Origin of the sequence: Mesorhizobium sp. B263B2A, from assembly GCF_020165775.1 — a bacterium.
GTDB lineage: Bacteria > Pseudomonadota > Alphaproteobacteria > Rhizobiales > Rhizobiaceae > Mesorhizobium > Mesorhizobium opportunistum.
In genome coordinates, this window is the sequence record NZ_JAIUIU010000012.1 from 113,057 (window position 1) to 167,881 (window position 54,825).

Annotated in this window: 56 protein-coding genes, 1 other RNA gene and 1 pseudogene (2 of these 58 only partly in view); 40 read left to right on the plus strand and 18 right to left on the minus strand. The window is 63.6% G+C overall.

What is annotated here, in order from left to right; genetic code table 11:
* Positions 1-2,931, plus strand: partial view of an AsmA-like C-terminal region-containing protein gene (locus LB568_RS19570; protein ID WP_224731037.1) — the 3' portion only. Its footprint begins 1,062 nt before the window's first position; the window shows 2,931 of its 3,993 coding nt (coding positions 1,063-3,993); the start codon falls outside the window, past its left edge; it ends in the stop codon at positions 2,929-2,931.
* A 63-nt stretch (positions 2,932-2,994) separates the two neighbouring features.
* On the opposite strand, the gene LB568_RS19575 is transcribed toward LB568_RS19570, so the two are convergent.
* The 3 genes from LB568_RS19575 to LB568_RS19585 form a co-directional block, all read right to left on the minus strand.
* Positions 2,995-3,882 (minus strand): sigma-70 family RNA polymerase sigma factor, encoded by an 888-nt coding sequence (locus LB568_RS19575; protein ID WP_140575581.1) that lies wholly within the window; start codon positions 3,880-3,882, stop codon positions 2,995-2,997.
* A gap of 27 nt (positions 3,883-3,909) precedes the next feature.
* Positions 3,910-4,215 carry a hypothetical protein gene (locus tag LB568_RS19580; RefSeq protein ID WP_013894725.1) on the minus strand — a complete coding sequence of 102 codons (306 nt, stop codon included), beginning with the start codon at positions 4,213-4,215 and terminating at the stop codon, positions 3,910-3,912.
* A gap of 125 nt (positions 4,216-4,340) precedes the next feature.
* Positions 4,341-4,778 carry a MarR family winged helix-turn-helix transcriptional regulator gene (locus tag LB568_RS19585; RefSeq protein ID WP_013894726.1) on the minus strand — a complete coding sequence of 146 codons (438 nt, stop codon included), beginning with the start codon at positions 4,776-4,778 and terminating at the stop codon, positions 4,341-4,343.
* 158 nt (positions 4,779-4,936) lie between these two features.
* On the opposite strand from LB568_RS19585, the gene LB568_RS19590 reads away from it, so the two are divergent.
* Complete coding sequence (locus tag LB568_RS19590) at positions 4,937-6,739, plus strand: chloride channel protein (RefSeq protein ID WP_224731038.1); 1,803 nt, start codon at positions 4,937-4,939, stop codon at positions 6,737-6,739.
* A 98-nt stretch (positions 6,740-6,837) separates the two neighbouring features.
* On the opposite strand, the gene LB568_RS19595 is transcribed toward LB568_RS19590, so the two are convergent.
* The 4 genes from LB568_RS19595 to LB568_RS19610 form a co-directional block, all read right to left on the minus strand.
* On the minus strand, positions 6,838-7,062 hold the full coding sequence (locus LB568_RS19595; RefSeq protein ID WP_023765074.1) for a ribbon-helix-helix domain-containing protein: 225 nt from the start codon (positions 7,060-7,062) through the stop codon (positions 6,838-6,840).
* Positions 7,063-7,086: 24 nt separating this feature from the next.
* Entirely contained in the window at positions 7,087-7,281 is a 195-nt protein-coding gene (locus LB568_RS19600; RefSeq protein WP_013894729.1) for a DUF4169 family protein, read from the minus strand.
* A 16-nt stretch (positions 7,282-7,297) separates the two neighbouring features.
* Positions 7,298-7,837, minus strand: a complete 540-nt coding sequence (locus LB568_RS19605) for an SspB family protein (protein WP_013894730.1) — start codon at positions 7,835-7,837, stop codon at positions 7,298-7,300.
* Positions 7,838-7,983: 146 nt separating this feature from the next.
* A complete protein-coding gene (locus LB568_RS19610; RefSeq protein ID WP_023765072.1) occupies positions 7,984-8,673 on the minus strand; it encodes a TetR/AcrR family transcriptional regulator in 690 nt (229 codons plus the stop codon).
* 189 nt (positions 8,674-8,862) lie between these two features.
* Between LB568_RS19610 and LB568_RS19615 the strand changes: the two genes are divergently transcribed.
* A complete protein-coding gene (locus LB568_RS19615) occupies positions 8,863-10,068 on the plus strand; it encodes a multidrug effflux MFS transporter (RefSeq protein ID WP_013894732.1) in 1,206 nt (401 codons plus the stop codon).
* Between the two features lie 47 nt (positions 10,069-10,115).
* Here LB568_RS19615 and LB568_RS19620 read toward each other — a convergent pair whose 3' ends face one another.
* Both LB568_RS19620 and ssrA read right to left on the minus strand, forming a co-directional pair.
* The gene (locus LB568_RS19620; RefSeq protein WP_224731039.1) at positions 10,116-10,667 is read right to left on the minus strand and encodes an AAA family ATPase; all 552 of its coding nucleotides are present in this window, start codon (positions 10,665-10,667) and stop codon (positions 10,116-10,118) included.
* A gap of 110 nt (positions 10,668-10,777) precedes the next feature.
* Positions 10,778-11,138: a transfer-messenger RNA gene (gene ssrA, locus LB568_RS19625) on the minus strand.
* A gap of 168 nt (positions 11,139-11,306) precedes the next feature.
* On the opposite strand from ssrA, the gene LB568_RS19630 reads away from it, so the two are divergent.
* Both LB568_RS19630 and LB568_RS19635 read left to right on the plus strand, forming a co-directional pair.
* Positions 11,307-11,618 carry a DUF2853 family protein gene (locus tag LB568_RS19630; protein WP_224731040.1) on the plus strand — a complete coding sequence of 104 codons (312 nt, stop codon included), beginning with the start codon at positions 11,307-11,309 and terminating at the stop codon, positions 11,616-11,618.
* A gap of 322 nt (positions 11,619-11,940) precedes the next feature.
* On the plus strand, positions 11,941-12,735 hold the full coding sequence (locus LB568_RS19635) for a thymidylate synthase (protein WP_224731041.1): 795 nt from the start codon (positions 11,941-11,943) through the stop codon (positions 12,733-12,735).
* 9 nt (positions 12,736-12,744) lie between these two features.
* Here the strand turns inward: LB568_RS19635 and LB568_RS19640 are convergent, their stop codons facing one another.
* A complete protein-coding gene (locus LB568_RS19640; protein WP_013894736.1) occupies positions 12,745-12,954 on the minus strand; it encodes a TOBE domain-containing protein in 210 nt (69 codons plus the stop codon).
* A gap of 150 nt (positions 12,955-13,104) precedes the next feature.
* Here LB568_RS19640 and modA point away from each other — a divergent pair, with 150 nt between their 5' ends.
* From modA to LB568_RS19660, 4 genes are all read left to right on the plus strand, one after another.
* Entirely contained in the window at positions 13,105-13,899 is a 795-nt protein-coding gene (modA, locus tag LB568_RS19645) for a molybdate ABC transporter substrate-binding protein (protein ID WP_224731042.1), read from the plus strand.
* A gap of 26 nt (positions 13,900-13,925) precedes the next feature.
* Positions 13,926-14,630, plus strand: a complete 705-nt coding sequence (gene modB / locus LB568_RS19650) for a molybdate ABC transporter permease subunit (RefSeq protein WP_023778096.1) — start codon at positions 13,926-13,928, stop codon at positions 14,628-14,630.
* The gene (modC, locus tag LB568_RS19655) at positions 14,627-15,739 is read left to right on the plus strand and encodes a molybdenum ABC transporter ATP-binding protein (RefSeq protein WP_140575595.1); all 1,113 of its coding nucleotides are present in this window, start codon (positions 14,627-14,629) and stop codon (positions 15,737-15,739) included. The genes modB and modC overlap by 4 nt, the downstream gene beginning before the upstream one ends.
* Before the next feature lie 78 nt (positions 15,740-15,817).
* Positions 15,818-16,159 (plus strand): winged helix-turn-helix domain-containing protein, encoded by a 342-nt coding sequence (locus tag LB568_RS19660; RefSeq protein ID WP_023765062.1) that lies wholly within the window; start codon positions 15,818-15,820, stop codon positions 16,157-16,159.
* Positions 16,160-16,244: 85 nt separating this feature from the next.
* Here the strand turns inward: LB568_RS19660 and cobF are convergent, their stop codons facing one another.
* Positions 16,245-17,009, minus strand: coding sequence for a precorrin-6A synthase (deacetylating) (gene cobF / locus LB568_RS19665; RefSeq protein ID WP_140575599.1), 765 nt, complete (start codon positions 17,007-17,009; stop codon positions 16,245-16,247).
* A 131-nt stretch (positions 17,010-17,140) separates the two neighbouring features.
* Here cobF and LB568_RS19670 point away from each other — a divergent pair, with 131 nt between their 5' ends.
* The 6 genes from LB568_RS19670 to LB568_RS19695 all read left to right on the plus strand — a co-directional run bounded on the left by LB568_RS19670 (position 17,141) and on the right by LB568_RS19695 (position 22,767).
* Complete coding sequence (locus LB568_RS19670; protein ID WP_224731043.1) at positions 17,141-18,157, plus strand: DUF4424 domain-containing protein; 1,017 nt, start codon at positions 17,141-17,143, stop codon at positions 18,155-18,157.
* The gene (locus LB568_RS19675; RefSeq protein WP_224731044.1) at positions 18,157-18,675 is read left to right on the plus strand and encodes a dihydrofolate reductase; all 519 of its coding nucleotides are present in this window, start codon (positions 18,157-18,159) and stop codon (positions 18,673-18,675) included. The genes LB568_RS19670 and LB568_RS19675 overlap by 1 nt, the downstream gene beginning before the upstream one ends.
* Before the next feature lie 168 nt (positions 18,676-18,843).
* Positions 18,844-19,959: an FtsH protease activity modulator HflK gene (gene hflK / locus LB568_RS19680; protein ID WP_013894744.1), complete on the plus strand. Its 1,116-nt coding sequence runs from the start codon at positions 18,844-18,846 to the stop codon at positions 19,957-19,959.
* Positions 19,959-20,903: a protease modulator HflC gene (hflC, locus tag LB568_RS19685; RefSeq protein WP_224731045.1), complete on the plus strand. Its 945-nt coding sequence runs from the start codon at positions 19,959-19,961 to the stop codon at positions 20,901-20,903. Before hflK ends, hflC begins: the two co-directional genes overlap by 1 nt.
* Before the next feature lie 7 nt (positions 20,904-20,910).
* Positions 20,911-21,099, plus strand: coding sequence for a DUF2065 domain-containing protein (locus LB568_RS19690; RefSeq protein WP_224731046.1), 189 nt, complete (start codon positions 20,911-20,913; stop codon positions 21,097-21,099).
* 150 nt (positions 21,100-21,249) lie between these two features.
* Complete coding sequence (locus LB568_RS19695) at positions 21,250-22,767, plus strand: DegQ family serine endoprotease (protein ID WP_013894747.1); 1,518 nt, start codon at positions 21,250-21,252, stop codon at positions 22,765-22,767.
* A 29-nt stretch (positions 22,768-22,796) separates the two neighbouring features.
* On the opposite strand, the gene LB568_RS19700 is transcribed toward LB568_RS19695, so the two are convergent.
* Both LB568_RS19700 and serB read right to left on the minus strand, forming a co-directional pair.
* A complete protein-coding gene (locus tag LB568_RS19700) occupies positions 22,797-23,369 on the minus strand; it encodes a GNAT family N-acetyltransferase (protein WP_224731047.1) in 573 nt (190 codons plus the stop codon).
* Complete coding sequence (serB, locus tag LB568_RS19705; protein WP_224731048.1) at positions 23,366-24,253, minus strand: phosphoserine phosphatase SerB; 888 nt, start codon at positions 24,251-24,253, stop codon at positions 23,366-23,368. Before serB ends, LB568_RS19700 begins: the two co-directional genes overlap by 4 nt.
* On the opposite strand from serB, the gene miaA reads away from it, so the two are divergent.
* Together miaA and LB568_RS19715 are read left to right on the plus strand one after the other, a co-directional pair.
* Positions 24,243-25,208 (plus strand): tRNA (adenosine(37)-N6)-dimethylallyltransferase MiaA, encoded by a 966-nt coding sequence (gene miaA, locus LB568_RS19710; RefSeq protein WP_224731049.1) that lies wholly within the window; start codon positions 24,243-24,245, stop codon positions 25,206-25,208. The genes serB and miaA overlap by 11 nt on opposite strands.
* Before the next feature lie 105 nt (positions 25,209-25,313).
* The gene (locus tag LB568_RS19715; RefSeq protein ID WP_013894751.1) at positions 25,314-26,105 is read left to right on the plus strand and encodes a GGDEF domain-containing protein; all 792 of its coding nucleotides are present in this window, start codon (positions 25,314-25,316) and stop codon (positions 26,103-26,105) included.
* Positions 26,106-26,320: 215 nt separating this feature from the next.
* On the opposite strand, the gene LB568_RS19720 is transcribed toward LB568_RS19715, so the two are convergent.
* A complete protein-coding gene (locus LB568_RS19720) occupies positions 26,321-28,156 on the minus strand; it encodes an ATP-binding protein (RefSeq protein WP_013894752.1) in 1,836 nt (611 codons plus the stop codon).
* 166 nt (positions 28,157-28,322) lie between these two features.
* On the opposite strand from LB568_RS19720, the gene LB568_RS19725 reads away from it, so the two are divergent.
* From LB568_RS19725 to LB568_RS19735, 3 genes are read left to right on the plus strand one after another with little or no spacing between them, the layout of a single operon-like run.
* Entirely contained in the window at positions 28,323-28,886 is a 564-nt protein-coding gene (locus tag LB568_RS19725; RefSeq protein ID WP_224731050.1) for an XRE family transcriptional regulator, read from the plus strand.
* Positions 28,887-28,890: 4 nt separating this feature from the next.
* Positions 28,891-29,199: a hypothetical protein gene (locus LB568_RS19730; protein WP_224731051.1), complete on the plus strand. Its 309-nt coding sequence runs from the start codon at positions 28,891-28,893 to the stop codon at positions 29,197-29,199.
* A gap of 52 nt (positions 29,200-29,251) precedes the next feature.
* Positions 29,252-29,785: a GNAT family N-acetyltransferase gene (locus LB568_RS19735; RefSeq protein ID WP_013894756.1), complete on the plus strand. Its 534-nt coding sequence runs from the start codon at positions 29,252-29,254 to the stop codon at positions 29,783-29,785.
* Here LB568_RS19735 and LB568_RS19740 read toward each other — a convergent pair whose 3' ends face one another.
* Positions 29,786-30,673, minus strand: coding sequence for a LysR family transcriptional regulator (locus LB568_RS19740; protein ID WP_224731052.1), 888 nt, complete (start codon positions 30,671-30,673; stop codon positions 29,786-29,788).
* 120 nt (positions 30,674-30,793) lie between these two features.
* On the opposite strand from LB568_RS19740, the gene LB568_RS19745 reads away from it, so the two are divergent.
* The 3 genes from LB568_RS19745 to LB568_RS19755 are packed head-to-tail and all read left to right on the plus strand — an operon-like array spanning position 30,794 to position 32,747.
* On the plus strand, positions 30,794-31,942 hold the full coding sequence (locus tag LB568_RS19745; protein WP_224731053.1) for a gamma-butyrobetaine dioxygenase: 1,149 nt from the start codon (positions 30,794-30,796) through the stop codon (positions 31,940-31,942).
* Complete coding sequence (locus tag LB568_RS19750; protein ID WP_013894759.1) at positions 31,939-32,523, plus strand: HD domain-containing protein; 585 nt, start codon at positions 31,939-31,941, stop codon at positions 32,521-32,523. Before LB568_RS19745 ends, LB568_RS19750 begins: the two co-directional genes overlap by 4 nt.
* A gap of 29 nt (positions 32,524-32,552) precedes the next feature.
* Positions 32,553-32,747: a hypothetical protein gene (locus LB568_RS19755; RefSeq protein WP_224731054.1), complete on the plus strand. Its 195-nt coding sequence runs from the start codon at positions 32,553-32,555 to the stop codon at positions 32,745-32,747.
* A 58-nt stretch (positions 32,748-32,805) separates the two neighbouring features.
* Here the strand turns inward: LB568_RS19755 and LB568_RS19760 are convergent, their stop codons facing one another.
* On the minus strand, positions 32,806-34,608 hold the full coding sequence (locus tag LB568_RS19760) for an NAD(P)/FAD-dependent oxidoreductase (protein WP_224731055.1): 1,803 nt from the start codon (positions 34,606-34,608) through the stop codon (positions 32,806-32,808).
* Between the two features lie 505 nt (positions 34,609-35,113).
* Between LB568_RS19760 and LB568_RS19765 the strand changes: the two genes are divergently transcribed.
* From LB568_RS19765 to LB568_RS19815, 11 genes are all read left to right on the plus strand, one after another.
* Entirely contained in the window at positions 35,114-36,865 is a 1,752-nt protein-coding gene (locus LB568_RS19765) for an acetolactate synthase 3 large subunit (RefSeq protein ID WP_013894762.1), read from the plus strand.
* A gap of 84 nt (positions 36,866-36,949) precedes the next feature.
* Positions 36,950-37,525, plus strand: a complete 576-nt coding sequence (gene ilvN, locus LB568_RS19770) for an acetolactate synthase small subunit (protein ID WP_013894763.1) — start codon at positions 36,950-36,952, stop codon at positions 37,523-37,525.
* A gap of 122 nt (positions 37,526-37,647) precedes the next feature.
* Positions 37,648-37,842: a hypothetical protein gene (locus LB568_RS19775; protein WP_224731056.1), complete on the plus strand. Its 195-nt coding sequence runs from the start codon at positions 37,648-37,650 to the stop codon at positions 37,840-37,842.
* 135 nt (positions 37,843-37,977) lie between these two features.
* Positions 37,978-38,574: a LysE family translocator gene (locus LB568_RS19780; protein WP_013894764.1), complete on the plus strand. Its 597-nt coding sequence runs from the start codon at positions 37,978-37,980 to the stop codon at positions 38,572-38,574.
* 215 nt (positions 38,575-38,789) lie between these two features.
* Positions 38,790-40,085, plus strand: coding sequence for an efflux RND transporter periplasmic adaptor subunit (locus LB568_RS19785; protein ID WP_224731057.1), 1,296 nt, complete (start codon positions 38,790-38,792; stop codon positions 40,083-40,085).
* Entirely contained in the window at positions 40,082-43,243 is a 3,162-nt protein-coding gene (locus LB568_RS19790; protein ID WP_224731058.1) for an efflux RND transporter permease subunit, read from the plus strand. Before LB568_RS19785 ends, LB568_RS19790 begins: the two co-directional genes overlap by 4 nt.
* Positions 43,244-43,322: 79 nt before the next feature.
* A complete protein-coding gene (gene nthA, locus LB568_RS19795) occupies positions 43,323-43,946 on the plus strand; it encodes a nitrile hydratase subunit alpha (RefSeq protein ID WP_224731059.1) in 624 nt (207 codons plus the stop codon).
* Positions 43,943-44,602 (plus strand): nitrile hydratase subunit beta, encoded by a 660-nt coding sequence (gene nthB, locus LB568_RS19800; protein WP_224731060.1) that lies wholly within the window; start codon positions 43,943-43,945, stop codon positions 44,600-44,602. Before nthA ends, nthB begins: the two co-directional genes overlap by 4 nt.
* Entirely contained in the window at positions 44,589-44,939 is a 351-nt protein-coding gene (locus tag LB568_RS19805) for a nitrile hydratase accessory protein (RefSeq protein WP_224731061.1), read from the plus strand. Before nthB ends, LB568_RS19805 begins: the two co-directional genes overlap by 14 nt.
* Positions 44,940-45,021: 82 nt before the next feature.
* Positions 45,022-45,375: a YybH family protein gene (locus LB568_RS19810; RefSeq protein WP_224731062.1), complete on the plus strand. Its 354-nt coding sequence runs from the start codon at positions 45,022-45,024 to the stop codon at positions 45,373-45,375.
* A 140-nt stretch (positions 45,376-45,515) separates the two neighbouring features.
* Positions 45,516-46,643 (plus strand): ATP-dependent DNA helicase, encoded by a 1,128-nt coding sequence (locus tag LB568_RS19815; protein WP_224731063.1) that lies wholly within the window; start codon positions 45,516-45,518, stop codon positions 46,641-46,643.
* A gap of 2 nt (positions 46,644-46,645) precedes the next feature.
* Here LB568_RS19815 and LB568_RS19820 read toward each other — a convergent pair whose 3' ends face one another.
* Positions 46,646-47,065, minus strand: coding sequence for an STAS/SEC14 domain-containing protein (locus LB568_RS19820; RefSeq protein WP_013894772.1), 420 nt, complete (start codon positions 47,063-47,065; stop codon positions 46,646-46,648).
* A 150-nt stretch (positions 47,066-47,215) separates the two neighbouring features.
* Between LB568_RS19820 and LB568_RS19825 the strand changes: the two genes are divergently transcribed.
* The 4 genes from LB568_RS19825 (at position 47,216) to LB568_RS19840 (ending at position 53,162) form a co-directional block, all read left to right on the plus strand.
* Positions 47,216-47,956, plus strand: a complete 741-nt coding sequence (locus tag LB568_RS19825; RefSeq protein WP_224731064.1) for a pyridoxine 5'-phosphate synthase — start codon at positions 47,216-47,218, stop codon at positions 47,954-47,956.
* A gap of 100 nt (positions 47,957-48,056) precedes the next feature.
* Positions 48,057-49,970, plus strand: a complete 1,914-nt coding sequence (locus LB568_RS19830) for a potassium transporter Kup (protein ID WP_140575658.1) — start codon at positions 48,057-48,059, stop codon at positions 49,968-49,970.
* Between the two features lie 189 nt (positions 49,971-50,159).
* On the plus strand, positions 50,160-52,079 hold the full coding sequence (locus LB568_RS19835) for a potassium transporter Kup (RefSeq protein WP_224731065.1): 1,920 nt from the start codon (positions 50,160-50,162) through the stop codon (positions 52,077-52,079).
* 42 nt (positions 52,080-52,121) lie between these two features.
* Entirely contained in the window at positions 52,122-53,162 is a 1,041-nt protein-coding gene (locus LB568_RS19840; protein WP_224731066.1) for an SDR family oxidoreductase, read from the plus strand.
* 34 nt (positions 53,163-53,196) lie between these two features.
* Here LB568_RS19840 and LB568_RS19845 read toward each other — a convergent pair whose 3' ends face one another.
* Entirely contained in the window at positions 53,197-54,090 is an 894-nt protein-coding gene (locus LB568_RS19845; RefSeq protein ID WP_224731067.1) for an SDR family oxidoreductase, read from the minus strand.
* Between the two features lie 134 nt (positions 54,091-54,224).
* On the opposite strand from LB568_RS19845, the gene LB568_RS19850 reads away from it, so the two are divergent.
* Positions 54,225-54,635, plus strand: a complete 411-nt coding sequence (locus tag LB568_RS19850) for a winged helix-turn-helix transcriptional regulator (RefSeq protein ID WP_224731068.1) — start codon at positions 54,225-54,227, stop codon at positions 54,633-54,635.
* Between the two features lie 47 nt (positions 54,636-54,682).
* Positions 54,683-54,825 (plus strand): annotated as a pseudogene (locus LB568_RS19855) (FAD-dependent oxidoreductase) (its annotated part continues 1,108 nt past the right edge of the window); the annotation flags it as partial.

A 54,825-nucleotide genomic window follows, 5' to 3' on the forward strand; every position in this document is an offset into this window, starting at 1 on the left:
CAGGCGCTGCTCGATCTGCCGAAGCCGACCATTCCCGGCACCGTCGAGGTCAAGCTGCCGGCGGTGGTGGCCGGCGACACCACGGTGCGCGACGTGCATCTTTCCGCCGAGCCGGTCGAAGGTGGCTGGAAGGTAAAATCGCTGGCCGCGACACTGCCTGGCCGCACCACGCTGGAAGCCGATGGCATGCTGGTGCTCAACGTGCAGAGCCATTTCGGCTTCACCGGCTCGTTGCTGCTTGCGGTGGCGCAGCCGTCGGGCTTCGCCGCCTGGTTGTCGAAGGATGTCGACGAGGCGATCCGCCGCCTGCCTGCCGCCGGCTTCAAGGCCAAGGTCGATCTCTCGGAAAACCATCAATCCTTCAGCGACCTCGAACTGATCCTGGGCAAGGCGAAGTTTTCCGGACGCATCGATTCCAGCCAGCCCGACGACGCCAGGCCCTCGGTGCTGATGCGGCTCGATGGCGGCGAGCTCGATGTCGACGGGCTGGCGGCGTTCGCCTCGATCTTCGTCAGCGACAAGGGCACCAACCGCTTCGCCGACCGCGATCTCGATTTCCAGATCAAGGCCGGGCCGGTCAGCGCCGGCGGGCTGACCGCCGACACAGTCGACACGGCGCTGAGGCTGCGCGAGGGCTTGCTCGAAATCGACCGGCTGTCGGTGGGCGGGCTGGCCGGCGCCTCGATCAGCACCACGGGCCGGATCAAGGATTTCCCGGCGAGCCCGACCGGCAAGCTGGACGCTTCCGTGGTCGCCGTCGATCTGAAGCCGCTGATCGACGTCGCCGCGCAGCATTACCCGGACAGCACAGTGCTGAAGGGCCTGGCAAGCCGTGCGGCCGCCTATCCCGACCTGTTCCAGGATGCCCGCGTCGACCTCGTGGCGAGTGCCGCCGACAATGGCGATGGCACGACGGGCCTGGCGGTGAGCGGGCAGGGCAAGGCCGGCGGCTCGGCGTTTTCGGCCTCGCTGTCGGGGAAGGGGGCGATGGACGATCTTCTCGACGCGCCGGTAACGCTGACCTTCAACGCCAAAAATCCCGACGCCACCGCTCTCCTGGCGCTTTACGGCCTGCCGGCGCTGCCGCTCGGCATGCTGGGCGAAGCCAGCACCGATATCCAGGCCAAAGGCACGCTCAGTGGCGGCCTGGCGACAAATTTCAGCCTCGCCGGCAACGACTTCAAGGCCGGCTTCGAGGGAACCGTGGCGGACACGCCGCAAGGGCCTACGGCCAAGGGCAAGCTCAGCCTCGACGCCGCCGACATCGAACCCTGGCTGATGACATCGGGCATCGGCCTGCCGGGCATGGGCGCCGGCATGTCGGCATCGCTCGCGGCGCAGGGCGACTACGGCAACGGCCTGCTGGTGCTCGACAATCTCAGCGGCGCCATCAACGAGGCGGCGGTGTCCGGCGACGTCAACGTCGATGTCAAGGACGGCGTGCCGCATCTGGCCGGCGCGCTGGCACTCGACGAACTCGACCTCGATCCGATGGCGGTGGCGCTGTTCGGCGATTCCGCCTTTCTTGCTGACAAGGGTGCGGCTGACAAGAGCGGGGCCGACAAGCGTGGCGCCTGGCCGGATGCGCCCTTCAGCCAGAAATCCAGCCTGCCGTTCAGCGCCGACCTCGACCTGACGACAGCGGCACTCGCCGCCGGCTCGTTCGCCACCGCTTACGACGCTGGCTTTTCGCTCAAGCTCGACCAGGAAGGCATCCGCGTTTCCGATCTCAAGGCCAAGCTCCTGGGCGGGGTGCTGACCGGCCTGTTCGAATTGAAGAACAATGACGGCACCGGGCTTTTCAGCGGCCAGATGAAACTGGCCGGATCCGATTTGGGAACCGTGCTGCCGGATGCCGGCATCAGCGGCAAAAGCGATTTCTCGGCGGCGCTGTCGACCAGCGGCAAGTCGGTCGATGCGATGGTCGCCGCTTTGTCGGGTTCCGGCACGGCGACGCTCAAGGGGTTGCAGATCGCCGGCGTCAATCCCGATGCGTTCAGCGCTTTGCTTGCCAAGGCCGATGCGATCGGGCGTGACATCGACGCGGCCAAGACCGCCGGCTTCGCGCCTGACATCGCCGCCGACGGCAGCTTTGCCGCTGGGGATGCCGAAATTGCTTTCACGGTTGCCGGCGGCACGCTGCGGGCGCCGCCGATCAGTTTTGAAAATCCGGCGGCGACCCTGTCCGCCGATATCACGGCCGATCTCAACGCCAGCACGGTGTCGGCCAAGGGCGCGATCACCTACAAGCCCGGCGACGAGGCCCTGGTCGGTTCCGAGCCTGTCATGAATTTCACCGCCGAAGGCCCGCTCGGCGCCATCAAACGGCAGTTCGACAGCGAGCCGCTGGCGCAGTTCCTGACCCAGCGGGCGCTGGAAAAGGAGCAGCAGCGCGTCGAGGCGATGCAGGCGGCGCTGCTGGAGAAACAGCGGCTGCGGCGCGAGGTGCGCTACTACGCTGCACTCCAGGATGCGCGCGACAAGGCCGCCGAGGAACTTCGCCAACAGGAGGAAGCGGCGCGGCTGAAAGCCGAGGCGGACGCCAAGGCGAAAGCGGAGGCCGACGCCAAGGCCCAGGCTGAAGCGGATGCCAAAGCTGAAGCGGATGCCAAGGCGAAAGCCGACGCCGAAGCGAAAGCCAAGGCGGATGCCGACGCCAAGGCAAAGGCGGATGCGGACGCCAAGGCCGCGGCCGAGCAGCAGGCCGCCGACGAGGCGGCCAAGGCCCAGGCGGAACAGGAGCGCCAGAAGGTGGAAGAGGCAAAGCGCATCGCCTCGCAGGAAAAGGCAAGGCAGGAGGCCGAACGGAAAGCCGCCGAACCGGCGCCCAAAGTCGATCGGGCGCCACAGCCGCAGGCCAACGACAATCCGCCAGCGAAACCAAAGGCCAATCCGTTCACGATCGACAATCTGTTGAAGTCGTTGGAGTAGGGCAGTAGGGCAGTAGGGCAGTAGGGCAGTAGGGCAGTAGGGTCTTGCTGTCCGAAATCGTTTTTATAGGACGGACATTTCGGCGCCGTCCGCGGCATAGCGGGCGTGGCGGAAGTCGCGGATGGCGGCAAGCTTGCCGTCTTGCCAGGCCAGCAGGATGAAATAGGTGGGCCGTGCGCCCGGGTCGTTGGCGTCGCTGACGAGGATTGCCGGCCTGTCTTCGACGAACCCCGGCACGAAGCACCAGTCCTGCACGCGGGAATAGTTGCTGAAATAGGTGCCGACTTCCTTGCGGCCGTTCAACCGCGTCCTGGCCACCAGTTCGAGCCGGACTTCATCGGCCAGCATGTCGCGCACCGCGTCGAAATCGCGGGCGTTGAAGCGATCGATGTAAGCATCGAGCAGCAGACGTTCCGCAGCGCTCAATCTCGGAACAGGGCGGTCGTCCTGTTCGTCCGCGAGTTCGCGCAACCGGCCCCGGCCGCGATGCAGCGCGGCCTTGATCGCTGGGACGCTGGCATCGAGCGTGGCGCTGATCTCCTGCAGCGAATAGCCGAGAACATCCATCATGATGACGCTGCTTCGCTGCGCCACGGGAAGGCGCATGAAGGTGTGCAGCGCGGCAGAAGCGGCCTGACGGTCAACGGTAGGGTTTGCCGGGTCGACGATCATGTCCGGATCCTCATCGGAATGGACCTTTTCACGAGCGCGGCGGCGCAGGAAATCGAGCGCCGTGTTGTGGGCGATGCGAAACAGCCACCCTTCCGGGTTGGCGATCGGCCCGGCATCGGCCAAGGCCTGGAATGCCTTGGCCAGCGCCTCCTGCAGCACGTCCTCGCCGTCGATGACCGAGCCCGTCATGCGGGCGCAGTAACGGTGCAGCTTGGGGCGCAGCTCCCCAGACAGGCGCTCGAAAAGCGCGCTGTGCCGGTCAGCAACGGGAATGGTCATGCGTCTCCCATCCTGCGACGTCCTCGGTTACGCATCCAGCATCCGGTAACTGCCCACCACGGTCATCTCGTCGCGCTGCGGACGTTCGCTGCAACGATCCCGGATGCCGTTTTGAAATGCCTCAAATGCGGCCAGTCCGGTGATGATGTCGGCATGGGCATCGGTTTGCGTCTCGACCAGATGGACGAATGTCCCGTCGCCGGAGCGCAATGTCATATAGCGAACGCCGTTCGGCGATTTGTCGTGCAACTCCTGGAAAACGGCCTTGACCAACCGCTCGTTCTCGTCGGCCCGTTCCGGTTTCGTCTTGTAGCGTATCAGATGGCGTTTCATCTCTGGCCTTCCTCTGGATTGTACCGCGCCCCTTTCGGGCTCTCACTGCCGAGACGTTGCGGAGAGGCCAAAGGATGCGGGGCGTCGTGAAAATATAGGCGCCGTCCGCGCAAGACGTTCGAGCATCACTCGCCGTCCCGATCGAGCAGGCGCCGCAACATGGGCTCTATGCGCGAGAGTTCGTCGAGATGAACCGCCGACAGCTCGGCCAGACGATCGTCGGCGCGCTCGGTCAGCCGCAGCAGCACGCGGCGATGGTCGTCCTTGTCCTGGTCGCGTACGACCAGCCCCGCCTCGCCGAGGCGGTTGACCAGTTCGACGGCGCTGTGGTGGCGGATGCGCAGGCGCTCCGCCAAGTCGCCGACCGTCACCGGTCCGCCGCCCGGAAAACCCTTGATCGCCAGCAGCGCCTGGTGCTGGCGCGGCGTCAGGCCGGCGTCTTCGGCCTGGATCTGGCTGAATTCAAGGAAGCGGCGGATCAGGTAGCGAAACTCGGACAGCCGCTGGTAGTCGGACTGTCTGATGGCGGGGCGTGATTTCCTAGGCTGCGTCATATCGGACATTTGTTCGGTTTCCGGCGAAAGCTCAAACGGATTTCGAGCAGAACCCGCTTGAATATTTATATCGTGTTACGATACATAGCCAGCCGACAAAGCCGGCTGGCCGCTTCGACCGTGCCGCGCGTGCGAGATACGGCCCGGTGCCAGGAAGCAAAACCATCATGAAGACCCATCAACCCAATCCCGACCATCTCAGGGATTTTACGACCGATGCCAGAGTGCTGCTGGTTGCCGCCATCGCCGTCGTGGTGGCGACAGCGGGGCTGTTTGCCGGCATCGTGCTGTTGAAGCTGATCAGGCTTGCCACCAACATTGCCTATTTCGGCCAGTTCTCGCTTGCCGACCTGAAGCTGCAGGATACGCCGCTTGGGTTTGCCGCCGTCCTCGTTCCGGTCATCGGCGCGCTGATCGTCGGCCTGATGGCGCGCTACGGCAGCGAGAAGATCCGCGGCCATGGCATTCCCGAAGCCATCGAGGCGATCCTGCTCGGGCGCTCGAAACTCGACGCCAAGGTGGCGATCCTGAAGCCGCTGTCGTCGGCGATCTCGATCGGCTCCGGCGGCCCCTTCGGCGCCGAAGGCCCGATCATCATGACGGGCGGCGCGATCGGCTCGCTGATCGCGCAGATGCTGCCGGTCAGCGACAATGAACGTAAGACGCTGCTGGTGGCGGGCGCCGCGGCCGGCATGACGACCGTGTTCGGCACGCCGATCGCCGCCATCATGCTGGCGGTCGAACTGCTGCTTTTCGAATGGACGCCGCGCAGTTTCGTTCCCGTCGCGGTCGCCGCAATCATCGCCGAGGTCGAGCGCACCTTGCTGCATCTGCCCGGGCCGATCTTCCCGTTCGAGGGCGGCATGGCGGTCTCGTTCACCGCGCTTGGCGGCTGGGTTCTGATCGGCATCTGCGCCGGCCTGTTGTCGGGGCTTCTGACGCAGATGGTCTATGCCTGCGAGGACGCTTTCCAGAAACTGCCCATCCACTGGATGTGGTGGCCGATGATCGGCGGCCTGGTGGTCGGCATTGGCGGGTTGATCGAACCGCGGGCACTCGGCGTCGGCTATGAAAACATTTCGGACATGCTGGACGGCCATACATTGGCGACCGCAGCACTCATCCTGCTGGTGGTCAAGGCCATCATCTGGTCGGTGGCGCTCGGTTCGGGAACGTCTGGGGGCGTGCTGGCGCCGCTGTTGATCATGGGCGGGGCGATGGGGGCGGTGCTTGCCGGTTTCCTGCCGGCGGCGGATCCGGGCTTCTGGGCACTGCTGGCGATGGCCGCCACGATGGGCGGCACGATGCGGGCGCCGCTGACCGCGACCTTCTTCGCCGTCGAGTTGACCGGCAACACCCATGTTCTGGTGCCGCTGATCGCGGCTTGTGCGGCGGCGCACGCCGTCACCGTGCTTCTGATGAAGCGTTCGATCCTGACCGAGAAGATCGCAAGGCGAGGGCACCATCTGGTGCGCGAATATCGCGTCGATCCCTTTGCGCTGACCAGGGTGCGCGAGGTGATGACCACGCAGGTCGAGAGCGTGCCGGCGACGATGACGCTGCATGGCGCTGCGGCCTTCCTGACCGCACCGGAAACGCGGCATCCGAGCTTCCCGGTGATCGACGAGAACGGGCATGTGCTCGGCCTCATCGATCCGCCGGCGATCCTGCGCTGGCGGCGCGCCGGAACCCACCGCACCACGACGCTCGGCGCGTTGCTGGCCGGGAGCAAGGTGACGCTGGCCTATCCGGACGAGTATCTGGAAGGCCTCTCCGACAAGCTGCTGACCGCCAACGTGTCGCATCTGCCGGTCGTCACCCGCGAAGGCCTGCAACTGGTGGGCTATGTCGGCTGGAAGGATCTGATGCGCGTGCGGTCTCGCAAACAGGCGGAAGAGCGTGAGCGTTCGACCTTGCTTGGCTTCGGCGGCAGGCGCAGGCAAAAGGCGGGCGCCGTGGAGGGCCTTTAGAGCATTTCACCGTTTCACGGAAACGGCGAACCGCTCTATCTCTTTGTTTTTACGCAATTCCGGATGGAAAACCGTGTCACACTTTTCCTGGAATTGCTCTAGCCGCTCGTCCCGCGCTTCGCCCATTCCAGGACATGCAGCCTCAGCGCCGAGGACAGGTTGGTGTCGCGCGGTCGCGTCTCGTCGACTTCGGCGACGAGAGCGGCGAGCGTCAGCCTCCTGTCCGCCGCGATGGCGACGAGATCGTCGTAGAAGGGCTTTTCGAGGGAATAGCTGGTGCGATGGCCGCGAATGGTCACGGAGCGCTTTTCGACGACGCTCACGGTCGGACGCTCATGGCCGGACGCTCATTGGTCGTCGCTGTCGGACGGCTCGAGGCGATGGCCGGCGACGAATTTGTCGGCCTTGTCGGCGATCAGCCGGTCGCGCTGCTTGTCCGCCTTGGAACGGCCGTGCAGCGCCCGGTTCTGTTCGGCGACGCGCAGCTTCTCGTCCCGCGCCCTCTGCTTGCGAGCCTGGCGTAGGTTGACGATGTCGGCCATGGCGCAAACCGTGGGCTTATTTCTTGCGGAAAGCGTCGAGCGAAACCACTTCGGCGCCCTTGGCGGCAGCGTCGCCCGCGGCCGGCTTCTTCTCCGGCTCGGCGGCAGCCTTCTTCTCGGCCTTGGTCTTTTTCTCGGAGACGATGGTCAGCGGTTCGGGCGTGGCCTGGTCTTCCAGTTCCTCGGTCGCCGCACCTTCGGTCTTGACGTCGAATTCGAGCTCGAAGTTGACCGATGGATCGTAGAAGCCGCGCACGGCGGAGAACGGGATTTCGAGCTTCTCCGGCACATCGGAGAAGGACAGGCCAACCTCGAAACCGGTGTCGGTCACCTTCAGGTCCCAATACTGGAACTGGATGACGATGGTCATCTGCTCGGGATAGCGCTCGCGCAGGCGCGACGACACGCGCACGCCGGGCGCGCCGGTCAGGAAGGTGATGAAGAAATGATGGTTGCCGGGGAGGCCGGTGCGCGCGACCTCGGCCAGGACCTTGCGCATGACGCCGCGCAACGCCTCCTGGGCCAGAATGTCGTAGCGGATATGGTCGTCGGCCATGTGGTGGTCGGGTTCCGTTGAATCGTCCGCATAGCTGTAATCAAGCTTGAGCGCGGCGTAAACCGCATATAGATCGCCGCCGCGCCGAAGCCAGAATTATTGCGAACGATTTGATCGGCAAGCCGGCTTCGCGGGAATCGCAAATGTCAGGCGTTGGCCAGCGCGGCGTGCTTCTTGAGGCCGGCCGGGGAAGGGCGCTTGCCGAAAGCGCGCAGGAAGGTGCGCACGCCGTTCGTCGCCGATTGCACAACCTCGTCTTCGCCCGGCGTGCCGCCAAGCATGAACGTTGTCTGCAGTTCGGCGTTGACGAGGCCAAGGAACTGGCGCGCCGCCACGTCGGGATCCTCGATCGTGAGGTATCCGCCATAGGCAAGGCGGGCGAAGCGGGCAGCAATCGCCGGCCATGTCCGGCCCGGTCCCTGTTCGCGCCACTCGGCGAAAAGTTCCGGGTAGCGCTCGCCTTCGGTCTGGATCAGCTTGCGCAGGAATTTTCCGTCGCGGTTGCAGATGCAATTCTGGTTCAGTCGCACGGCAAAGCCGATCAGGTCCGCTTCGAGATCGCCGGGCTGGTCGGGAAAGGTGGCAATGGTGGCAAAAATACCGGCGTTGCAGCGCTCGGTGAGGTCGCGCACCACCGCCATGAACAGCTTTTCCTTGTCGCCATGGTGGTTGTAGACGGTTTGACGCGATACGCCGGCCTCGGCGGAGATCAGGTCGATATTGGCGCCGGCGAAACCCTCGCGGCAAAACACGCCGGCAGCGGCATCGACGATCGATATGCGCTTGGCCTCATGGCCGCGTGGCGGGAAAGTGTCAGGAGAAACGCCCAGTCTCATGAAAATCTATATAGAGGTGATTGACGATTTAGACAAGAGTGTCTAAATTTGTGGACACGATACAAAGGGATTTCACTCCTGGGAGGCGAAAGGAATTCGCTCTCGGAGAGTCGGAATCCCGTGGGATGGAACGTCCTAGGGTTAGACGTCGCCTGGCGGCGGCAACCAGATTCGAAAGAAGCCAATATCATGAGTCCCAAATTCCTCCGCATCGCGGTCGTGCTCGGCCTGTTGTCCGCCATCGGCCCGTTCGCGATCGACATGTATCTTCCGGCCCTGCCGTCGATCGGCGAGGATCTGCATGCCAGCACGGCCGCCGTGCAGATGAGCCTGCTGATCTTTTTCCTGTCGATGGGCTTCGGCCAGATCGTCGTCGGGCCGATCTCCGACATGGTCGGCCGCAAGCTGCCGCTCTATGGCGGGCTTGCGCTGTTCATGGTCGGCGGTATCGGCTCGGCCATGGCGCCGACCATCGAGTGGCTGATCGCCTTCCGCTTCCTGCAGGGGCTTGGCGCCAGCGCCGGCATGGCCGTGCCGCGCGCCATCGTGCGCGACCTGCATACCGGCAATGAGGCCGCCAAACTGATGTCGCTGTTGATGCTGGTGTTTTCGGTGTCGCCGATCCTGGCGCCGCTGACCGGCAGTCAGATCATCGAGAGTTTCGGCTGGCGCGCCGTGTTCTGGACGGTGACCGGCGCCGCAGCCCTTGCCACGATCCTGCTCGCGACCTCGCTCAAGGAGACGCGGCCGGCGGAGGAACGCGTCGGTTCCTCCTTCGGAACCGCGCTTGCCGGCTACCGCTTCCTGATGGGTGACCGCAACTTCCTTGGCCTGGTGGCGATCGCAGGCTTCGGCATTGCGAGCTTCTTCGTCTACCTGTCGAGCTCGTCCTTCATCCTGATCGACCATTACGGGCTGTCGCCTTCGGTCTACAGCGTGTTCTTCTCGATCAACGCGGTGGCCTTCATCGGCATGTCGCAGCTGACGGGATTGCTAGCCGAGCGGTTCGGGCTGCGGCGCGTGGTGCGTGTCGCGGTGACCGGCTATGCGACGACGATGGTGGTGCTGTTCGCGGTGATGGCGACCGGCGTCGACCGGCTCGACGTGATGGCGGCACTGCTGTTCGTCGGTTACGGCTTCCTCGGCCTGGTCATCCCGACCACGTCGGTGCTGGCCATGGAAGAGCATGGCGAGATCGCCGGCACGGCGTCGGCGCTGATGGGCACGCTCCACTTCGCCATCGGCGCGCTGGCCATGGGCGTCGCCGGCGTGTTCTTCGACGGCACGCCGCTGCCGATGGTCGCCGGCATCACGCTGTGCGCCGTGATTTCCTTCACGCTAGCCAAGATCACGCTCGGCCGCTCGCGTGAGGCGGTCGAAGCGCCGGCCGAATAGGCACTGCTCGCAAGCACATGAAAAGGCCGGGTTTTCCCGGCCTTTTTTCATACCAATCCTGTCTCGGTCAATACGAAGCGCAGCCGCGCTTCGACTGGCGCCAGGGGCAGCGGAACCAGTTCATAACCCAATTCCCCGTAGACGCCGACCAGCGCATGATAGGTGCGCTCGGCCTCGTCGAGCGTCTGCTTACGCTCTTCGTCCTGCGCGAAGATTTCCGGCCAAGGCGGGGCGACGAAGACGCGCGGGCTGTAGCGGAAGTGCTTGGCGGCGGCGCTGATATGCTCCGGCGCCGGCAAGCCGATCAGCCGGAGATAGCCAAGCGTGTCGGGCACGCCGCGATCGAAGAAGACCGGCCCCTTCTGTTCGATCGCGTCACGATACGAGCGCATCTCCCATGACAGCATCAGTTCGGCGAACAGGGCGCGATCACGCCAGGGCAGGGCGGATCCACCGATGGCCGACTGGTCGCGGATGACGCCACGCCCGGCCTCGATGGATGTCGCATAGCCTGCCTGACGTAAGGCTTCGATCAGGGTGGTCTTGCCGGAACCGGGACCGCCGGTCAGCACGAAGAATCGATCCGAATCGTTTTGCATTTTTTTGCCTATGGGAGAGAGGCACCCGGCGCCACGGCTCGGGTCACGCGGGGCGTACAAGGGCCGGCGCGGACTTGCCGTTGCGCGTGTCGTATGTCGAGAGGGGGAGAAGTGGAGGTTTCTGTTGCCAGGTACCTCCGAACCCCGCCTAGAAGTGCGAACCCCTAGGGCTTGATTTGAAGCTATCGCACTGCATTAAGCAGCGAGACGTGCTTCCGCATAGTTGTCGTTGGCAACTATAAGTTTAGCCCGATGACGGTGGTACAATGCCGGGCAAAAGTACGATCTTTACACCTTCGTCGATCCTATTTCGCCCCCAGCAAAAACCGCTCTGTCCTGAACAGCGGCTTTTGGTGGAGGCGCCGGGTACCGCCCCCGGGTCCGAACGGCTTATTTCATCGCCCATTTATCGCCATAGTCGGTCAAGCCGACAAACCGAATATAGGGGGCTGCCGCCAGAAATGAAAGGGCGCAATGGTGCTTTGTCGGTGTGTCAAATCGCGACGCCCGAGGGTTGACTTGGGCACGGTCTCAACCGAAGCTTTGCCGCGGTGAGGAGTTATCGACCAAGCGCACAGATTGCGAAGCGCGCCACAGCCCTCATCGATCGGATCGGTGGCGCCGACGAGGGGAATTTTGATGGCCGACTATCTTGCGGATGTGAAGAAGTATGACACCGCGGCAAACGCCGCCGCGGTCGAAAAGATCGTCAAGCACCTTGGCATCGCGCTGAGAAACCGCGATTCCTCGCTGGTGTCCTGTACGGACCCGAAGGAACTCGAACGCGTCCGGGAGAGCTGGGCGGCCAAGAAACTCGGCGTCAGCGATGCCGCGAAAGCCGACGCCGCGATCCAGAAGACCTGCACGGCGATGCACGCGGACAACACCAAGAGCCGCGTGACCTTCTACTATCTGGTGGCCAAGGATCTGGGCAAGCTCGGCTCGCTCTGACGATCGCACCAACTGGCTGACTTCACCAGGCGTCAGCGCCGCCCCTCATCTGGCTGCCGCCATCTTCTCCCCGTATAGTGACGGGGAGAAGGGCGCTGTCTTTGACGATTTCGCCAATCTCGAGCGTTGCAAGTAGGGCGCCAGCGTTGCGGCCAGCACCTTTCTCCCCGTCACTATACGGGGAGAAATGCCCGGCAGGGCAATGAGGGGCGGCGCAAACGCTGGGGAAGAATGGTGGTGCAAGCGACGCCCGTCGTTTTGCTGTGTTCGACGGGCTGTCCGGCAGCTATAATGCCTGCACACTCGAATCGAGCCGGAACCGATGCGCCAGTATCTCGACCTCTTGCAGCATGTGCTGGAAAACGGCGCCGATCGCGGCGACCGCACCGGCACCGGCACGCGCTCCGTCTTCGGCTACCAGATGCGTTTCGATCTGGCGCGTGGCTTTCCGGTCACCACCACCAAGAAGCTGCACCTGAAGTCGATCATCCATGAACTGCTGTGGTTCCTGGCCGGCGACACCAATATCAAATACCTGACTGACAACGGCGTTTCCATCTGGGACGAATGGGCCGACGAGAATGGCGACCTCGGTCCGGTCTATGGCAAGCAATGGCGCTCCTGGCCGGACGGCCATGGCGGCTCGATCGACCAGATTGCGAATCTTTTGAAGGAGATACGCCGCAATCCTCAATCGCGGCGACTGATCGTCTCAGCCTGGAATCCGGCCGAGGTGGAAGCCATGGCGCTGCCGCCGTGCCACTGCATGTTCCAGTTCTACGTGTCCGAGGGCCGGCTTTCCTGCCAACTCTATCAACGCTCCGCCGACATCTTCCTCGGTGTTCCCTTCAATATCGCGTCCTATGCCTTGCTGACGCTGATGGTGGCGCAGGTGACCGGGCTGAACCCGGGCGATTTCGTCCACACGTTGGGTGACGCGCATCTCTACTCCAACCATTTCGAGCAGGCGCGCGAGCAGTTGCGGCGCACGCCGAGGGCGCTGCCGACAATGTGGATCAACCCGGAGGTGAAGGACCTGTTCGCCTTCCGCTTCGAGGATTTCCGGCTGGAAAACTATGTCGCCGACGCGTCGATCAAGGCGCCGATCGCGGTTTGAGCGGCAGCCTCAGTCTACCCCGACCATCACGTCCGAGGCCTTGACCACGGCGTAGGCCTGCTTGCCTTTTTCGAGCTTCAGGTCGGTAACGGCCTCGTTGGTGATCGAGGCGGTGACGATGGCGCCGCCGCCGATGTCGATCCGGACATGCGAGGTGGTGGCGCCTTTGGCGATCTCGGTGATGGTTCCCTTGAGGATGTTGCGGGCGCTGATCTTCATCGAAGGGTCCTTTCCAAGTTTTTTCTTTGCTCGTTTTACCAGAACAATCGATGTCGAGAAGGGTGTCGGCCCTTCCCTTGTTATATTCATGCGGATATATCGGTTGTCAGGCTTCGCGCCGCACGGATTTCAAACCAGGGAGAGTTTTCGATGAAGCGCAAAGGTCTCGGGTTGAGGGCGATCGCCATTGGCGGTTTTGCGGCGGCGTTGATGGCGGCGGTGCCAATGGCGCACGCGGAAGACAAGGTCGTGGTGTTTGCGGCCGCCAGCCTCAAGGACGCGCTCGACGCGGTGAACAAGGCCTGCGAGGCCGATGTCGGCGAGGCCGCGACCGTCTCTTATGCCGCAAGCTCGGCGCTAGCCAAGCAGATCGAGGGCGGGGCGCCGGCCGATGTCTTCATCTCGGCCGACCTCGACTGGATGAAATATCTCTCCGACAAGAAGCTGATCAAGCCCGACACCGAATTGAAGCTGCTCGGCAACGAGATCGTGCTGGTGGCGCCGAAAGATTCGACTGCTAAAGCCAAGATCGAGAAGGGGTTTGACCTCGCCAGGCTGGTTGGCGACGGCAAGCTCGCCATGGGTGACGTCAAGGCGGTGCCGGCCGGCAAATACGGCAAGGCGGCGCTGGAATCGCTCGGTGTCTGGTCTTCGGTCGAGGGCAAGGTGGCGCAGGCCGAGAATGTGCGTGCGGCGCTGAAGCTGGTTTCGACGGGCGAAGCGGCTTTCGGCATCGTCTATGCCACCGACGCGCATGCCGAAAAGGGCGTCAAGGTGGTCGGTACCTTCCCGGAGGATTCGCATCCGCCGATCATCTATCCGGTTGCCCAGACCGCCGATTCGAAGGACAAGGATACGCCGGCCTTCCTGAAGTGCCTGCAATCCGCCAAAGCCGGCGCGCTTTTCAAGGAGCAGGGCTTCACCGTGCTCGCGCCGAGCAACTGACTCTGAAAAGGCCCTGATATCGCAATATGAACTGGCTGCTGGACCTCACTCCCGACGAATGGAATGCGGTCCGGCTGTCCATCAAGGTGGCGACGGTGGCGATGCTCGCCAGCCTGCCGCCCGGCATATTGATCGCGCTTGTGCTTGCGCGGGGAGAATTCTGGGGCAAGACGCTGCTCAACGGGCTGGTGCACCTGCCGCTGATCCTGCCGCCAGTGGTGACCGGCTATCTGCTGCTTTTGACTTTCGGCAAACGCGGGCCGGCCGGCGCCTTCCTGGCCGAGCATTTCGGCATTGTTTTCTCCTTCCGCTGGACGGGTGCGGCTCTTGCCTGCGGCGTCATGGGCTTTCCCCTGATGGTGCGGGCGATCCGTCTGTCGATCGAAGCGGTGGACCGCAGGATCGAGGCGGCGGCAGGGACGCTCGGCGCCAATCCTCTGTGGGTGTTCGCCACCATCACGCTGCCGCTGATCCTGCCCGGGCTGATCGCCGGCGCGATCCTTTCCTTCGCCAAGGCGATGGGCGAGTTCGGCGCGACGATCACCTTCGTCTCCAACATCCCCAACGAGACACAGACGCTGCCTTCAGCGATCTACACCTTCACGCAGGTGCCCGGCGGCGATGAGGGAGCGCTGCGGCTGACGCTGATCTCGATCGTTATCTCGATGGCGGCGCTCGTCGCCTCGGAAGTGCTGGCGCGGCGCGTCGGCCGGCGGATGGATATCGAATGAGCGTCCTCGTCGACATCGGCCACCGGCTCGGCGATTTCGCCATCGACGCCCGCTTCGAGAGCGCCGGGCGGCTGACGGCACTGTTCGGCCCGTCCGGTTCTGGCAAGACGACGCTGATCAACATGATCGCCGGGCTGATCCGGCCCGGCAAGGGGCGCATCGAGGTCGACGGCCGCGCGCTGGTCGACACGGATGCCGGCATTTTCGTGCCGAAGCACAGGCGCCGCATCGGCATGGTGTTCCAGGATGCGCGACTGTTTCCGCATATGAGCGTGGCCGGCAATCTGCGCTATGGCCGCTGGTTCACGCCGGCTGGCGAGCGCTACGCCGACATGGACGCGGTTGTCGACCTGCTCGGCATCGCTCCGCTTCTGGACAGGCGACCGGCAAGGCTGTCGGGCGGCGAGAGACAGCGCGTGGCGATCGGCCGGGCGCTGCTGGCCAGCCCCAGGCTGCTGCTCATGGATGAGCCGCTGGCCTCGCTGGACGAGGCGCGCAAGGCCGAGATCCTGCCCTATATCGAGCGGCTGCGCGATGAGACGAAGATCCCGATCGTCTATGTCAGCCATTCGATCGTCGAAGTGGCGCGGCTGGCCAGCGATGTGGTGACGCTGGCGCAAGGCAAGGTCGTTGCCAGCGGCCCGACCGAGGCCGTCATGCAAAGGCTCGACTTGCTGCCCGCGGAAGAGCGCGGCGAGGGCGGCGCCGTGCTCGACACGAAGGTGCTGCGCCATGACGAGGCTTTCGGCATGACCGTGCTCGGCTCGGCCGCCGGCGAGATCCGCGTGCCGCGATTGGCCGTGACGGCAGGAGCGCCGGTGCGCATCCGCATCCGCGCCCGCGACGTCATGATCGCCACCGAACAACCAAAGGGCCTCAGCGCGCTCAACATCCTGCCCGGAACGATCGTGGCGATCAGCCCGGGCGAGGGGCCGGCGGTCGAGGTCGGCATCGACTGCAATGGCGCAACGGTGCTTGCCCGCATCACCGAGCAGTCGCGGCAGGCGCTGAAGCTGCGGCTGGGCGGCAAGGTTTTCGCGGTGGTCAAGACGGTGAGCTTCGATCGGGCCAACACCAGCGCCGGTTTGCCGTTCGAGGTCGATGGCTGACAGGCGCGGCGATCGGCGCTATGTTGATTTGGAATAACGGTATCGCCACGGCAAGATGGTGATCGCGGAGGAGCAAAGATGCCGTCGTTGAGCTTGCGGATAAATCTCGATCCCGACGGTCGGATCGGCCCGGGCAAGATCGAGCTGCTGGAGCAGATCGCCTCCTTCGGCTCGATTTCGGCCGCCGCGCGCGGCATGGAGATGTCCTACAAACATGCCTGGGACCTGGTCGAGGACATGAACCGCGTGTTCGGCAAGCCGTTGGTTTCGGCACAGACCGGCGGCCGCAAGGGTGGCGGCGCGCAACTGACGGCGGTCGGCCTGGCGGTGGTCAGCCGTTTCCGCGCCATCGAGCGCGCGGCGGCCGCGGCGGCAGCGACGCATATGGAGGCACTGCAGGCGGAGATCGATGCTGGGTAGGCAGTAGGGCAGTAGGGAGGTAATCCGTAGCTGTTTTCCAGCACAAAAAATCCTTCACCTACTGCCCTACTGCCCTACTGCCTTCCTATTCGCCTGGCTTGCGCAGCAGATACGTATCCATGATCCAGCCCTTTTGCCGGCGGGCTTCCTCGCGGGTCTGTTCGATCCTGGCGCCGACGTCACCAAGGCGGCCTGAAATGAGGATCTCGTCCGGTGTGCCGAGATAGGCGCCCCAATGGATGGTGACATCCTGGTCGGTCAGCGTGTTGAAGGCGCATTTGCCGTCCAGCATGACGATGGTGCTGCCGGCATTTTCGGCCAGGCCCTCTTCGGTAAGCCTGCGGCCGGTGGTGACCAGGATGGAATCGCCGATGCGGTTCAGTGCCATCTTGTGGCTGGCGGCCAGCGCCTGGATGGCGGTGATGCCGGGGATGACCTCCAGTTCGAAGGCGACATTGCCCCTCAGCCGCACGCGCTCGAGGATGCGCAAGGCGCTGTCGTAGAGCGAGGGATCGCCCCAGATCAGGAAGGCGCCGCAGCCGTCTTCGGCGATCTCGCCGCGGATCAGGCCCTCGTAGATGGCAGCGATGGCTTCGTGCCAGTCGTCGACGGTCGAGCGGTAGGATGGCGCCGGCTCGGCGCGCACCGGCACGTCGAACTCGACGCGGCGCGACTTCGGGTTGGTGACGAAGCGGTCGCAGATCCCGCGCCGCAGGTCGGCAAGGTCGTTTTTCTTCGCGCCCTTGTCGGGAATAAACAGGACGTCCGCCCGGTTCAGGCCGGTTATGGCCTGCACGGTCATGTGGTCGGGATTGCCGGCTCCGATGCCGATGACGAGAAGCGTGCGCATGAAGCGAACTCCTGCCCGATCGGAGCCTGTTAGTCCAGACATCGTGGCGCGGTCATGGGATATGGAAGGGCTTTGAAACGCCACGTTGAAACGGCTAGGGTCATCGCGACATTCTCGCCGAGGGAGCTTTCATGTTGCGATATATGCTGAGCGCGGTGCTGGTCTTCTCGACCGTGCCAGCCTTTGCCAATGATTCAGTGGCCGAACTCGGCACCGGCGGCCTGATCCTGTCGCGCAGTGACGCCGTGGCGATGCAAAGCGAGGATCTGTTCATCTCGCCCGAAAAGGTGACGGTCGACTACGTCTTCCACAACAACACCGACAAGGATGTCGATGCGATCGTCGCCTTCCCGATGCCCGACATTTCCGGCAATCCCGAAGAGATGCCGGCCATTCCCGAGAACCAGAGCGACAACTTCCTTGGCTTCGAGGTGACGATCGACGGTGTCGCGGCAAAGCCGCAGCTCGAGCAGAAGGTGTTCGCGCTCGGCATCGATATCAGCGCCGATTTGAAGGCGCAGAACGTGCCGTTCAATCCGTTCGGCGACGCGGCCAAGGCGGCCCTGGCGAAGCTGCCGCAAGCGGTGGCCGACGATTGGGTCAATCGCGGCATCATCATCGAGGATACCGCCGATGACGGGAGCGGCATGAAGTCCAGCTATGCGCCGTTCTGGCAGCTGCGCTCGACCTATTGGTGGCGCTCGACCTTTCCCGCCAACAAGGACGTTCATGTCGCGCACCGCTACAAACCGAGCGTCGGCGGCACCTCTTCGGTCAGTTTTTTCAACGAGGGCCAGTTCCAGGGCGCATATGCGGCCTACAAAACCCGCTACTGCATGGACGACACGTTCGAAAAAGCGGTGCGGAAGGCTGCGAAGGACAGCCCCGACGGCTACCCGAAATATTATGAAAGCCGCATCGCCTATATCCTGACCACGGGCGGCAACTGGGCGGCAGGCACCATCGGCAAGTTCAAGCTGACCATCGACAAGGGCAACCCGAAGGCGCTGGTCTCGTTCTGCGGCGACAATGTCAAAAAGGTTGGGCCGACGAGCTTCGAGATGACCGCTGACGATTTCTATCCCGAGCACGACATCGATATCCTCCTGCTCGAACCGTCGGACAACAGCGGCGGGGACGCGAACTGATGCATGTCGCGATCTACGTTGCCATCGCCGAGAATGGCGTGATCGGCCGGGATGGCGGGCTGCCCTGGCGGCTCTCCACGGATCTCAAGCGCTTCAAGGCCGACACGATGGGCAAGCCCATCATCATGGGCCGCAAGACCTATGAAGGCATCGGTCGCCCGCTGCCGGGCAGGCTGAACATCGTCGTCACGCGCGACAAGGCCTGGCGCGCCGAGGGGGTCGAGGTGGCGCATACGCTGGAGGCCGCGATCCAGCTGGCGAATGTGCGCGGACGCTGCATGACGGGCGTGGACGAGGTCTGCGTCATCGGCGGCGGCGAGATCTATGCCCAGGCACTGCCGCTGGCCGACCGGCTGCACGTCACGCATGTTCTGGCCACGGTCGATGGCGACGCGCATTTTCCGCCGATCGACCCGAAATCCTGGCGTATGGTGAGTGCGCAGGAGGTTCCCGCAGGGGAAAAGGACAGTCACGCGACGCGCTATTCGGTTTACGAGCGCCGCCGCGAGATACATTGATAGACAAAAAGGGCATTGAAAGACGACAAAGGGTCGCGACCGGTCCAAATCGGACGAAGTCGGCGGCGCATCGCGTTGAAAGCGTGCCGTGGCGACCCTATAGAAGAACAACACTGGATTTGCGCCGTAACTCCGGCGCTTGAGGGAATTCCAAGCGAAAGGACATTCATGCCCTGGAACGACAAGAGTGGCGGAGGCGGCGGCCCGTGGGGCGGCGGCGGCAACAATCAGGGACCCTGGGGGCAGGGGCCAAAGGGACCGAGCGGCCCGCAGGGCTCGCCTCCCGACCTCGAAGACATCATTCGCCGCGGCCAGGACAGGCTGCGGCGCGCGCTGCCCGGCGGTGGCGGCGCCAGTCCGGCCGTGTTCGGGCTGATCGCCGCTGTACTGGTTGTCCTGTGGGCGTTCCAGGCGGTCTATACCGTGCAACCGGACGAAGTCGCGGTCGAACTGCGCTTCGGCAAGCCGAAGGCCGAACTCTCGCAGCCCGGCCTGCATTTCCACTGGTGGCCGCTTGAAACGGTCGAGACGGCCAAGATTTCCGAGCAACTCGTCGACATTGGCGGCGGCAACACCAGCGGCAACGGCCTGATGCTTTCGGGCGACCAGAACATCGTCAACGTGCAGTTTTCGGTGGCCTATCAGGTGTCCGATCCCCGGGCCTATCTGTTCGACGTCTCCGACCCGGACGGCATGCTGCGGCAGGTCGCCGAAAGCGCCATGCGCGAAGCCGTCGGCCGCAGGCCGGCACAGGACATCTTCCGCGATGACCGCCAGGGCATAGCGGCGTCGGTGCGCGAAATCATCCAGACGACGCTGGACGGCTACAAGGCCGGTCTCAACGTCAACGCCGTCTCGATAGAGGATGCGGCACCGCCACGTGAAGTGGCCGACGCCTTCGACGAGGTGCAGCGTGCCGAGCAGGACGAGGACAAGTTCGTCGAGCAGGCCAATCAGTATTCCAACCAGAAGCTTGGCCAGGCACGCGGCGAGGCGGCACAGGTTCGCGAAGACGCGGCCGCCTACAAGAACAGGGTCGTGCAGGAAGCCGAAGGTGAGGCCCAGCGCTTCATCTCGGTCTATGACGAATATGTCAAAGCGCCCGACGTCACGCGCAAACGGCTTTATCTGGAAACCATGGAGAGGGTTCTGAAGGACTCGAGCAAGGTCATCGTCGAGCAGGGCAACGGACAAGGTGTCGTGCCCTATCTGCCGCTGCCCGCACTGCAGCCCAAGCCGCCGGCACCGGCCGCGCCTGCCGCGAACACGGGAGGGACCCAGTGATGGCCAACCGTCTTCCCATCGTCGTCGCCATCGCGGCGGTCATCCTGTTCCTGATCTATTCCTCTGTCTTCGTGGTCAATGCCCGCCAGCAGGCGCTGGTGTTGAGGTTCGGCGAGATCGTCGACGTCAAGAGCGAACCCGGCATCTATTTCAAGGCGCCGTTCTCGTTCTTCGACGCCGACACGGTGCAGCTGATCGAGAACAGGGTGCTGCGCTTCGACCTGGACAACATCCGCGTCCAGGTGTCGGGCGGCAAATTCTATGAAGTCGATGCCTTCATAGCCTATCGCATCTCGGATCCGCGCGTCTTCCGTGCCGCCGTGTCCGGCCAGATCGAACTGGCGGAAGCGCGGCTCAGGACGCGTCTCGACGCTGCCTTGCGCCGCGTCTACGGTCTGCGCGACTTCGAGGCCGCGCTTTCGGAACAGCGTGCGGTGATGATGCGCGAAGTGCGCGATCAGCTCCGGCCCGACGCCACGTCGCTTGGCCTGCAGATCGAGGATGTCCGCATCCGCCGTACCGACCTGACGGCCGAGGTTTCACAGCAGACCTACGATCGCATGAAGGCGGAACGGCTGGCCGAGGCCGCCAGGCTGCGGGCACGCGGCAACGAAGCGGCACAACGCATCACGGCACGCGCCGATCGTGAAGTCGTCGAGATCGTGGCCGAAGCGCAGAAGGAGTCCGAGATCCTGCGCGGCGAGGGCGAAGCCCAGCGCAGCGCCACCTTCGCGGGAGCCTACCAGCGCGACCCGGCCTTCTTCGATTTCTACCGGTCGATGAATGCCTATGGCACCGCGCTGGACAATACCGGGACGACGATGGTGCTGTCGCCGAGCTCCGAGTTCTTCCGCTTCTTCCGCAATCCCGACGGCAAGGAAGGGCCGGCAACCCCGGCACTGGCGCCCGCCGCGCCGGCGACACAACCCAGCACCGGCCAGTAGCGGGCCGGTGCTGGATTTCTTCGCGGCGATAGGCCTGGTCCTTGTCATAGAGGGCCTGGTCTATGGCGGCTTCCCCGGCTTTGCGAGGAAGCTCGCGGGCGAGGTGCTGTCCATGCCGGAAAATGCCTTGCGGATCGGCGGCCTGGTGGCGATCACCATCGGTGTCGGCATCGTCTGGCTGGTGCGCGGCGGATGAGAGCGGCCGGCTTTCGTCTCCGGAATAATGGAGGATTTATCCTCTGCCGATAGTCATAGCCGCAAACGTGCCGTATTTTTTGCCAAGATGGCGCAACGCGGTATCTTCGCCATTGCGCTTTCTTTTTCAGACATACCGGGAGGCTTCTCGATGACATCCACACTCCTCTTGCGCGCGGCACGGCGGACGTTCATCGCTGGCGCGGCGGCGCTTCTCGTCGGCGCCGTTGCTGTCCCGTCCTTCGTGACCCCGACATTGGCCGCCGACGGGCCTGCCTCGGTGGCCGACCTTGCACAGGGCCTGCTCGGCGCGGTGGTCAACATCTCGACCTCGCAGACGGTGAAGGGCACGGAAGGCCCGGGCGCGGTGCCGATGCCCCAGCTGCCCGAGGGTTCGCCCTTCCAGGACTTCTTCGACGATTTCTTCAAGAACCGGGGCGGCGACAAGGACAATGGCGCGCAGAAAGTGCAGTCGCTGGGGTCCGGTTTCGTCATCGACGCCGAACAGGGCATCGTCGTCACCAACAATCATGTGATCGCCGACGCCGACGACATCGAGGTCAATTTCTCCGACGGCATCACGTTAAAGGCGACGCTGGTCGGCACCGACACCAAGACGGATGTCGCGGTGCTGAAGGTTGATCCGAAAGGCCACAAGCTGACGGCGGTGAAGTTCGGCGATTCCACCAAGATGCGCGTCGGCGACTGGGTGATGGCGATCGGCAATCCGTTCGGCCTCGGCGGCACCGTCACCGTCGGCATCGTCTCGGCCCGCAACCGCGACATCAATTCCGGACCCTATGACGATTTCATCCAGACCGACGCCGCGATCAACCGCGGCAATTCCGGCGGCCCGCTGTTCAACAGCGCCGGCGAGGTCATCGGCATCAACACGGCGATCATTTCGCCGTCCGGCGGCTCGATCGGCATCGGCTTCTCAATCCCCTCGCAGCTCGCCTCGGGCGTTGTCGAACAGCTGCGCCAGTATGGCGAGACACGGCGCGGCTGGCTCGGCGTGCGCATCCAGCCGGTGACGGACGATATCGCCGAGAGCCTCGGCATGGCGACCGCCAAGGGCGCGCTGGTCGCCGGCGTCATCAAGGGCGGTCCTGTCGACAACGGCACCATCCAGGCCGGCGACGTCATCCTCAAGTTCGACGGCAAGGATATCCATGAAATGCGCGACCTGCCGCGCGTGGTCGCCGAAAGCCCGGTCGGCAAGGCGGTCGACGTGCTGATCGTGCGCAAGGGCGTCGAGCAGACCGTGAAGGTGACGCTCGGCCGGCTCGAGGATGGCGAGAAGGCCGCCAACGCCGAAGAAGGCGGCAACACCGACCAGGACAAGGGCGACAAGGCTCCGGCCGTCTCGACGGCCTCCGTGCTCGGCATGACCGTCGGCGAACTCAATGACGAGACGCGCAAGAAGTTCAGCATCGCGGCTGATGTGTCGGGCGTCGTCATCACCGATGTCGCCAAGGATTCGGCCGCCTCGGAGCGCGGCATCCAGCCCGGTGAGGTGATCACCGAGATCGCCCAGGAATCGGTTGCCACGCCCAAGGACGTCATGGACCGGATTGGTGCCCTTAAGGAACAGGGGCGCAAGAACGCGCTGCTGATGCTGGCGTCGAAGACCGGCGAGTTGCGCTTCGTGACGATCCGGATGGATTGAGATTTCAATCCGGCGATTCAAAAAGGCGGCTAACCGGCCGCCTTTTTTCTTGCTTGCCAGTCCTTGAGCGAAAGCCGGTAGAGCACATGCCGCTTGAGTGCGGGGTGGCTGTCGGGAATGTTGGGATGATCGAAGTCGGCTGATGGATCGGCTGTCATGCCGAGACGTTCCATGACGGCCGTGGAGCGGCGGTTGGCCGCGACGGCGAATGACACGATTTCATCGAGGCCAAGCGTCTCGAAGCCGTAGGCCAGCCAGGCCTCGGCTGCCTCGGTGACGTAGCCCTTGCCCCAGAACTCAGGCGCCAGCCGCCAGCCGATCTCGACGGTGCCGGCCGGCAGGGACGGCACATGATCGGTGTCGAGCAGGCCGACAAAGCCGATACACTCGCCCGTGGCGACAATTTCGGCTGCCGCGAAACCGTAACCATCCTCAGCGATCCAGGCGCGGAACTCATCCATCTTGGCGTCCGCCTGGGCGCGGTCGCGTCGGAACGGGAAGAACTCCATCACCCGTTCGTCGGAGTTGATGCGGTGGAACAGGTCGCGGTCGCGGTCTTCCCAGTTGCGCAGGATCAGGCGCTCGGTTCGCATTGGTTTCATTGCACGAATTCTTCCTGGCGATAGCCCTGCAGATAGAGCAATGCGGTCAGGTCGCCATGGTCGATGCGAACCTTGGCCTGGGCCGCCACGGTCGGCTTGGCATGGAGCGCGACACCGGTGCCGGCCAGGCGGATCATGTCGAGATCGTTGGCACCGTCGCCGACGGCGATCGCATCAGCCGGCGTCAGGCCGAGGCGGGCGGTGATTTCGAGCAGCGCGTCGGCCTTGGCGGCGCGGCCAAGGATCGGCTCGCCGACCAGCCCGGTGAAGCATCCGTCCTGTTCAAGCAAGCGGTTGGCTCGGTTCTCCTGGAACCCAAGCATGGTCGCGATGCGCGTGGTGAAGACTTCGAAGCCGCCAGACACGAGCGCCGTCCAGGCGCCGTTGGCGCGCATGGTCTGAACCAGGGCGCGGCCGCCCGAGGCCAATGTCAGCCGGTTGGTGACGATGCGGTCGACCACGGCGGCTTCGAGGCCCTTCAGCAGCGCCACACGTTCGCGCAGCGCCGGTTCGAAAGCGATCTCGCCATTCATCGACCGCGCCGTGATGACGGCAACACGATCCTTGACGCCGATCTCGTCGGCCAGTTCGTCGATGCATTCCTGGTCGATCATGGTCGAATCCATGTCGGCGATGAGGATCTTCTTTCGCCTTGCGTCAGCCTGCTGGACGATCACATCGACCGGCTCCGCGGCCAGTGCGGCGCGCAGGACGGCGGTGGTTTCGGCGGCGTCGGCTTCTTGCGGCAGGGCAAGATCGCAGGCAATCCCTTCGGCTAGCCAGACGACGGCGCTTGCGCCCACCGACCGTGAGGCCATATTCGCAAGCGACGGCGACAGAGCGCGGTCAGCGGGACGGGAAACAAGCGTGGCAATGAGCGGCATCGAGAATTCCGGCGCGGGTGCGGGCGAAGGCCGCGTGAAGAACGCGATCCTGATAGCCGGGCCGACCGCCAGCGGCAAGTCGGCACTGGCGCTCGACTTGGCAGAACGCACGGGCGGCGTCATCGTCAACACCGATTCCATGCAAGGCTATTCGGTTCTCGACGTGCTGACCGCCAGGCCGGGGGCGGCCGACCTCGTACGTGCGCCGCATTTTCTCTATGGGCATGTCCATCCCGGCACCGCCTACTCGACGGGGGCATGGCTGCGCGACGTGACGAAGCTGATCGATGACGGCGCGCTCTCGCGGCGGCCGATCTTCGTCGGCGGCACAGGGCTTTACTTCCGCGCGCTGGCAGAGGGCATTTCGGACATGCCTGATATCCCCCAGCAGGTGCGCGATCGTTGGCGTTACGAGCTGAAGGAGCGGGGATCGGTCAAGCTGCACGGCATCCTGCTGCGCGAGGATTCGAGAACCGCCATGCAATTGAAGCCCACCGACAGCCAACGCATCGTGCGCGCGCTCGAAGTGCTCGATGCATCCGGCCGATCGATCCTGGAATGGCAGGCCGAGCGCGGCCGGCCGCTCATCGACAGGCAGACGGCGCATTTCCTGGTCATCGAGCCGGACCGGGCTGTGCTGGTCGATCGCATCGAAAGGCGTTTCGACCAGATGCTGGACAAGGGCGCGCTGGAGGAAGTCAGGCAACTTGCGGCTCTTCATCTCGATCCGGACCTGCCGGCGATGAAGGCGATCGGCGTTCGTGAGCTGCAGGGCGCGATGGCCGGGCAATCCAGTTTTCCCGAGGCGATCGAACGCGCCAAGATCGCGACGCGGCAATATGCCAAGCGGCAGGCGACCTGGTTCCGGCATCAACTGGGGCCGGAATGGCAAAGATTGCGCCCTGGTGACGATCTCGAAACCACGATCCAAGCACTTGTTGCCAATACAACCTGAAAAGTTGACCCCAAGGAAAGAGTTCCCGCCGAGGTTGTCCAAGTTAACGCTCCGTAAGTCGGTCCGTGCCATAAAGTCGATGGGCACTTTTCCATCGGGGAGCAGATGCGTTTCCATAAGGCGGAATCAGCATTTTTCGTCTTTATCTTCGTGATCCTGGCCGCGGGCCTGGTGACGCTGCATGCCTATGGACAACTGCAATCCTTCGCCACGGAACTCCATACGGCTTCGGGCCTGGACAAGGTCATCTACCTCAACAAGCTTTTGTTCGCGACAGGCGTGCTGCTTGCGACAGCACTGTTTTTCGGCATCTTCTTCATCTACCCGCTGATCCGCAAACAGGCGACGGAAGAAGGCAAGCTGCGCGCCATGACGGTTTCGCTCAGTGCACGCTCCGAAACGCTCGAGCACGCGGCCCTGACCGACAGCCTGACCGGTATGCAGAACCGGCGTTATTTCGACGACGCGCTGAAGGAATATCTCGAAGAGTTCAGGCGCATCGAAAAGCCGGTCGGGCTGATGATCCTCGACCTCGATCATTTCAAGCAGGTCAACGACACACACGGCCACGACGTCGGCGACGAGGTGCTGAGGGCGGTGGCCAGTTGCCTGAAGGACATGACACGCTACCACGACGTGGTGGCGCGGCTGGGCGGCGAGGAGTTTGCCGTGGTTACGCCCAACATGGATGCGGAGCTTCTGGGCAAGTTTGCCGAGCGCATCCGCAAGGCGATCGCCAACATGTCCGTGCTGACAGGCAATGTCCGGCTCAAGATCACGACCAGCGTCGGCCTTGCCGTCTGGGACAGGCAGGAAACGGCGGAAGATTTCTATCGCCGCGCCGACCGCCAGCTCTATGAAGCTAAGCGGCAAGGCCGCAACCGCGTCTGCGCCTAAAATCCCATCACTGAATTCGTGAGGCCGGCCGTTTGATGCCGACTTCTGCGCTTCCGGTGCTCACGCACTGAATGTCCGCTCCGCTCCGGTTCTCAAAAACAGCACCATCCGGACTCAGCCTGACGAATTCCCTGACGGGATTTGCCCAAGCTGGCCAACGAAGCTGGCCCTTGGATGTTGCTCGGAGCTAACGACGGATGGACTTGACGCCAGGCTCAATCGTTCTGCGGGCGCAGGCCGAAGGTGGCAGGCTTGAGGCCGTAGCGCATGTCGAAATCGTCGTCCGATTGGACGCGGGTGGTGGCCGGCGGCTTGCGATAGTCGGGATCGCCTGCCTGCCTGCCGGAATCGACCACTTCGGCGAACGGCATGCCCTGCGGCTGCGGCTTGGGCACGTTACGCAACCGCTCGACGATCGCCACCAGATCGACGTCGTCGTTTAGTTTCGCTGCTTCCTGCTGCTCTCGCTTCGATGCACCGGGAAGCAACTCGGCGGGCAGTCTTTCGAACTTCAGCCGCATGGTCGTCGCCACGCCTTCGCCGAAGGCGATGGCTTCGCGCTGGCCCATGGACGACAGGAAGGCGAGCGTGGAGGCGGACGAGTCGGCGATGGCCGAACGGATGATCGCCTGGTCCTGCTCGTTGGCGAGGCGCATGGCGAAGAAGGTCGAGCACTGCGACAGGATGGTCGGGTCGAGTTCGCCCGGACGCTGGGTGACGACGCCGAGATAGCAGCCGTATTTGCGGCCTTCCTTGGCGATACGCGACAGCGCGTGCCTAGTCGGCGCGAAGCCGAGGCGGGCGTCGGCCGGCATGTAGCGATGCGCCTCTTCGCACAGCAGCAGGAGCTGCAGCTTGCCTTCGCTCCACAAAGCAAGGTCGAAGGCCAGGCGCGCCAGCACCGAACAGACGGAATTGACCACTTCGGAGGGCATGCCGGCCATCTCGAAGCAGGTCACCGGGCGGCCGTGATGCGGTACGCGGAAGATGTTGCCGATCGTCTCGTGGATGGTGTCCTCGATCAGACGCGAACTGAACATGAAGCGGTAGCGCGGATCGGCGGCCGCGGATTCGATGCGCGTCTTCAACGATTTGAGCGTCGGGCGCTCGTTCTTGCTTTCGAGCATGCCCATGCGCTCGTCGATCTGCTTGAGCAGGTCCGCGATGCGGTAGGGTATCGGCGTATCGGCGGTCAGCGCGTCGTTGCCGCGCCTGAGGTACGCGCCCGAATTCGGGTTGCGGTAGAGGTTCTTGGCGAGCGGAATGAGGTCGCGCAAGGCGTCGATCTCCTCCGGCACCGTCTCGCGCCCGCGAAACAGCACCTCGGCGAACTCCTCCAGCTTGAACATCCAGAACGGCAGGTCGAGCGTCTTGGAATCGACCCTGACACAATATTCGGGCAGCGATGCCGCGAACTCGTTGTGCGGGTCAAGGATCAGGATGCGCAGATCCGGCCGCGCTGCGATCGATTTGCGCAGCAGGAGCGAGACGGCGGTGGATTTGCCGACGCCGGTGGTGCCGACGATGGCGAAGTGGCGCGCCAGCGTGTCGTCGATGGCGATGTTGGCGGCGATCGTCTCGTCCTGCGACAGCGAGCCAATGGTGATGGAATGGCGGCCGGCCAGATCGTAGACCGCCTGCAGATCCCGGCTGCGGATGCGGTGCGCGACGGCGCCGATATGCGGATAAGTGGTGATGCCGCGGTCGAAGATCGGCTTGGCGCCGGGCTCAGCACCGTCACGCACTTCGCCGATCAACTCGATGCTGACCTCGATGGCGTTCTGGCCTTCATTGTTCCAGGCGCGGTCCGACTTGCCGATCGCATAGACGAGACCAACGGTGCGCGTCGTGCCCAGGTTGATCGAGATCATCTTGCCGACCGTCCACAGGCCGGTGACCGCGCCGTCGACTTCATCTGCAAAGGCGCTGATGGTGGCGCGGGCGCCGTCGCATTGCACGACATTGCCAAGGATGCGCCTGTCGTTCTGCTCCGCGTGGCGGCGCTCCTGCGATGTCGGTTCTCCGACGGAAGCTTCGCGTTCGACAAACATGGACAGGACAATCCCCATTTCCCTGGAGCATCGACCCTACAGGAACGGGGTTAAGGTCGGGTGAGGTCGGATGGTGTAGAGAGGATTAAAGAGCCAGCTAAAATTGTCGCGAGATGGCTCTTCTCCCATCTTGTCTCCAATCTTGGAATTTCGCTATACTGGACGAATGGATGATATAGCGAACGACATTTCCTCCACCATCGGCAGGCGCATACACGCCGAGAGGGTCATGCGTGACTGGTCGCTGGCGGAGCTTGCCGAGCGATCCGGGGTTTCCAAGGCTATGTTGAGCACGATCGAGCGCGGCAAGACCAGCCCGACCGCGGCTCTTCTGGTGCGGATCGCCGCGGCGTTCGGCATGACGCTGTCGACGTTGATCGCACGGGCGGAATTGCAGGGTGGTGGGCTGCTGCGCGCGAGCGATCAACCGGTATGGCGCGATCCCGATACCGGCTATGTCAGGCGGCATCTTTCACCGGCCTGCGACATGCCGCTCGAACTGATCAAGGTGCATCTGCCGGCGGGCGCCAAGGTCAGTTTTCCGGCCGCATCCTACGCCTTCATCAAACAGCAGATATGGCTGATTTCCGGGCGGCTGGAATTCATCGAGGGCAATGTGGCACACAGGCTCCAGCCCGGCGACTGCCTGGCGCTTGGAGCGCCGTCGGACTGCACCTTCCATGCGCTGGAGCCGGGCGCCGACTATCTCGTCGCGCTGGTCAGGGGCTGAGATCATGGCAAGACGGCCAAAGCGCTCCCACAATGGGGGGCCGCCTCTCGATGACTACAAGGGACCGCCATGGGGCAAGGGCGATCCCTACATCTTCCTCGCCTGGCAGGCCGCCCATGCCAAGGCGTGGAAAGCGCCGAGCCGTGATGTCATGCTGATGCGCATGGACAAGGCCGAGCGGCTGGGCCTGACCTATGAGGAATACACGCTCGAGATCCTCGAGCGCGGGCGTCATCTTGGGCAAGAAGACGCCGACCGCATCAGCGCCATCAAGGCCGCGCGCAAACGGCGCCGTGTGCGCCAACTGGGCTGACCGGGACGAGCTTGCTTCACTCATTTCACTGCTTCCAAAGGATATCGAAGGCATGAATTCCATCGAAATCGAAGCTCTCGGCGCACGTCCGGACACGCTGGCGATGCTGGCCGACCTGCTGGTCGAAACGGTTGCCGCCGGCGGATCGGTCAGCTTCATGCATCCGCTGGCACCGGAAGCGGCAACCGCATTCTGGGAAAGATCGCTGGCAGCGGCGGCAAAAGGGGAAAGGGCGGTGCTTGGCGCCTGGGACGGCAAGGCCCTGGTCGGCACCGTCACCCTGCTGCTCGACTGCCCACCCAACCAGCCGCACCGGGCCGAGATCGCCAAGCTGATGACATCGGTCGAACACCGGGGCAGGGGTGTCGGGACGCGCCTGATGCGGGCCGCGGAGCGTCTCGCCGTCGAGAAGGGGCGCACGCTGCTGGTTCTGGATACGGCGACGGAGGAGGGCGCTTCGGGCCTCTACGAGAGGCTTGGTTTCACCCTGGCCGGCGAAATCCCGGACTATGCGCTGAAACCGCATGGCGGCCTGACCGGCACGCTGATCTACTGGAAGCGTATCGGCACACGGGTAGGGGTATAGTCAGGCCGAGGCCACACCGGAGAGGCGCCCCAGCAGCCAGGTGCGGAAATCCTGCTCGGCGCTGGTGAGCTGTGCGGTCGATGCCTTGGTCAGGAAATGCCCCGAGCTGCTGGAAAGCTCGAAATCCGAGAGCCTGACCAGTGTTCCGCTGTCGAGCGCCGCATCGATCAGCGGGCGCGACCCCAAAAGCACGCCGGCACCGGCGCGCGCCGCTTCCATGGCGGCGACGAAACTGTCGAAGCGGTGCGATCGCTGGAGGTGGCCAGCCAATCCGGCCGCCGCGAACCATTCCGCCCACATTTCGCGTGCACCGGCGACCAGAAGCAGCGGCAGGGATGTCCAGTCGGCATCGGCAGCCAAGGCTGGAGCCGCCACCGGCACCAGCCGCTCGGCGGTCAGCCTGTCGGCTTCGCGCCCGGGAAAGGCGCCGTTGCCGAAGCGGATATCCAGCACCGACCCCGGCAGATCGTAGTCGGTCGGGCGGTGGATCGTCACAAGATCGAGCTGGATGCGCGGCAGTGCCTGGGCGAGATCGGGAAGTGCCGGAACCAGCACCAGCAAGGCGAAGGAGATCGGCACCCGGATCGAGACGGTCTGGACGGCGCGCGGCTCGAACAGCTCCGTCGTGCTGCTGGAGATGGTAGCGAAGGCCGACTGGATGTGGGGCAGGTAGGCGGCGCCTTCCGGCGAGAGCGCGACGCCTCGCGCCAACCGCGAGAACAGCCGGGTCTTCAGCCGCTCCTCCAGAAACCGGATGTGCTGGCTGACGGCCGCCTGGGTGAGGCCGAGTTCGGCGGCCGCCGCCGTGAAATTCGACAGCCGCGCGGCAGCCTCGAAACTGCGCAGCCAGTCGAGCGGCGGCAAGGTGGGAATGGTTTTTCGAGGCATTAGCTATCTGCGGTCTTTGGCCAAAAAATGATAATTTGAGTTATGCCTTTCGTGGGGCGAACATGCAATCGAAACCCCGCGGATCGGGCCGTGGGGTGTAGCGGACAGGGACGGATTTCCATGCTCACCCACGCGCTGGTTGGCGACGAAGGCAGAACAATCGAACTTGGCTGGAAGGACGGGAGACGCACCCGCTTTCACGCCATCTGGCTGCGCGACAACGCGCTCGACGACAAGACGCGCAGCGCCGGCAACGGCCAGCGCCTCATCACCATCCTCGACATTCCGGCCGAGACGAGAATTGGCGCGGCGGCGATCAAGGCTGGCATGCTGGAGGTCAGCTTCGTGCCGGAAGGAAAAACGGTCAGCTTTCCCGCGCAATGGCTGAGTGCCAACGCCTATGACCGCGATGAGCTTCGCCAGCCGGGCTGGACGGGCGATATCCAGCGCTGGACGAAAGCGACGATGCAGAATTCGCTGCCGCGCACCAGCTACCCGGCAGCCAGTCACGGCCGCGGTGTCCTGAGGGAATGGCTTTCGGCGGTGAGGACCTATGGCTTTGCGGTGATGGACGGCCTGCCGGCCGAATCCGGAGCCCTCTGCAAAGTGTCCGACCTGTTCGGCTACATCAGGGAAACCAATTACGGCCGCTGGTTCGAGGTGCGCGCCGAGGTCAATCCGAACAATCTTGCCTACACCAATCTCGGCCTCCAGGCACACACCGACAACCCCTATCGCGATCCGGTGCCGACGCTGCAGATCCTGTCCTGCATCGAGAATACGGTGGAGGGCGGCGAATCGAGCGTTGTCGACGGTTTTGCCGTCGCGGCTGCCTTGCAGGCCGAGAACCCGGAAGGCTTCCGCCTGTTGAGTTCATGCCCGGCGCGTTTCGAATATGCCGGCTCGTCGGGCGTGCGGCTGCAGGCCAAGCGTCCGATGATCGAGCTCGGTCCCGATGGCGAACTGATCTGCATCCGCTTCAACAACCGCTCGCTGGCGCCGACCGTCGACGTGCCCTTCGCCGACATGGAGGCCTACTACGCCGCCTATCGCCGGTTCGCCGAGCTGATCGAGGATCCGTCCTTCGAAGTCACTTTCAAGCTCGAGCCCGGCCAGGCCTTCATCGTCGACAACACCCGCGTCATGCATGCCCGCAAGGCGTTTTCGGGCACCGGCAAGCGCTGGCTGCAAGGATGCTACGCCGACAAGGACGGCCTGTTGTCGACGCTCGCCGCGATCGAGCAGGGTTTCAAGGTGGCCGCGGAATGAGCGGCCAGGATTTGAACGCGGACAACATCGTCGAATTCATCGCCGACATTTTCGAGCGCCGCGGCGCGGAATCCTATCTTGGCGAGCCGGTGACGATGTCCGAGCACATGCTGCAGGGGGCATGGCTGGCGGAGCAGGACGGTGCGCCCGAGGTGCTGGTGGCGGCCGCGCTGCTGCACGACATCGGCCATTACACCAGCGAGTTCGGCACCTACTCGCCCGAGGATGTCGAGGACAAGCACCATGACGAAGCCGGCGGCGAGGTGCTGGCGCCGTTCTTTCCGCCTGTCATCGTCGAATGCGTCAGGCTGCACGTGGCGGCCAAGCGCTATCTCTGCGCCACCGACCCGACCTATTTCTCCAAGCTGTCGCCGGCTTCGGTTCACACGCTCTCGCTGCAAGGCGGGCCGATGAACGCGGACGAGGTGGCCGAGTTCCGCAAGAACCCGTTCCATGAGGACGCCGTTCGGGTTCGCATCTGGGACGAGGGCGGCAAGGTCGCCGACATGAAGACGCGGGCGTTTCGCGATTATGTGCCGTTGCTGCAGCGGGTGGTTCGCGACTTCGCCAACCGCGCCTGACGCAACCAGTCACCGGGAGGAGACCGCCCATGTGCTTCTGCTTCGACGGCGACACTGCGGTCGCCGCACACCGGCCGGATGCGTGCCGCGAGCATCTACCTGACGCTCCGCCGCATCATCGATCGATCGCGGGGGAGGCCCAGCCGGCTCGCCCCGCCTTGCCCGACGAGCGCAAGGTCATCCAGCGCTGGGCCGAGGCAAGCGGCGTGACGTTGCGCGGCTGAAACGAAGGCCCGCGCGGCGAACATGCCGCGCGGAGATTCAAGAAGGCTGGGTGTGTCGTTAGCCTTTGTGGTGCACCTGCTGAAGTCCGTAGACCGGCGTCGGCAGCCCGGCATGCCTGGCTTTCAACTGCAGCGACAGGAACTGCGAATAGTGGCGCGACTGGTGCAGATTGCCGCCGTGGAACCACAGCGCTTCCTGTTGCGTCGGCTTCCACATGTTGCGCAACTCGCCTTCCCAAGGGCCGGGATCCTTGGTGGTGTTCGAGCCGAGGCCGCAGCACTTTCCGACCTTGTCCGCCGTTTCGCGCGATATCAGATCGGCGGCCCAGCCATTCATCGAGCCGTAGCCGGTGGCGTAGACGATAAGGTCGGCAGGCAGTTCCGACCCGTCGCTGAGCAGAACCGAATGCTGCTTGATCTCTTCGACGTCGACACCGCTCTTCAGCTTGATCGACCCGTCGATGACCAGCTGGGAAGCGCCGACATCGATATAGTAGCCGGAGCCTCGCCTGAGGTACTTCATGAACAGGCCTGACTCGTCGTCGCCCCAGTCGAGCATGAAACCGGCCTTCTCCAGTCCCTTGTAGAACGCCGCGTCGCGTTTCTTCATCTCGGCATAGGCCGGGATCTGGAATTCGTGCAGGATCTTGTAGGGCAGGGAGGCAAAGATCAGATCGGCCTTGGCTGTGGTGATGCCGTTCTGAACCGCCTGTTCCGAGTAGAGGGAGCCCAGGCCGATTTCCATCAGCGTGTCGGATCTGGAGATATGGGTGCTCGAGCGCTGCACCATGGTGACGTCGGCGCCGGCCTCCCAAAGCGCGGCGGCGATGTCGTGGGCGGAATTGTTGGAGCCGATGACAACCGCCTTCTTGCCGGCATAGGCATCGGGGCCGGGATGCTTCGAGGAGTGATGCTGGTCGCCCTTGAAATTCTCCATGCCCTTGAAGTTCGGCAGATTGGCCTTGCCGGACTGTCCGGTGGCCAGCACCAGCTGCTTGGGTTTCAGGGTGATGTCCTTGCCGTCGCGGTGGACGACGACGGTCCATTCCTTCTTCTCCTCGTCATAGGAGGCGCTCTTGGCCTCGGTCGAGGACCAGTAGTTCAGCTCCATCACCTTGGTGTACATTTCCAGCCAGTCGCCGATCTTGTCCTTGGGCGAGAAGACCGGCCAGTTCTTCGGGAAATCGATATAGGGCAGATGGTCGTACCAGACCGGATCGTGCAGGCAGAGCGACTTGTAGCGCTTGCGCCAGCTGTCGCCGGCGCGCTCGTTCTTCTCGATGATGATGGCCGGCACGCCGAGCTGCCGCAGCCGCGCGCCGAGCGCGATGCCGCCCTGGCCGCCGCCGATGATGACCGTGTAGGGCTGCGTCTTGAAGCCGAGTTCGGCCGCCTCCTTCTCGCGTTCTTCCTTCCATGTCGGGCGGTTCTTGCCCGAGCCATGCCTGGCGCCCATCGGCCGCGCGAAGCCCGCCGGTTCCTCATGGCCTTTCAATTCGACCATGGTGGTCAGCAGCGTCCAGATCTTGCCGTCCTTCAGCCTGACATGGCCAAAGCCGCGCGCCACTTCGGTCTCGAAACTGATCCAGCCTTCGATCAGCCCGTCGCTCTCGGTCGCGTCCTCATCCCTGGCGATGGCAAAGCGTGATGGCTTGGTCTTCGACAACTGGCTCTTCAGCATGTCGCGGACCTGGTCTTTGCCTTCCATGGTCTTGATGTTCCAGGTGAAGGTGACGAGGTCGCGCCAGTAGCAGTCCTCCTGAAAACAGCCGACTGCCTTCTCGATGTCATTGGCGGCCAGGGCAGCGCCGAATTGATCGAGCAGGTCGGACAGTTTCTTGTCTGGGGGCTTGTCGAGCATAAGTTTTCCTCCGTGAAATCCAGGCCGTCATGGTTGCTCCTCCCGACTTGCAAAGCCGGACAATCAAGTATTGGCAATGAGAATAGCCTTCGTCACGCCCCACCATAGTTTCGCGTGGCTTCAAGGACTTATCCGGAAAACATGCTGCCAAGCCGGTTTGACGCCGTGTCCGTCGCGAAATCGTGACGGGTATTTTTCAAATTGGGAAGCGGCTTCATCGGCGTCGCGATTTTTGCCGTTGACAGCCTGCCTTGCCCGCCCTTAGTGTCCGCCATCATGAAAAAGGCACTCATTCTCGTAGGAAGGCGCGTGGGCAAGGCGGTGTAACCGCCGGGCGAAAACCTCCCATGCGCAACACACAGGCTCCCTCGGGGGCCTTTTTTATTGCCTAAAACACGACTAAACGACCAGCAGCAGCCAAATGGCAACGCCCAAAGGGCGACAGTACGGGACCAAACCGATGAGCAACGGACAAAGTGAACGGCGCGAAATGCCAAGAGCCGAAATGACGGGCGCCGAAATGGTGGTGCAGGCGCTGAAGGACAATGGCGTCAAGCATGTCTTCGGTTATCCCGGCGGCGCGGTTCTCCCGATCTACGACGAGATCTTCCAGCAGGACGAGGTCGAGCACATTCTGGTGCGGCACGAGCAGGGTGCGGGCCACGCGGCCGAAGGCTATGCGCGCTCGACCGGCAAGGCCGGCGTCATGCTGGTGACCTCCGGCCCCGGCGCCACCAATGCGGTGACGCCGCTGCAGGACGCTTTGATGGATTCGATCCCGCTGGTCTGCCTGACCGGGCAGGTCCCGACGTCGCTCATCGGCTCCGACGCGTTCCAGGAATGCGATACGGTCGGCATCACGCGCCCCTGCACCAAGCACAACTGGCTGGTGAAGGACGTCAACGAACTCGCGGCGACGATACACGAGGCCTTCCATGTCGCCACGACCGGCCGTCCCGGCCCGGTGGTCGTCGACATTCCGAAGGACGTGCAGTTCGCCAAGGGATTTTATGTCCCGCCGCAGATCGCGCCGCGCACCAGCTACCAGCCCAAGGTCCAGGGCGATCTGGAGAAGATCAAGGCGGCGGTCGAGCTGATGGCGACCGCGAAGAAGCCGATCATCTACTCGGGCGGAGGCGTCATCAATTCCGGCCCGGAGGCGAGCCATCTCTTGCGCGAACTGGTCGATCTCACCGGCTTCCCGATCACCTCGACGCTGATGGGGCTCGGCGCCTATCCGGCGTCGGGCAAGAACTGGCTGGGGATGCTCGGCATGCACGGCACCTACGAAGCCAACATGGCCATGCATGACTGCGACGTGATGATCTGTATCGGCGCGCGCTTCGACGACCGCATCACCGGCCGGCTGACAGCGTTCTCGCCGAACTCGCGCAAGATCCACATCGACATCGACCCGTCGTCCATCAACAAGAACGTGCACACCGAAGTGCCTATCATCGGCGATGTCGGCCGGGTGCTGGAGGACATGGTGCGGCTGTGGCGGGCGACCGCCAAGGCCGACAAGAAGGCGCTCTATCCCTGGTGGGAGCAGATCGCCAAATGGCGCGGTCGCGATTCACTCGCCTACAAGATGAACCATGAGGTCATCATGCCGCAATACGCTATCCAGCGGCTCTACGAACTGACCAAGGACATGGACACCTACATCACCACCGAGGTCGGCCAGCACCAGATGTGGGCAGCGCAGCATTATCATTTCGAGAAGCCGAACCGCTGGATGACGTCAGGTGGGCTGGGCACGATGGGCTACGGCCTGCCGGCAGCACTCGGCGTGCAGATCGCGCATCCCGATGCGCTGGTCGTCGACATCGCCGGCGACGCCTCGGTGCAGATGACGATGCAGGAGATGAGCGCGGCGGTGCAGCACGATGCTCCGATCAAGATCTTCATCCTCAACAACCAGTACATGGGCATGGTGCGCCAGTGGCAGCAGCTGCTGCACGGCAACCGGCTGTCGCATTCCTACACCGAGGCGATGCCGGACTTCGTCAAGCTGGCGGAAGCCTATGGCGGCCACGGCATCCGCTGCGAAAAGCCCGACGAGCTGGACGACGCGATCAAGGAGATGATTTCGGTCAGGAAGCCGGTGCTGTTCGACTGCCGGGTGGCGACGCTCGCCAACTGCTTCCCGATGATCCCGTCGGGCAAGGCACACAACGAGATGCTGCTGCCGGACGAGGCGACGGACGAGGCCGTGGCCAACGCCATCGACGCCAAGGGCAGGGAACTGGTCTAGAGCGCGAAGCCAGGGCAGGGCTGTCGCGAGAAGCCGTGCGGAAACAGATCGTTAGATCAAGAGTTTGAAATCGAGATTCATGTCATGAACGCACAGCATCTTCAACCGACCGGCTCCGCCTACTTCATCGCCAAGGAGACGGAGCGGCCGGAAAACCACACGCTTTCCGTGCTGGTCGACAACGAGCCGGGCGTGCTTGCCCGGGTCATCGGGCTATTCTCCGGTCGCGGCTACAACATCGAGAGCCTGACCGTTTCCGAGACCGAACATGAAAAGCACCTGTCGCGGATCACCATCGTGACCCGCGGCACGCCGCATGTGCTGGAGCAGATCAAGCATCAACTCGAGCGCATCGTTCCGGTGCACCGCGTGGTCGACCTTACCGTGCGTTCGCACGAGTTCGGCCAGGAGCGGCCGCTGGAGCGGGAACTGGCATTGGTCAAGGTCGCCGGCACCGGCGAAGCCCGCGTCGAGGCGCTGCGGCTGGCCGACGCTTTCCGCGCGTCGGTCATCGACGCCAACACCGAACATTTCATCTTCGAGATCACCGGCAAGGGCTCCAAGCTCGACCAGTTCATCGCCATCATGAAGCCGCTCGGCCTGGTCGAGATCTGCCGCACCGGCGTGGCGGCGATGAACCGCGGCCCGCAGGGGATGTAAGAATTCATACGGCGTTCAGATTCTGCATTCACGTTGGGACAAGGCAGTCCGAAAGACGGTTTGAGAATTGGTGGCGCATGACCCCGCGACAAGAACTGGCGATACATGTGATGATGTACGCCATGATCGCATTCTCGATTTGGGTGCTTGCCCATGCCTGGGTGACGATGACTGTCCCTGTCGGACGAACCGTTGAATGGGTCGCCTATGCAGACAATCCAACGAGATTCTGGGATGGAATCTTCTTCCATGCCGGATGCATCGTCGTCTTCAGTTGGTTTCTTTGGTGGCTGAAGTATAGCCGTCGTCGAGACTGATCGCCCCAATTTATCCGGTCGGGCGCGCCCGGGAAATCAGCCGTCGGATCGCGGCGGGCGCATTGGACCAATCGAATGAAGTTGCGTCCGGCGCCCGGTCGATTTAGTCAACATTACTGACCTTTGTGAGCCGTCATGACCCTCGACGCATTCCTCGCACTTTTGGTCTACGCCTTCGTGACCTCGATCACGCCGGGGCCGAACAATCTGATGCTGCTGGCTTCAGGTGTGAATTTCGGCCTGGTCAGGAGCGTGCCGCATATGCTTGGCATCAGCATCGGTTTCCTGGTGCTGCTGCTTGCCGTCGGCCTTGGCCTTGGTGCCGTGCTGACGGCGTTTCCGGCGCTGCATACGGCGTTGAAGATCGCCGGCGCCGCCTATCTGCTCTACCTCGCCTGGAAGATCGCCATGTCGCGCTCGTTCGCAGGCAAGGGCGAGGCAAGCGGGCGACCGATGCGCTTCATCGATGCGGCGGCGTTCCAGTGGGTCAATCCCAAGGCCTGGGTAATGGCGATCACCGCCATGGCCGTCTACAGCAATCCGGAGCACCCTTTCCTGTCGGTGGCGCTGATCTCGGTGGCCTTCACCATCGTCAACCTGCCGAGCGTCTCGGTATGGGCGGGATTCGGCACGGCGCTGCGCGGTTTCCTGTCGGATCCGGTACGGCTGAAATGGTTCAACATCGGCATGGGCGTGCTGCTGGCGGCGACGCTTTGGCCGATGTTGAAATAGGACTTCCTCGGGGCTCGTCGTAGCTTCGGCCAGCGGCCATGCCGGGTGCACATCCATTGTGCAGTGCACATTAAATCTTCGTAATGCCGTGTTTTGGCCCTTTTCCGACAAAGGCGTGTCCTATCTATTCGGCGAAATCGCGGCAGTGAGCCGTGAGTTGCGCTAGAATACGACCACCTGGCTATGGCGTGTCGGACAGAGAGGGCCTTTTGTCGATGCGTGGAAAAGTCATTCTTTCTTTGCTGGCGGTCGCCTGCGCGGGTGCTGCCTGGCTCTATCTGTCTCCCGACGCACTGAGCCGGGCCCAACAGTTGATCGGCGCAAAGCAGGTCGCGGCTGCATCGGACAAGCAGGCATCTGACAAGCAGGCCCGGGACACTCAGGCTGGGGACAAACAGGCAGGCGGCAAGCAGGCGGCTGGCGGCAATGGTGCGCGTTCGGCCTCGATCGTCTCGGCGACGGCGACGACGGCCGACTTCCCGATCCGGCGCTATGCCATCGGCTTCGTCTCCTCTCCGGCGGTGGTCAATATCAACGCGCGGGTGTCCAGCCAGATCGTCTCCATCGACGTCAAGGACGGACAGATGGTGAAGGCCGGCGATCTCCTGCTTTCGCTCGATGACCGAGCGCTGAAGGCGCAGCTCGCCAAGGACCAGGCGACGCTCGCCAAGGACCAAGCCCTGCTCGCCAGCTCGAATTCCGATCTTCAGCGCGCCAAGGATCTCGTCGCCAAGCAGGCCGGCACGCAGCAAACCTACGACCAGGCGGTTGCCGCGCAGAAGGCCGCGGCGGCGACCGTCGATGCCGACAAAGCGACGATCGATGCCGACAACGTCCAGCTTGGCTTTGCCACTATCACAGCGCCGATCGCCGGCAGGCTGGGTGCCGTCAATGTCGCCGTCGGCGATCTTGTCACCGTCAGCAATGGCAACAGCAGCACGGCGACGCCGTTGGTGACCATCACCCAGATGGACCCGCTGCAGGTGAACTTCAATCTGCCGGAAAGCAACCTTGCGCTGCTGCACAAGGCGCTGGCCAATCCGCAGCAAGGGGCGGTGACGCTGACCCAGGACGGCGACCCGACGCCGATCGGCAAGGGTACGCTCGATTTCGTCGATTCCAGCGTCGACACGGCTTCCGGCACCATCGCCACGAGAGCCAGCATACCGAACGCCGATCTCTCGCTGTGGCCGGGCCAATATGTGAATGTCGTCCTCGACGCCGGCGTCATGCCGCGGATGACCTCGGTTCCCACGGTCGCGGTGCAGCCGAGCCAGAAGGGGCCGTTCGTCTATGTGGTCAAGCCCGACAACACCGTCGAGATGCGGCCGGTGCAAGTGGCGCTGACCGAAGGCGAGAACAGCGCCATCAGCCAGGGAGTGAAAGCTGGCGAGAAGGTGGTCACCGAAGGCCAGACCAGGTTGAAGAACGGTGCCGCCGTGCATGAGGGCGCCTCCACGGCAGCGCCCAAGGTGGCCGAGGCGACCAATGCCGGCGGGGCGGCCCAATGATCTCCGAATTCTGCATTCGCAGGCCCGTCGCCACGCTCCTGATGTCGTTCGCTCTCGTGCTGGGCGGACTGTTCGCCTACAAATTCCTGCCGGTGGCCGCACTGCCCAGCGCCGAATTCCCGGTGGTCAACGTCTCGGCCTCGCTGCCCGGCGCCTCGCCGGAAACCATGGCGACGTCGGTGGCGACGCCGCTGATCAAGCAGTTCGCGACCATCGCCGGCATCGATTCGATTTCGACCACGAACTCGCTTGGTCAGACTTCGATCGCCATCCAGTTCGTGCTCAACCGCGATATCGACGCGGCGGCGGCCGACGTGCAGGCGGCGATCGCGCGCACGCAGAAATCATTGCCGCCGCAGATGACGTCGCCGCCGAGCTATCGCAAGGTCAATCCGGCCGACGCGCCGATCCTTTTGATGTCGCTGGTCAGCGACACGGTTCCGCTGACCGACCTCGATGCCTTCGCCGAAAACGTCATCTCGCCGTCGCTGTCGACCATCGACGGGGTGGCGCAGGTCTCGATCTTCGGCCAGCAGAAATACGCGGTGCGCATCCAGATCGACCCGACCGCGCTTGCCGCCCGCGGCATCTCGATCGATCAGCTGCAGGCGGCGGTCGCGTCCGCCAACAGCAACACGCCGCTCGGCGTGCTGCAGAACAACAAGCAGCAGCTGACCATCACCGCCAACACCCAGTTGACCGACGCCGCCGGCTTCTCCAACCTCATCATCGCCACCAAGAACGGCCACCCGGTGCGGCTGGGCGAGGTGACCCGCGTCGTCAATTCCGTGCAGACCACGACGACGGCGAGTTGGTATGACGGTACCCGCGCGATCATCATGGCCGTCCAGCGCCAGCCCGACGCCAACACGGTCGACGTCGTCGACAAGGTCAAGGCGATGCTGCCGTCCTTCCAGGACCAGATGCCGGCCGCGGCCCAGATCAAGCTGCTCAACGACCGCTCGACCTCGATCCGCCAGGCCGTCGACGACGTGCAGTTCACGCTGCTTTTGACCATCGCGCTGGTGGTGATGGTGATCTTCGTGTTCCTGCGCCGGGTGACGGCGACCATCATTCCGGCCGTGGCGGTGCCGATCTCGCTGATCGCCACGCTCGGCGCGATGTTCCTGTTCGGCTTTTCCATCGACAACATCTCGCTGATGGGACTGACGCTCGCGGTTGGCCTTGTCGTCGACGACGCCATCGTGATGCTCGAAAACATCTTCCGCCATATGGAGGAGGATGGGCTGTCTGCCTTCGACGCGTCGCTGAAGGGCGCGCGCGAAATCGGCTTCACCATCATCTCGATCTCGATCTCGCTGGTCGCCGTGTTCATCCCGGTGCTTCTGATGGGCGGCGTGATCGGGCGCATCTTCAACGAGTTCGCCGTCGTGGTGACGGTCGCCATCCTGGCGTCGATGTTCGTGTCGCTGACGCTGACGCCGATGCTGTGCTCGCGGCTGCTGTCGGTGACCAAGGCCGACCGCGAAGCACACGGTGCGGGCCACAAGCGCGATTTCATCACGCGCGGCTACGACCGCGTCCTCAGCTTCTGCCTGCGGCACACCTTCCTGGTGTTCCTCGTCTTCATCGGCACCGCGGCGGCGTCGGTGTGGCTGATCCAGGTATCGCCGAAGGGCTTCTTCCCGCAGGAGGATATCGGCCAGATCTCGGTGACGACCATCGCGCGCCAGGACATCTCGTTCGACGCCATGGCCAAGCTGCAGGGGCAGGTGGCCAGCGTGTTCTCGCATTCGCCCTATGTCGACCATGTCGCGTGGTCGGCGGGCAGCGGCAACAATGCGCTCAACCAGGGGCAGCTCTTCGTCCAGCTCAAGGGCAAGGACCAGCGTCCCGATATCGAGAAGGTGCTTTCGGATCTGCGCAAGCAACTGGCCGGCGTGGCGGGCATCGAGACCTACATGCAGCCGGTGCAGAACCTGAGACTGGGTTCGCGCTCGTCGGCCAGCGCCTACCAGCTCGTGGTTCAGGGGCTGGACACCGGCCAGACCGATATCTGGGCACAGAAACTCAATGACGCGATGGCGGCCGATCATGCGACCTTCACCGACGTCACCAGCGATTTGCAGAACAATGCGCTGCAGGCATCGCTGGTGGTGGATCGCGACAAGGCCGCCCAGCTCGGCATCGACACCGACACGCTGCGCACCGCTCTCTATGGCGGGTTCGGCACCGACCAGGTGTCGACGATCTTCGGCTCGGCTGACAGCTATGAGGTCATCACCGAGCTCGATCCCAAGATCGAATGGTCACCCGAGCGGATGCTCGCCATCCAGATGCGGACGGCGAGCGGCAGCCTGGTTCCGCTCGGCGCCTTCGCGCGCGTCGACCGCACGGCCGGCGCCCTGACGGTCAACCAGCTCGGCCAGCTTCCGGCGGTGACCATCTCCTACAATTTGCCGCAAGGCGTGGCGCTCGGCGACAGTACGGCCCGCATCAGCGCGCTGAAGGAGCAGATCGGCATGCCGACGGCGATCTCGACGTCCTTCGCCGGCACCGCCAAGACCTTCCAGGATTCGCTTGCCAACCAGGGCCTGCTGATCGGCGGCGCCATCCTGACCATCTACATCGTGCTCGGCATCCTCTATGAGAGCTTCATCCACCCGCTCACCATTCTGACCGGCCTGCCGTCGGCGGTGCTTGGCGCCCTCGTTGCTTTGCGCTTCGCTGGCATGGATCTCTCCGTTATCGCTGTGATCGGCATCCTGATGCTGATCGGCATCGTCAAGAAGAACGGCATCATGATGGTCGACGTCGCGCTCGAACTGCGACGAGAAGGCATGTCGGCCACCGATTCCATCCACAAGGCCTGCCTGATGCGTTTCCGGCCGATCATGATGACGACGCTGGCAGCACTTATGGGCACCTTCCCGATCGCGCTCGGCACCGGCGCCAGCGCGGAACTCCGCCAGCCGCTGGGTGTCGCGGTCGTCGGAGGCCTGCTCGCCTCGCAGGCGCTGACCCTGTTCGTGACGCCGGTGATCTATGTCTACATGGAGAATTTCTCGGGCTGGCTGGTCGGACTGATGCCGAAGCGCAAGGCGGAGTTGCATGTTGTCGACGTAGGCGATCAGCCGTCATTGTTCGGCACCAATGATGACATCCAGGGCGAGCCGCAGAAAACGGCCGCCGAGTAACGGCTTGATGCGGTCCGGATAAAAGCTGGCCCAAGCCGTCATGCTTGCGGCCGGCGGATCGGAGCCATAGTTTGTGGCAATGTCCCATGATCATGACCACGACAACGAACTCGATCCGTTTGCCGCCCGGGTGCGCGCGCTGGAGACAATCCTGACTCGCAAGGGGCTGATCGATCCGGCCGCGATCGACGTCATCGTCGATACCTACGAGACCAAGATCGGTCCGCGCAACGGCGCCAGGGTGGTGGCGAAAGCCTGGAGCGATCCTGCCTATGCCGACTGGCTGAGGCGCGACGCGACGGCGGCCATCGAATCGCTCGGCTACACCGGCCGGCAGGGCGAGCACATGCATGCGGTGTTCAACACCGATGACACGCACAATCTCGTCGTCTGCACGCTGTGCTCCTGCTATCCGTGGTCGGTGCTCGGGCTGCCGCCTGTCTGGTACAAGGCGCCGCCCTATCGTTCACGCGCCGTCATCGACCCGCGCGGCGTGCTCGAGGAATTCGGGCTGACGCTGCCGGTGGACAAGAAGATCCGCGTCTGGGATTCGACCGCGGAGCTGCGCTATCTCGTCGTGCCACAACGGCCGCAGGGCACCGAAGGCTGGAGCGAGGAGCAACTGGCCGATCTGGTGAGCCGTGACGCGATGATCGGCACGGCGCTGGCCAAAGAACCGGAACAGACGGGGGAGCCGGCATGAACGGTCCCCAGGATCTCGGCGGACAGATGGGGTTCGGGCCCGTGGTCCCTGAAAAAGATGAACCCTATTTCCATGCGGATTGGGAGAGGCGGGCGCTCGGCGTGACGCTGACGGCCGGCGCCATGGGAGCCTGGAACATCGACGAAAGCCGGCACGCGCGGGAATCGCTGCATCCGGCCGACTATTATGGCTCCAGCTATTACCAGATCTGGATCAAGGCGCTGGAGACCTTGCTCAAGCGGCATGGTTTCGTCAGCGAACGCGATCTCAAGGCGGGCGAGGCGATCGATGCGGCGACGACGCCGAAACGAGTGCTGAAGGCGGAAAACGTTCCGGCCGTTCTGGCCAAGGGCGGCCCATGCAACCGGCCGGTCGAGACGGCGCCGCGCTTCAAGGCTGGCGACGCCGTGCGGACAAAGAATTTCAACCCGACCGGCCACACCAGGCTGCCGCGCTATGCGCGCGGCAGACAGGGCACGATCGAGGCGGTGCGCGACGGCTTCGTCTTTCCCGACACCAACGCGCACGGGCAAGGCGAGAACCCGCAATGGGTCTACACGGTGGTTTTCGATGGCACGGAGATCTGGGGCGAGGGCGCCGACCCGACGCTGACCGTATCGATCGACGCCTGGGAGAGCTATCTTGAGCCGGCCTGAAGGGACCGCCGCCGATTTGCCGCCGGGGGTCGATGCCCCGGTGTTTGCAGAGCCCTGGCAGGCCGAGGCCTTCGCCTTGACGGTTGCTCTGCACGACAAGGGCCTGTTCTCGTGGAACGAGTGGGCGGATGCCCTGTCGGCGCAGGTGAAGAAGCCGGACGCCGCGGCTGACGGCCACGATTATTACGAACATTGGCTGGCAGCGCTGGAAAGCCTCCTTGCGTCGAAGGGGTTGGCCGCCAGGGCGGATGTCGACGCGATGGCGCAAGCCTGGGAGCGTGCCGCCCATGCCACCCCGCACGGCAAGCCGATCCTGCTTGAGAACGATCCTGCTTGAGAACGATCCTGGGATCTGACGGGGAACTTTCAATCGGCCGACTGATTTTTAGTTGAGAGTTCGCTGTCTGAGGAAACCAACGATGCCTGGTGATGTTCGCGATCCACAGGATCTGGCGCGGCTACTGGTTCTTCGCGAACAAGCGGGAGACGTCGGCGGAATGACGGCTCTTTACGAAGCCGATGCTGTCTTGGACATCGGCAACGGACAGTTCGCCCGCGGCCGCGACGCTATCAGCAGTTTCTACGCTGAGTTGGTGGCAGCCGGGCGGCGATTTGATCTCGGAGATCAGCGTCCGGCGATAGTCTGCGGCGATCTGGCGCTCACTTCGACCCGCCTTCCCAGCGGCTTGGTGACTGCCGAAATCGCTCGCCGGCAAGATGACGGAAGCTGGCTCTGGGTGATCGATCAGCCGTCCATCGCTCAATATCTATAGTCATTCCGTTCATGGCATGAACTGAAACACCCGATCAATTCGTTCCCTTTACGTTCTAATTCACCCCTGATAGCTTGCACTGTCGGCGGCATTGCCGCATCGACCTTGTCTTTCCCCTGCGAATCCGGTCACACGATCAGATGGAATTTTCACCCCAACAGGACGAGGCGCTGCAAGCGGTTGCCCGCTGGCTCAAAGAGGGCCAGCCGCAGCTGTTCCGGCTGTTCGGCTATGCCGGCACCGGCAAGACGACGCTGGCGCGCTATTTCGCCGAGCATGTCGACGGCCAGGTGCAGTTCGCCGCCTTCACCGGCAAGGCAGCGCAGGTGCTGCGCTCCAAAGGGGCGGTCAATGCCCGCACCATCCATTCGCTGATCTACCGGCCCAAGGGCGAGGAATCGGTAGAGGACGAGGTGACAGGCAAGACCTCGATGTCGCCGACCTTCTCGCTCAACCGGCAGAGCCCGATCTCGCGGGCCAAGCTGGTCGTCATCGACGAATGCTCGATGGTCGACGAGCAGCTCGGCCGCGACCTGATGAGTTTCGGCACGCCGATCCTGGTGCTGGGCGACCCTGGCCAGTTGCCACCGATCTCGGGCGGCGGCTTCTTCACCGACCACGAGCCGGATTTCCTGCTCACCGAAATCCACCGGCAGGCGCGCGACAATCCGATCCTGCGATTGGCGCTCGACGTGCGCGAGGGCCGAGAATTCATGCGCGGCGACTACGGCACGGCGCAGGTCATCGGCAAGGAAGACGTCAACCAAGAGTTGGTGCTCAGGGCGGACCAGGTGCTGGTCGGCACCAACCGCACGCGCCGCCGCTACAACCAGCGCCTGCGCGAGCTCAAGGGCTTCAATGCCGACTATCCGCAGGCCGGCGACAAGCTGGTCTGCCTGCGCAACGATCCCGCCAAGGGGCTGCTCAACGGTTCGCTGTGGAAGGTGATGACCTCGTCGCGCGAGACGGTGAAGCCCGGCATCAACCTTCTGGTTTCGCCCGAAGAGGACGATCCGGACCGCGGCGTCGCCAAGATCAAGCTGCTCAAGGCGGCATTCGAGGATCCGGATGCCGAAATCCCCTGGCAGCAGAAGAAGCGCTTCGACGATTTCGACTACGGCTACGCGCTGACCGTGCACAAGGCGCAGGGTTCGCAGTGGAACGAGATCGTTCTGTTCGATGAAAGCTGGGCCTTCAAGGAAACGCGCCAGCGCTGGCTCTATACCGCGATAACCCGGGCCGCCGAGCGGCTGACCATCGTCAGGTAGCGTTACGACGATGGCTTCTCTCGCGCACCGACCCGCTGGACCCCGAGCCATTCCCAGGCGTCGGCTTCGTCCTCGGCCTTGAAATGCCTGAATTCGATGGGTGACGAAGCCGGCAAGGCGTGTCGTGCGTCCGCCGTCCAGTCGGGTGTGCCGATTGCCGCGCAGCGGCCTATGTGCTCCAGTGCGTGGACGGCACCCTGCTTGAGGGTTTCGTCGGAGATGTCGGTCCAATCGACGCCGTCGTGATCGACCATGCGCACGGCCACGTCGATTCGCTGGTGGAGCGCGTACGCCGCTTCCAGCAGGCCGAACAGGTTTTCCGCATCGGCCGCCGCGACATGCCCGACCACATCGATTGCGAACAGGTCGTCGCGATCGGTGTCGATGCGACGGATCGCCGGCACGGATTGCAGGAAATTCACGGGCGGAGCCTCCTTTGGCGGAAATAGCGGTCTTCTGGAACACCGAAAACCCCCTATCTGTTCCCGTCAAAGGCGCTATAGATGCCCGGTCTCAAGCGCGCCGCGGCTGAACGGCGCGCGCCAACCGCCTGATCTCACGGACGCCAGCCCATGCCCGCAAAGCTTTCCGTCAACCTCAACGCCATCGCCATGCTGCGCAACCGGCGCGACCTGCCATGGCCAAGCGTGATCGGTGTCGGCCGCCTTGCCCTTGCCGCCGGGGCGCACGGGCTGACGGTCCACCCACGTCCCGACGAACGTCACACAAGGCATTCCGACCTGCCCGAGATCAGGGCGCTGATCGACGATGAGTTTCCGCAAGCCGAGTTCAACATCGAGGGCTACCCGAGCGAGGATTTCCTGGCGCTTGTGGAAAAACATCAGCCCGAACAGGTGACGCTGGTTCCCGATGACCCGGCACAGGCAACTTCCGATCATGGCTGGAACTTTGCCGCCGACTCGGCTTTCCTGACACCGGTCGTCAGGCGTCTGAAGAAGAGCGGTTTCAGGGTGTCGTTGTTTTCCGATGCCGATCCTGCCGGCGTGACGGCGGCGCGCGACACCGGCGCCGACCGGATCGAACTCTATACCGGCCCCTATGGCAGCTACCATTCCGATTCCGAAAAGGCCGCTAACGAGCTGGAAAGACTTGGAAAAACCGCCGATGCAGCATTCGCCGCCGGCCTTCAGGTCAATGCCGGGCACGATCTGACAGTGGACAATCTGCCGGCGCTGGCAAGGCGTATTCCGGCATTGGCCGAAGTGTCGATCGGACATGGGTTGACAGCCGATGCGTTGGAGTATGGCATGGCCGGCACGGTGGGTCGGTTTCTCAGAGCCTGCGGCTGGTAGGGGTGGAGAGCGTCGCTTTGCAGGTATGGCAGCCATAGCGTGCGATTGACATCGCATCGCAGCATGCATGAAGCGCCGCGCGCTTGTCGGGGAGTGGTCCATGGACCTTGCCAGTCGCGTTAGCGAGGCCGAAACCGTCGAGCAATCGAGCCATTCAGGGGCCGAAAAGCAAAGCACCAAGGTTCTGATGCTGGGTGCGCTCGGTGTCGTCTATGGTGATATCGGCACCAGCCCGATCTACGCCTTCCGCGAGGCGCTTCACGCTTCGCCCGGTATCGATACGCGCGTTCACGTGCTTGGCGTGCTGTCGCTGATCGTCTGGGCGCTGACGATCATCGTGACCATAAAATATGTCGCCTTCGTGCTTCGTGCCGACAACAAGGGCGAGGGCGGCACGCTGTCGCTGATGTCGCTGGCGCGCAGCGCCTATCCCAAGGGAGCGCGGCTCATCCTGGCGATCGGCCTTTGCGGCGCAGCGTTGTTTTTCGGCGATTCGATCATAACGCCGGCCATCTCCGTACTGTCGGCGGTCGAGGGCCTCAGGGTGGTGACCCCGACACTGGACGCTTACGTCGTGCCGATCACGCTGGTCATCCTGGCCGTGCTGTTCTCGGTGCAGCGCTTCGGCACGGGGAAGGTGGCGGCGGTGTTCGGGCCGGTGACCGCGCTGTGGTTCCTGGCCATCGGCGTCGCGGGGCTCTATCATCTGACGGACGACCCGTCGATCCTGCTGGCCATCAATCCCTATTACGCGGTCGTCTATCTCGCCAGCACACCCACGGCCGCCTTCGTCACCGTCGGCGCTGTGTTCCTGGCGGTGACCGGGGCCGAGGCGCTCTATGTCGATCTCGGCCATTTTGGACGCAAGCCTATCGTGTTGGCTTGGTTTTCCGTGGTTTTTCCATGCTTGCTGCTCAACTATTTCGGGCAGGGCGCCTTTGTGCTGGCCAATGACGGGAGGCCGACCAATCCATTCTTCCAGATGCTGCCCGACTGGGCGCTGATGCCGATGGTGGGACTGGCGACGGCCGCGACCGTCATCGCCAGCCAGGCAGTCATCTCGGGTGCCTTTTCGCTGACCCGCCAGGCGGTGCAGCTCAACCTTCTGCCACGCATCGAGGTGCAGCATACGTCCGAAATGCAACTCGGCCAGATCTACATGCCGCGCGTCAACCTGCTCATCGCTTTGGGGGTGATGCTGCTGGTCGTCGGTTTCGGCAGCTCGAGCTCCCTGGCTTCCGCCTATGGCATCTCGGTCACCGGCGAAATGCTGATGACAACGATCCTGCTGTTCGTGGTGATGCGCAAGCTTTGGAAATGGCGGCTGGCAGGCGCCCTGGCGCTGACCTTGCTGTTCGGCGTCATCGACAGCGGCTTCTTCCTGGCAAACATCGTGAAGATATTCGAAGGCGGTTGGGTATCGATCACGGTTGCCTGCCTGATGGGGCTGATCATGTGGACCTGGATACGCGGCAGCCGCTATCTGTTCGACAAGACCCGCCGCAACGAGATCCCGCTCGATTTCCTCGCCGGCAATCTGTTGAAGAAGAAGCCGCAGCTGGTGTCCGGCACCGCGGTGTTCCTGACCAGCGATCCCTTGAGCGCCCCGACCGCGCTGATGCACAGCCTCAAGCACTACAAGGTGCTGCATGAGCAGAATGTCATCCTTTCGGTGGTGACGGCGCCGCAACCGGTGGTGCCAGACAGCGACCGCGTCAAGATGGAGACGGTCAACGAGCTCTTCATGCGGGTGACGCTGACCTTCGGCTACATGGAGCAGCCCAACATCCCGCGCGCCCTGGCGATCTGCCGCAAGCAGGGCTGGAAGTTCGACATCATGACGACGTCGTTCTTCCTGTCGCGGCGCTCGCTCAAGGCCTCGCCCAACTCCGGCATGCCGGTGTGGCAGGACCGGCTGTTCATCGGCCTGGCACGCACGGCGGCCGATGCGACCGAATATTTCCAGATCCCGACCGGACGCGTCGTGGAAATCGGCACGCAAGTCGCTATCTAAGGCTGATACGGCAGGTCTTATGGGCGCTCGCCATGCTCCCGAAGCCACGAATTCAGCCCGCGACCCATTGGATTACAGGCCATTTCCCAAGGAGCCTAGCGTTGCCGGCATGGGAGCCATCACGTGACGGCACTTGATATTGCATTGCAGCAAGCGTAGAGCACCGCGCGCTTATCGGAGTGTCGTCCCATGGCCCTTACCAATGCTGGTAGTGAGGCAGAACCCGTCGAACAGTCGAGCCATCCGGAGATCGAACAGCATAGCACCAAGGTGCTGATGCTGGGTGCTCTTGGTGTGGTCTATGGGGATATCGGCACCAGCCCGATCTACGCCTTTCGCGAGGCGCTGGTGGCATCGTCCCACGGCAGCGTTGCCCAACGCGGCGATATTCTCGGCGTGCTGTCGCTGATCATCTGGTCGCTGACGATCATCGTCACCATCAAATACATCATGTTCGTGCTGCGTGCCGACAATCGCGGTGAGGGCGGCGTGCTGTCGCTGATGGCGTTGGCGCGCGGCAGTTTCCCGAAGCGCTCGGCGGTCATCCTTGGCATCGGCATCGTCGGTGCCTCGCTGTTTTTCGGCGACGCGGTCATCACGCCGGCGATTTCGGTGCTGTCGGCGGTCGAGGGCATGAATGTCGTCACGCCGACCTTCCAACCCTATGTCGTGCCGCTGACGCTGATCATTCTCGCCATAGTGTTCGCGGTGCAACGTTTCGGCACGGGCGGCGTGGGACTGGTCTTCGGTCCGGTGACGGCGGTATGGTTCCTGGCGATCGGCCTTTCGGGCCTCAACCACATCATCGCCGATCCGGAAATCCTGTGGGCGATCAGCCCGCACTATATCGTCGCCTTCCTGATCCATTCGCCCGACGTTGCCTTCGTGACGATCGGTGCCATCTTCCTCGCCGTCACCGGTGCCGAGGCGCTCTACGCCGATCTCGGCCATTTCGGCCGCAAGCCGATCGTGCTCGCCTGGCTGTCGATCGTGTTTCCCTGCCTGCTGCTCAACTATGCCGGGCAGGGCGCCTTCGTGCTGGCCAAGAATGGCGTCGTCGGCCATCCGTTCTTCGAGATGAACGAGGGTTGGGCTCTTATTCCCATGGTCGTGCTGGCGACCGCGGCGACGGTCATCGCCAGCCAGGCGGTGATTTCGGGTGCCTTCTCGCTGACCCGGCAGGCGGTGCAGCTCAACATGCTGCCGCGGCTCGAAATCCTGCATACGTCGGAAAGACAGTCCGGCCAGATCTACATGCCGCGCGTCAACCTGTTGCTGGCGCTGGTGGTGATGATGCTGGTGGTTGGCTTCGGCGAGTCCAGCAAGCTCGCCTCGGCCTATGGCATCTCGGTGACCGGCAACATGCTGGTGACGACGGTGCTGCTCTATGTCGTCATGACCCGCATCTGGAAATGGCGGCTCTGGGTTGCGATCAGCCTGACGGCCCTGTTTGCCTTCATCGACATCGGCTTCTTCGCCTCCAACATCGTCAAGGTGTTCGAAGGCGGCTGGGCATCGCTGGCGGTGGCTTTCACCATCGTGCTTGGCATGTGGACATGGGTGCGCGGCAGCCGCTATCTGTTCGACAAGACCCGCCGCAACGAGATCCCGCTCGATTTCCTCGCCGGCAATCTGTTGAAGAAGAAGCCGCAGCTGGTGTCCGGCACCGCGGTGTTCCTGACCAGCGATCCCTTGAGCGCCCCGACCGCGCTGATGCACAGCCTCAAGCACTACAAGGTGCTGCATGAGCAGAATGTCATCCTTTCGGTGGTGACGGCGCCGCAACCGGTTGTGCCAGACAGCGACCGCGTCAAGATGGAGACGGTCAACGAGCTCTTCATGCGGGTGACGCTGACCTTCGGCTACATGGAGCAGCCCAACATCCCGCGCGCCCTGGCGATCTGCCGCAAGCAGGGCTGGAAGTTCGACATCATGACGACGTCGTTCTTCCTGTCGCGGCGCTCGCTCAAGGCCTCGCCCAATTCCGGCATGCCGGTGTGGCAGGACCGGCTGTTCATCGGCCTGGCACGCACCGCGGCCGATGCGACCGAATATTTCCAGATCCCGACTGGACGCGTCGTGGAAATCGGCACGCAGGTGGCGATCTGACGAGCTCAGTCGCCTCGGCCTGATGGATGGGGGAGGTTGGGGATGAGCGGCGAATTGGTGCTTGTCACCGGCGGGTCTGGCTTCCTCGGCGCCCACTGTATCCTCGAACTCTTGAAGGCGGGCTACCGCGTGCGCACGACCGTGCGCTCCGCCAAGCGGCAAGCCGACGTTCTGGCCATGCTCAAGGCCGGTGGCGCCGAGCCGGGCGGCAGCCTCTCCTTTGCCATCGCCGACCTCATGATCGATGCGGGCTGGCCGCAAGCGGTCGCCGGCTGCGACTATGTTCTTCATGTCGCCTCGCCATTCCCGCCCGGCGTGCCGAAGCACGAGGATGATTTGATCGTTCCGGCTCGCGAAGGCGCGCTGCGCGTGTTGCGGGCGGCGCGGGACGCCGGTGTGAAACGCGTCGTGCTGACCTCCTCCTTCGCGGCCATCGGCTATGGCAAGATGCCACCCGACGGCCGGCCGTTCACGGAGGAAAGCTGGACCGATCCGACCGGCAAGGTCAGCGCCTATGTGAAGTCGAAGACGCTTGCCGAGCGCGCCGCCTGGGATTTTATCGCCGCCGAGGGTGGCGGACTGGAGCTGGCGGTCGTCAATCCGGTCGGCATCTTCGGCCCGGTGCTCGGGGCTGACCATTCGACCTCCACGGAATTTGTCCAGCGCATGATGAACGGTGCGATGCCCGGGTTGCCGCGCCTGTCCTTCGGCATTGTCGACGCACGTGACGTGGCGGACCTGCATGTGCGCGCCATGACCAATCCCGCCGCGCGCGGCGAGCGCTTCCTGGCGGTATCGGGCGATTTCATGACCGTGCGGGAAATCGCGCAGACCTTGAAAACGCGGCTCGGCGGCGCAGCGTCGCGCGTTTCCACGCGGCGGCTTCCCGATTGGCTGGTGCGGATCGTCGGCCTGTTCAACCCGGAAGCCGCGCAGCTGGTGACGGAATTGGGCAAGGTCAAGAATGCCACCGGCGCCAAGGCGGTGCGCATGCTCGGCTGGGCGCCACGATCGCGCGAAGACGCACTGGCCGCCACCGGAGAAAGCCTGATCCGGCTCGGCCTGCTCAAGAGTTCGAAGTAACGCGGCGGGAGAAAGACCTGCCGCCGCGCTGCTTTCAGCCAGCCAACGCGGCTTTGTTGGCCTCGAGGAATTGCTTCAAGGTCTTCGGCGTCCTACCGGAAAGCGCCTCGATCGCGTCGGTCACCATGGCGATGCGGCCGGAGCGGGTGTTGACGTCGAAGGACACGACGACGTCAGCGAAATCCTCGGGAACGCCGGCCGCCTTCACACCTTCGGCCAGCGCCCCATCCGGAACCTGAATGACTTCCAGCGGCTTGCCGGTGACCTCGCTTACCAGAGCCGCGATCTCGGCCGTGGTATAGGCATGCGGACCGGTCAAGGTGTAGGTCTTGCTGTCGGTCGTGCTGGAAACAAGGCCTGCGGCGATCGCCGCCGCCATGTCGTCGCGTGCGCCGTGGGCGATGCGGCCTTCGCCGGCGGATGTATACCAGCGTCCCGAGGCGATCGCGTGCGGCAATGCCAGGAACAGGTTCTCCTGGTACCAGCCGTTGCGGAAGATCGTGTAGGGGATGCCGCTCGCCTTGATCGCCTGCTCGGTGCTGTAGTGGTCATCGGCAAACAGGACCGGCGATACCGGCTCCGGATTGGGCATCGAGGTGTAGAACAAATGCGAAATGCCGGCGTTTTTGGCCGCGGCGACGGCATTTTCGTGCTGCTTCAGGCGCCTGCCGCTTTTGAGATCGAGATCGCCGGTCGAAATGATCAGCACCTTGTCGGCGCCCTTGAACGCGGTTTCCAGCGAAGCCGCGTCGTTGAAGTCGGCCGCCCTGACGACGACGCCGCGCGCCGCCAGATCGGCAACGCTTTCTGGATTGCGTGTGGTGGCGATGATGTTTGCCGGCAGAACTTTGTGCGTGTCCAAGAGAAAGTTGACGACGCCGCGGCCGAGCTGGCCGGAGGCGCCTGTAACGAGGAGGGTTTCGGTCATGGGAGATCCTGACATTGTGCCGCAACGGCGGTCGAGTGGTAGTCTCAGAAAGAGACCAGCACTAAAATAGGAATTGACCCGGTGCCGTAAAGAAGGCAGTTTTTTGGGAGGTAGGCACGCGCAGGGAACCAGCCATGGACGGCAAGGTCATCAATCTGAAATCGAAGATGGAAATCTACAAAGCGATCAGCGGCGGCGGCAATATTGCCAATTGTCCGGTTCGCGATGTCATCCAGGGTGTCAGCGGCAAATGGAGATCGCTGCTGATGATGGCGCTGGCTGAACAACCCTACCGCTTCGGCGAGTTGAGGCGCTTTGTGCCCGACATCTCGCAGCGCATGCTGACCCAGACGCTGTACGATCTCCAGCGCGATGGCTATGTGCATCGCGAGGTGTTTCCGACCAAGCCGCCGAGCGTCGAATACAGCCTAACCGATCTCGGGCGCTCGATGTTCGGCGCCTTTCATCAATTGATCCTGTGGGCCGAACGCAACCATGATGCGGTGCGCGAGGCTCGTGCTGATTTTGATGCCGCCCAAGGCTGAACAGCCGAAGAGCCGCCGCGACTTGATTTCATCCGGCCGCTGAAGGATTGTCCCGGCCAGATCGGCTTGGGGGCATTGGCATTTCCTACGATATCGCAATTGCAGGCGCCGGCCCGGCGGGGCTCGCCATGGCGCTCTATCTCAAGCGCACCGGGCACAGGGTCACCGTCTTCGAGCGCTTCGAGGAACC

Excerpts from the sequence above, each read along its gene's own strand:
- LB568_RS19835 (WP_224731065.1), top strand. The coding sequence starts at position 50,160 with ATGGCCCTTACCAATGCTGGTAGTGAGGCAGAACCCGTCGAACAGTCG.
- LB568_RS19720 (WP_013894752.1), bottom strand. The coding sequence starts at position 28,156 with ATGTTTGTCGAACGCGAAGCTTCCGTCGGAGAACCGACATCGCAGGAG.
- LB568_RS19815 (WP_224731063.1), top strand. The coding sequence starts at position 45,516 with ATGGAATTTTCACCCCAACAGGACGAGGCGCTGCAAGCGGTTGCCCGC.
- LB568_RS19735 (WP_013894756.1), top strand. The coding sequence starts at position 29,252 with ATGAATTCCATCGAAATCGAAGCTCTCGGCGCACGTCCGGACACGCTG.
- LB568_RS19725 (WP_224731050.1), top strand. The coding sequence starts at position 28,323 with ATGGATGATATAGCGAACGACATTTCCTCCACCATCGGCAGGCGCATA.
- LB568_RS19675 (WP_224731044.1), top strand. The coding sequence starts at position 18,157 with ATGCATGTCGCGATCTACGTTGCCATCGCCGAGAATGGCGTGATCGGC.
- modA (WP_224731042.1), top strand. The coding sequence starts at position 13,105 with ATGAAGCGCAAAGGTCTCGGGTTGAGGGCGATCGCCATTGGCGGTTTT.
- LB568_RS19845 (WP_224731067.1), bottom strand. The coding sequence starts at position 54,090 with ATGACCGAAACCCTCCTCGTTACAGGCGCCTCCGGCCAGCTCGGCCGC.
- hflK (WP_013894744.1), top strand. The coding sequence starts at position 18,844 with ATGCCCTGGAACGACAAGAGTGGCGGAGGCGGCGGCCCGTGGGGCGGC.
- LB568_RS19640 (WP_013894736.1), bottom strand. The coding sequence starts at position 12,954 with ATGAAGATCAGCGCCCGCAACATCCTCAAGGGAACCATCACCGAGATC.
- LB568_RS19660 (WP_023765062.1), top strand. The coding sequence starts at position 15,818 with ATGCCGTCGTTGAGCTTGCGGATAAATCTCGATCCCGACGGTCGGATC.
- LB568_RS19580 (WP_013894725.1), bottom strand. The coding sequence starts at position 4,215 with ATGAAACGCCATCTGATACGCTACAAGACGAAACCGGAACGGGCCGAC.
- LB568_RS19585 (WP_013894726.1), bottom strand. The coding sequence starts at position 4,778 with ATGTCCGATATGACGCAGCCTAGGAAATCACGCCCCGCCATCAGACAG.
- modC (WP_140575595.1), top strand. The coding sequence starts at position 14,627 with ATGAGCGTCCTCGTCGACATCGGCCACCGGCTCGGCGATTTCGCCATC.
- LB568_RS19670 (WP_224731043.1), top strand. The coding sequence starts at position 17,141 with ATGTTGCGATATATGCTGAGCGCGGTGCTGGTCTTCTCGACCGTGCCA.
- nthA (WP_224731059.1), top strand. The coding sequence starts at position 43,323 with ATGTCCCATGATCATGACCACGACAACGAACTCGATCCGTTTGCCGCC.
- LB568_RS19575 (WP_140575581.1), bottom strand. The coding sequence starts at position 3,882 with ATGACCATTCCCGTTGCTGACCGGCACAGCGCGCTTTTCGAGCGCCTG.
- LB568_RS19850 (WP_224731068.1), top strand. The coding sequence starts at position 54,225 with ATGGACGGCAAGGTCATCAATCTGAAATCGAAGATGGAAATCTACAAA.
- LB568_RS19775 (WP_224731056.1), top strand. The coding sequence starts at position 37,648 with ATGATCGCATTCTCGATTTGGGTGCTTGCCCATGCCTGGGTGACGATG.
- LB568_RS19790 (WP_224731058.1), top strand. The coding sequence starts at position 40,082 with ATGATCTCCGAATTCTGCATTCGCAGGCCCGTCGCCACGCTCCTGATG.
- LB568_RS19700 (WP_224731047.1), bottom strand. The coding sequence starts at position 23,369 with ATGAAACCAATGCGAACCGAGCGCCTGATCCTGCGCAACTGGGAAGAC.
- LB568_RS19610 (WP_023765072.1), bottom strand. The coding sequence starts at position 8,673 with ATGAGACTGGGCGTTTCTCCTGACACTTTCCCGCCACGCGGCCATGAG.
- LB568_RS19785 (WP_224731057.1), top strand. The coding sequence starts at position 38,790 with ATGCGTGGAAAAGTCATTCTTTCTTTGCTGGCGGTCGCCTGCGCGGGT.
- LB568_RS19695 (WP_013894747.1), top strand. The coding sequence starts at position 21,250 with ATGACATCCACACTCCTCTTGCGCGCGGCACGGCGGACGTTCATCGCT.
- miaA (WP_224731049.1), top strand. The coding sequence starts at position 24,243 with ATGAGCGGCATCGAGAATTCCGGCGCGGGTGCGGGCGAAGGCCGCGTG.
- LB568_RS19600 (WP_013894729.1), bottom strand. The coding sequence starts at position 7,281 with ATGGCCGACATCGTCAACCTACGCCAGGCTCGCAAGCAGAGGGCGCGG.
- LB568_RS19635 (WP_224731041.1), top strand. The coding sequence starts at position 11,941 with ATGCGCCAGTATCTCGACCTCTTGCAGCATGTGCTGGAAAACGGCGCC.
- LB568_RS19830 (WP_140575658.1), top strand. The coding sequence starts at position 48,057 with ATGGACCTTGCCAGTCGCGTTAGCGAGGCCGAAACCGTCGAGCAATCG.
- serB (WP_224731048.1), bottom strand. The coding sequence starts at position 24,253 with ATGCCGCTCATTGCCACGCTTGTTTCCCGTCCCGCTGACCGCGCTCTG.
- LB568_RS19750 (WP_013894759.1), top strand. The coding sequence starts at position 31,939 with ATGAGCGGCCAGGATTTGAACGCGGACAACATCGTCGAATTCATCGCC.
- modB (WP_023778096.1), top strand. The coding sequence starts at position 13,926 with ATGAACTGGCTGCTGGACCTCACTCCCGACGAATGGAATGCGGTCCGG.
- LB568_RS19590 (WP_224731038.1), top strand. The coding sequence starts at position 4,937 with ATGAAGACCCATCAACCCAATCCCGACCATCTCAGGGATTTTACGACC.
- hflC (WP_224731045.1), top strand. The coding sequence starts at position 19,959 with ATGGCCAACCGTCTTCCCATCGTCGTCGCCATCGCGGCGGTCATCCTG.
- LB568_RS19810 (WP_224731062.1), top strand. The coding sequence starts at position 45,022 with ATGCCTGGTGATGTTCGCGATCCACAGGATCTGGCGCGGCTACTGGTT.
- LB568_RS19755 (WP_224731054.1), top strand. The coding sequence starts at position 32,553 with ATGTGCTTCTGCTTCGACGGCGACACTGCGGTCGCCGCACACCGGCCG.
- LB568_RS19615 (WP_013894732.1), top strand. The coding sequence starts at position 8,863 with ATGAGTCCCAAATTCCTCCGCATCGCGGTCGTGCTCGGCCTGTTGTCC.
- LB568_RS19730 (WP_224731051.1), top strand. The coding sequence starts at position 28,891 with ATGGCAAGACGGCCAAAGCGCTCCCACAATGGGGGGCCGCCTCTCGAT.
- LB568_RS19620 (WP_224731039.1), bottom strand. The coding sequence starts at position 10,667 with ATGCAAAACGATTCGGATCGATTCTTCGTGCTGACCGGCGGTCCCGGT.
- LB568_RS19605 (WP_013894730.1), bottom strand. The coding sequence starts at position 7,837 with ATGGCCGACGACCATATCCGCTACGACATTCTGGCCCAGGAGGCGTTG.
- LB568_RS19715 (WP_013894751.1), top strand. The coding sequence starts at position 25,314 with ATGCGTTTCCATAAGGCGGAATCAGCATTTTTCGTCTTTATCTTCGTG.
- LB568_RS19825 (WP_224731064.1), top strand. The coding sequence starts at position 47,216 with ATGCCCGCAAAGCTTTCCGTCAACCTCAACGCCATCGCCATGCTGCGC.
- LB568_RS19745 (WP_224731053.1), top strand. The coding sequence starts at position 30,794 with ATGCTCACCCACGCGCTGGTTGGCGACGAAGGCAGAACAATCGAACTT.
- LB568_RS19740 (WP_224731052.1), bottom strand. The coding sequence starts at position 30,673 with ATGCCTCGAAAAACCATTCCCACCTTGCCGCCGCTCGACTGGCTGCGC.
- ilvN (WP_013894763.1), top strand. The coding sequence starts at position 36,950 with ATGAACGCACAGCATCTTCAACCGACCGGCTCCGCCTACTTCATCGCC.
- LB568_RS19780 (WP_013894764.1), top strand. The coding sequence starts at position 37,978 with ATGACCCTCGACGCATTCCTCGCACTTTTGGTCTACGCCTTCGTGACC.
- LB568_RS19760 (WP_224731055.1), bottom strand. The coding sequence starts at position 34,608 with ATGCTCGACAAGCCCCCAGACAAGAAACTGTCCGACCTGCTCGATCAA.
- nthB (WP_224731060.1), top strand. The coding sequence starts at position 43,943 with ATGAACGGTCCCCAGGATCTCGGCGGACAGATGGGGTTCGGGCCCGTG.
- LB568_RS19630 (WP_224731040.1), top strand. The coding sequence starts at position 11,307 with ATGGCCGACTATCTTGCGGATGTGAAGAAGTATGACACCGCGGCAAAC.
- cobF (WP_140575599.1), bottom strand. The coding sequence starts at position 17,009 with ATGCGCACGCTTCTCGTCATCGGCATCGGAGCCGGCAATCCCGACCAC.
- LB568_RS19765 (WP_013894762.1), top strand. The coding sequence starts at position 35,114 with ATGACGGGCGCCGAAATGGTGGTGCAGGCGCTGAAGGACAATGGCGTC.
- LB568_RS19840 (WP_224731066.1), top strand. The coding sequence starts at position 52,122 with ATGAGCGGCGAATTGGTGCTTGTCACCGGCGGGTCTGGCTTCCTCGGC.